General features: G+C 52.0%; 35 protein-coding genes and 1 tRNA gene. 20 read left to right on the plus strand and 16 right to left on the minus strand.

All coding sequences use genetic code 11. The annotated features are described in order from the left end of the window. Nucleotides 1-589: HNH endonuclease (locus ACW73I_RS19405; RefSeq protein WP_458031099.1), on the plus strand; the 589-nt coding region annotated here is incomplete at its 5' end. Nucleotides 590-827: 238 nt separating this feature from the next. Here the strand turns inward: ACW73I_RS19405 and ACW73I_RS19410 are convergent. From ACW73I_RS19410 to ACW73I_RS19430, 5 genes are all read right to left on the minus strand, one after another. After that, nucleotides 828-904 (minus strand) — tRNA-Met (locus ACW73I_RS19410). 47 nt (nt 905-951) lie between these two features. Continuing rightward, a complete protein-coding gene (gene ychF / locus ACW73I_RS19415; RefSeq protein WP_458031100.1) occupies nt 952-2,043 on the minus strand; it encodes a redox-regulated ATPase YchF in 1,092 nt (363 codons plus the stop codon). A gap of 276 nt (nt 2,044-2,319) precedes the next feature. After that, on the minus strand, nt 2,320-3,765 hold the full coding sequence (locus ACW73I_RS19420; RefSeq protein ID WP_458031143.1) for an efflux transporter outer membrane subunit: 1,446 nt from the start codon (nt 3,763-3,765) through the stop codon (nt 2,320-2,322). After that, entirely contained in the window at nt 3,765-6,965 is a 3,201-nt protein-coding gene (locus ACW73I_RS19425) for an efflux RND transporter permease subunit (protein WP_458031101.1), read from the minus strand. Before ACW73I_RS19425 ends, ACW73I_RS19420 begins: the two co-directional genes overlap by 1 nt. 3 nt (nt 6,966-6,968) lie before the next feature. Then, nucleotides 6,969-8,177, minus strand: a complete 1,209-nt coding sequence (locus ACW73I_RS19430; protein WP_458031102.1) for an efflux RND transporter periplasmic adaptor subunit — start codon at nt 8,175-8,177, stop codon at nt 6,969-6,971. Nucleotides 8,178-8,282: 105 nt separating this feature from the next. Between ACW73I_RS19430 and ACW73I_RS19435 the strand changes: the two genes are divergently transcribed. The 3 genes from ACW73I_RS19435 (at nt 8,283) to ACW73I_RS19445 (ending at nt 11,974) form a co-directional block, all read left to right on the plus strand. Beyond that, the gene (locus ACW73I_RS19435; RefSeq protein WP_458031103.1) at nt 8,283-8,897 is read left to right on the plus strand and encodes a TetR/AcrR family transcriptional regulator; all 615 of its coding nucleotides are present in this window, start codon (nt 8,283-8,285) and stop codon (nt 8,895-8,897) included. 132 nt (nt 8,898-9,029) lie between these two features. Beyond that, on the plus strand, nt 9,030-9,833 hold the full coding sequence (locus ACW73I_RS19440; RefSeq protein ID WP_458031105.1) for a spermine/spermidine synthase domain-containing protein: 804 nt from the start codon (nt 9,030-9,032) through the stop codon (nt 9,831-9,833). Further along, nucleotides 9,830-11,974 carry a YgiQ family radical SAM protein gene (locus ACW73I_RS19445; RefSeq protein ID WP_458031107.1) on the plus strand — a complete coding sequence of 715 codons (2,145 nt, stop codon included), beginning with the start codon at nt 9,830-9,832 and terminating at the stop codon, nt 11,972-11,974. The genes ACW73I_RS19440 and ACW73I_RS19445 overlap by 4 nt, the downstream gene beginning before the upstream one ends. 140 nt (nt 11,975-12,114) lie before the next feature. Here ACW73I_RS19445 and ACW73I_RS19450 read toward each other — a convergent pair whose 3' ends face one another. Next, nucleotides 12,115-13,287, minus strand: a complete 1,173-nt coding sequence (locus ACW73I_RS19450) for a flagella assembly protein FlgT middle domain-containing protein (protein ID WP_458031109.1) — start codon at nt 13,285-13,287, stop codon at nt 12,115-12,117. Continuing rightward, nucleotides 13,277-13,966, minus strand: coding sequence for a hypothetical protein (locus ACW73I_RS19455; RefSeq protein ID WP_458031110.1), 690 nt, complete (start codon nt 13,964-13,966; stop codon nt 13,277-13,279). The genes ACW73I_RS19450 and ACW73I_RS19455 overlap by 11 nt, the downstream gene beginning before the upstream one ends. Nucleotides 13,967-14,158: 192 nt before the next feature. Here ACW73I_RS19455 and ACW73I_RS19460 point away from each other — a divergent pair, with 192 nt between their 5' ends. The 5 genes from ACW73I_RS19460 to ACW73I_RS19480 all read left to right on the plus strand — a co-directional run bounded on the left by ACW73I_RS19460 (nt 14,159) and on the right by ACW73I_RS19480 (nt 21,676). After that, entirely contained in the window at nt 14,159-14,788 is a 630-nt protein-coding gene (locus tag ACW73I_RS19460; protein WP_458031111.1) for a DUF6781 family protein, read from the plus strand. A 12-nt stretch (nt 14,789-14,800) separates the two neighbouring features. Beyond that, complete coding sequence (locus tag ACW73I_RS19465) at nt 14,801-16,486, plus strand: ABC1 kinase family protein (RefSeq protein ID WP_458031113.1); 1,686 nt, start codon at nt 14,801-14,803, stop codon at nt 16,484-16,486. 312 nt (nt 16,487-16,798) lie between these two features. After that, entirely contained in the window at nt 16,799-18,808 is a 2,010-nt protein-coding gene (locus ACW73I_RS19470) for a TonB-dependent receptor plug domain-containing protein (RefSeq protein WP_458031115.1), read from the plus strand. 29 nt (nt 18,809-18,837) lie between these two features. After that, a complete protein-coding gene (locus ACW73I_RS19475) occupies nt 18,838-19,365 on the plus strand; it encodes a YfiR family protein (RefSeq protein ID WP_458031116.1) in 528 nt (175 codons plus the stop codon). A gap of 55 nt (nt 19,366-19,420) precedes the next feature. Then, entirely contained in the window at nt 19,421-21,676 is a 2,256-nt protein-coding gene (locus ACW73I_RS19480; RefSeq protein WP_458031117.1) for an ATP-binding protein, read from the plus strand. Nucleotides 21,677-21,780: 104 nt separating this feature from the next. On the opposite strand, the gene ACW73I_RS19485 is transcribed toward ACW73I_RS19480, so the two are convergent. Both ACW73I_RS19485 and hslO read right to left on the minus strand, forming a co-directional pair. Next, the gene (locus ACW73I_RS19485) at nt 21,781-22,563 is read right to left on the minus strand and encodes a hypothetical protein (protein WP_458031118.1); all 783 of its coding nucleotides are present in this window, start codon (nt 22,561-22,563) and stop codon (nt 21,781-21,783) included. A 7-nt stretch (nt 22,564-22,570) separates the two neighbouring features. Beyond that, entirely contained in the window at nt 22,571-23,449 is an 879-nt protein-coding gene (gene hslO / locus ACW73I_RS19490; RefSeq protein ID WP_458031119.1) for an Hsp33 family molecular chaperone HslO, read from the minus strand. A gap of 76 nt (nt 23,450-23,525) precedes the next feature. On the opposite strand from hslO, the gene msrA reads away from it, so the two are divergent. Next, nucleotides 23,526-24,158, plus strand: coding sequence for a peptide-methionine (S)-S-oxide reductase MsrA (gene msrA, locus ACW73I_RS19495; protein ID WP_458031120.1), 633 nt, complete (start codon nt 23,526-23,528; stop codon nt 24,156-24,158). Nucleotides 24,159-24,182: 24 nt separating this feature from the next. On the opposite strand, the gene ACW73I_RS19500 is transcribed toward msrA, so the two are convergent. The 5 genes from ACW73I_RS19500 to ACW73I_RS19520 are packed head-to-tail and all read right to left on the minus strand — an operon-like array spanning nt 24,183 to nt 30,605. Further along, nucleotides 24,183-26,489: an ATP-binding protein gene (locus ACW73I_RS19500; RefSeq protein ID WP_458031121.1), complete on the minus strand. Its 2,307-nt coding sequence runs from the start codon at nt 26,487-26,489 to the stop codon at nt 24,183-24,185. 11 nt (nt 26,490-26,500) lie between these two features. Continuing rightward, the gene (locus tag ACW73I_RS19505) at nt 26,501-27,286 is read right to left on the minus strand and encodes a substrate-binding periplasmic protein (RefSeq protein WP_458031122.1); all 786 of its coding nucleotides are present in this window, start codon (nt 27,284-27,286) and stop codon (nt 26,501-26,503) included. Nucleotide 27,287: 1 nt separating this feature from the next. Then, complete coding sequence (locus ACW73I_RS19510; RefSeq protein ID WP_458031124.1) at nt 27,288-28,118, minus strand: substrate-binding periplasmic protein; 831 nt, start codon at nt 28,116-28,118, stop codon at nt 27,288-27,290. A gap of 59 nt (nt 28,119-28,177) precedes the next feature. After that, nucleotides 28,178-29,503, minus strand: coding sequence for a serine hydrolase domain-containing protein (locus ACW73I_RS19515; RefSeq protein ID WP_458031125.1), 1,326 nt, complete (start codon nt 29,501-29,503; stop codon nt 28,178-28,180). Between the two features lie 49 nt (nt 29,504-29,552). Next, nucleotides 29,553-30,605 (minus strand): response regulator, encoded by a 1,053-nt coding sequence (locus ACW73I_RS19520; protein WP_458031127.1) that lies wholly within the window; start codon nt 30,603-30,605, stop codon nt 29,553-29,555. A 203-nt stretch (nt 30,606-30,808) separates the two neighbouring features. On the opposite strand from ACW73I_RS19520, the gene atpD reads away from it, so the two are divergent. Genes atpD through ACW73I_RS19565 form a run of 9 tightly spaced genes read left to right on the plus strand, consistent with a single transcriptional unit; the run spans nt 30,809 to nt 37,385 of the window. Then, the gene (atpD, locus tag ACW73I_RS19525; RefSeq protein WP_458031128.1) at nt 30,809-32,266 is read left to right on the plus strand and encodes a F0F1 ATP synthase subunit beta; all 1,458 of its coding nucleotides are present in this window, start codon (nt 30,809-30,811) and stop codon (nt 32,264-32,266) included. Between the two features lie 6 nt (nt 32,267-32,272). Continuing rightward, entirely contained in the window at nt 32,273-32,662 is a 390-nt protein-coding gene (locus tag ACW73I_RS19530; protein WP_458031129.1) for a F0F1 ATP synthase subunit epsilon, read from the plus strand. 1 nt (nt 32,663) lies between these two features. Further along, a complete protein-coding gene (locus ACW73I_RS19535; protein WP_458031130.1) occupies nt 32,664-32,972 on the plus strand; it encodes an AtpZ/AtpI family protein in 309 nt (102 codons plus the stop codon). Next, nucleotides 32,962-33,255 (plus strand): N-ATPase subunit AtpR, encoded by a 294-nt coding sequence (locus ACW73I_RS19540; protein WP_458031131.1) that lies wholly within the window; start codon nt 32,962-32,964, stop codon nt 33,253-33,255. The genes ACW73I_RS19535 and ACW73I_RS19540 overlap by 11 nt, the downstream gene beginning before the upstream one ends. Further along, complete coding sequence (locus tag ACW73I_RS19545) at nt 33,252-33,950, plus strand: F0F1 ATP synthase subunit A (protein ID WP_458031133.1); 699 nt, start codon at nt 33,252-33,254, stop codon at nt 33,948-33,950. Before ACW73I_RS19540 ends, ACW73I_RS19545 begins: the two co-directional genes overlap by 4 nt. Nucleotide 33,951: 1 nt before the next feature. Further along, nucleotides 33,952-34,239, plus strand: a complete 288-nt coding sequence (locus ACW73I_RS19550; protein WP_458031135.1) for a F0F1 ATP synthase subunit C — start codon at nt 33,952-33,954, stop codon at nt 34,237-34,239. Nucleotides 34,240-34,242: 3 nt separating this feature from the next. Further along, nucleotides 34,243-35,022: a F0F1 ATP synthase subunit B gene (gene atpF / locus ACW73I_RS19555; protein WP_458031137.1), complete on the plus strand. Its 780-nt coding sequence runs from the start codon at nt 34,243-34,245 to the stop codon at nt 35,020-35,022. After that, nucleotides 35,012-36,535 (plus strand): alternate F1F0 ATPase, F1 subunit alpha, encoded by a 1,524-nt coding sequence (locus ACW73I_RS19560; RefSeq protein WP_458031138.1) that lies wholly within the window; start codon nt 35,012-35,014, stop codon nt 36,533-36,535. Before atpF ends, ACW73I_RS19560 begins: the two co-directional genes overlap by 11 nt. After that, complete coding sequence (locus ACW73I_RS19565; RefSeq protein ID WP_458031139.1) at nt 36,513-37,385, plus strand: F0F1 ATP synthase subunit gamma; 873 nt, start codon at nt 36,513-36,515, stop codon at nt 37,383-37,385. Before ACW73I_RS19560 ends, ACW73I_RS19565 begins: the two co-directional genes overlap by 23 nt. Before the next feature lie 98 nt (nt 37,386-37,483). On the opposite strand, the gene ACW73I_RS19570 is transcribed toward ACW73I_RS19565, so the two are convergent. Continuing rightward, nucleotides 37,484-37,648, minus strand: coding sequence for a hypothetical protein (locus tag ACW73I_RS19570; RefSeq protein ID WP_458031140.1), 165 nt, complete (start codon nt 37,646-37,648; stop codon nt 37,484-37,486). 613 nt (nt 37,649-38,261) lie between these two features. Here ACW73I_RS19570 and ACW73I_RS19575 point away from each other — a divergent pair. Then, on the plus strand, nt 38,262-39,869 hold the full coding sequence (locus ACW73I_RS19575) for an inorganic phosphate transporter (RefSeq protein ID WP_458031141.1): 1,608 nt from the start codon (nt 38,262-38,264) through the stop codon (nt 39,867-39,869). 315 nt (nt 39,870-40,184) lie between these two features. Here the strand turns inward: ACW73I_RS19575 and ACW73I_RS19580 are convergent. Next, the coding region (locus tag ACW73I_RS19580) for a glycogen/starch/alpha-glucan phosphorylase (RefSeq protein WP_458031142.1) at nt 40,185-41,691 on the minus strand (1,507 nt) is incomplete at its 5' end.

A 41,691-nucleotide genomic window follows, 5' to 3' on the forward strand; every position in this document is an offset into this window, starting at 1 on the left:
GTTGACTCGGTGTTTTCCAAATGCAACTCGTCCGGATCGTAAGTTTGTTCTGGTACAAATCAATGATCTAGCTATTTTCCTGCGACGAGCCTCCAAACTAGCTCAATCCCTGCCAAATCAATTAGCCGTCGATTATGACAAGCAGGTAACCGAAGAGTTAACCCATTTCGCAGATGCCGAAACCAAAGCAACTGAAATCGAACGGATAGTACGCCAGCGTATCGGGCAGCAAAAATTTAGAGACGGAATGCTGCAGTACTGGGGCGGCGCTTGCGCAGTGACGGGTGTCGATGTGACGGAGGTGCTACGGGCTAGCCACGCCAAACCATGGGCCGAATGTAAGTCCGATACAGAACGCCTGGACGTTTTTAACGGTTTCCTACTCTGTGCCCATTTGGATGCGCTATTCGACCGATTTCTAATTAGTTTTGACGATATGGGACAAATGCTGATTTCACCGAAATTAAGTCAAAATCAGCGGAATATTCTGGGGCTTAACGGCAATTTGTGTTTGCGCTGGATTGCCGAGCGCCATCAGCTTTACCTTGATTATCACCGCGCAAAATTCTTTGATTTACAAGTTGGCTGAATAGCCTTCTTTAGCGGAGTGTTCTGATTTAATCGACCACTGTAGACAGTTGATAGCCTTTTTTTGATAATAAATGAGAGGTTTAGTTTTTTCGACTATGCGGAAAATTTTAGGTAACCGCTGGTTGATTTGAAAGGCAATGATTGCCAGTGAGTCGCGTCCTTTTTTTGTCAATGGGACAAAAAAGGGACAAAAAATAAAAAAGGACTTGGTAAATTACCTAAATCCTTGTTTTATATGGTGGCGACACCGGGAATTGAACCTGGAACCTCGGGGTTATGAATCCCGCGCTCTAACCGGTTGAGCTATGTCGCCAAGAAACGATTAAAGAACCGGCATTTTAAAAATGAATAGAGAAATTGTCAAACGTTAAATCTAAAATGCATGACATCCCCGTTTTGTACTTTATAGTCTTTACCTTCGAGCCGCCATTTGCCGGCGTCCTTAGCGCCTTGTTCGCCTTTACAGCTTACAAAATCTTCATAGGAAATTACTTCCGCCCTAATAAAACCTTTTTCAAAATCCGTGTGAATGACGCCCGCGGCTTGCGGCGCCGTGGCGTTGACGGGTATAGTCCAGGCCCTGACTTCTTTGACGCCGGCGGTGAAATAGGTCGACAGATTCAGCAACTCATAAGCGGCGCGAATCACGCGGTTTAGCCCCGGTTCTTCCAGCCCTAAATCGTCCAAAAACTCTTGTTTTTCGGCGTCGTCCAATTGCACGATTTCAGCTTCTATTGCGGCGCAAACCGAAACAACCTTGGAAGCTTCTTTTTCGGCAAACGCTGTGACTTTGTCCAACATCGGATTATCGGTAAAGCCGTCATCTTGAACATTAGCCACATACAAAGTCGGCTTAATCGTCAACAGGCACAGTTCTTTGATTAATTTAACCTCATCGTCCGACAAACCTAACGTTCTAACCGGCTGACCTAGATTCAAATGCTCCAAAACACGCTCTAAGACCTGTTTTCTCGCCAGTTCGTCTTTATTACCCGATTTTGACGCCTTAGCAGTTTTTTGCAGCGCCTTCTCGACAGACGCCATGTCGGCCAAAGCCAACTCGGTATTGATGACTTCGATGTCGCCTATTGGGTCAACCTTGCCATGCACATGCACGACGTTATCGTCTTCGAAGCAGCGCACCACATGAACGATTGCATCGGTTTCGCGGATATTGCCCAAAAACTGGTTTCCCAAGCCTTCGCCTTTGGATGCCCCTGCCACCAAGCCGGCAATATCGACAAATTCTATCGTGGTCGGCAGCACGCGTTCCGGCTTAACGATTTCGGCCAATTTGTCCATCCTGGGGTCCGGCACAGGCACCACGCCCACATTCGGGTCGATAGTACAAAAAGGGTAGTTCTCAGCGGCTATAGTCGCTTTGGTTAATGCATTGAACAAAGTTGATTTGCCGACGTTGGGCAAGCCAACGATGCCGCAGTGTAATGCCATGGTAGAGTTCTTTATCCGGTTTGAGTGAATTGAAACCCGAACAAAGCCGGGCGAAAAATGAGGCCTGATTATACTAGGACGGCATAAAATATGCACCAAGCGGCCAGGAATGAACGAAACGCATGTAATCTTTCGGCTGGCGCTTATACAAACATTACAACCTTTCCCGCAAACGCACCCGCGCCGGATCGATTTTGCCGAAGCTCTAGGTAATCTTCATGCGCCAAGAATACAGACACGCCGCCGCCAAGTAAGTTGCCTGTTTGTTTTGATCCATCAATCCAGCACGGTTTTTTCCGGCGAAACCGTTTCCCAACCGCCGCCCAACGCTTTGTAAACAGCCGTCAATGCCGTCGCGGCAGCCGTTTCGCTTTGAGCCAATAAGGCTTGATCCTGGCGCAAACGCGCTTCGCTATCCAGCACGGTCAAAAAATCCGATACCCCCTCTTGATAACGCAGTAGCGCCAATCGATGCGCCTCTTTACTGGCCTCGGCGGCCCTTGTCAGCAATTCGCGCCGTTTTCGCTGCTCTCCGTAGCTAACCAAGGCATTTTCAGTTTCCTCCAATGCATTGAGCACGGTTTGTTCGTAATAGGCAAGACTGGCTTCCGCATGCGCGTCGGACGCTTTAAGCCGTGCCAAAACCCGCCCCAAATCCAAGGCCGGCCAACTGATTTTCGGGCCGACGGAATAGGACTCGGCACCGGGAGCCGCCAAACCCGACAACGTCATGGCTTCCAGCGAAATACTGCCAACGAAAGTGACCCGCGGAAATAAATCGGCGGTGGCAACGCCGATACGCGCCGTAGCCGCCGCAAGCTGTCGTTCGGCGATGCGGATATCAGGGCGGCGGCGCAACAGCGCGTCCGGATGACCGATTGCGATTATGCCGGGATCTTTCGGCAACGGCGCCGAAGGCGACAACTGTTCGGCTAGCGCTTTCGGCATCTGGCCGCTTAACACGCTGAGCCTATGAATCGCCTGTTCAATCGCTACGGTAATGGTCGGAATGCTGGCCCGCGTACCGTCCAGTTGGGATTGTGCCCGCGACACGTCCAGTTGCGTACCGCGACCGTATTCGGCTCTAACACGGGTCAGCTCCAAAGTTTCCGATTGGGTTTGCACGTTTTCTTGCGCCACCTGCATTTGAAGCTGCAAACCGCGCAACTGGAAGTAGTTTCTGGCGACTTCAGCGATCAAGCTAATGCTGACGTCGCGCAGCGATGCCTCCTGTGCGTCGACCTCGTCGCTGCTGGCCTCGATATTACGGCGCACTCGCCCAAATAAATCGACTTCCCAAAACGCATCGAACCCGACGTTATATAGATTGAGTTGTCGCGGCACGAAATTTCGATTATTCAAGGAACCGATACTTCGTTTTTGCTCGGTGTAGTTGGCGTGCGAGGTAATGGTCGGCAACAGATCCAAACCAACCTCCAAGTATAATGCCCTGGCCTCGCGCAGATTGGCTTGCGCGGCTTTTAAGTCGTAATTGTGCGCCAGCGATTGCTCAACCAAAGCCGTCAATTGTTGATCGCCAAAGGTCTGCCACCACTTGATTTCCACGGCTTGATCGGAAAACTCCCGGCGCTTACCTTCCGCGAAAGTCGCCGGCGTATTCATTTCCGGCCGCTCGTAATCCGGCCCGACCGCGCAGCCGCTTACCGATAGTATGAACAGCACGATTATGCCGGCGTAAGCCGATAGGGATATGAAACGCATCATAACGAATTATCCTTTGGCGACGAATGAGTCGAAGCGGCTTGCACCGCACTTCGAGCCGCAACCCAACGCGCCGACAAGGCTTGAGCCACGACGTAGAACACCGGCGTCAGCAACAGGCCGAAAAACGTTACGCCTATCATTCCGCTAAACACGGCCATGCCCAGCAATTGCCTGGCTTCGGCACCCGCGCCTTGGGCGACCACTAAGGGCAGCACCCCCATGATGAACGAAAACGACGTCATCAAAATCGGCCGCAGGCGGATGCGGGCTGCTTCGACCACCGCTTGTTTCGCGTTCAAACCGGATTGCTGCCTATGCTTGGCAAACTCCACAATCAGAATCGCATTCTTGCTGGCCAATCCGACCAAAACGATGAACCCGATCTGAGTGAAAATATTGTTGTCCATACCGCTGAGCCAAACGCCGGTCATTGACGACAATATGCAAGTCGGCACGATCAAAATCACCGCGAACGGCAAAGACCAGCTCTCGTATTGGGCGGCCAAGGCCAGGAACACAAAAATCACACTCAACGGAAACATCAATAAGCCGACGTTACCGGCCAGCACCTGCTGCAAACTGAGCTCGGTCCATTCGAAATCGAAACCCGGCGGCAGTTCCGCACGCAAGAGCGCTTGCATCGAGTCTATGGCTTGGCCGGAGCTGACGCCGGGTAAAGTGGAGCCGTTAATTTCGGCCGACGTATACATGTTGTAACGCGTGATCTTGTCCGGACCGACGATGTCCTTGACCTTGGCGATCGCACCGAGCGGCACCATGCCGCCCTCTTTGTTTTTGGTCTTCAGTTCCGTGATATCTTTCGGCTGCATCCTAAAACCGGCATCGGCCTGGGCAACCACCTGGAACGTCCGGCCGAAGGCGTTCAAGTCGTTGACGTATAAAGAACCCAAATAAATCTGCAGAGTTTCGAACACGTCTTGCAAGGGAATATCCATGGACTTGGCCCGGGCCCGGTCCACGTCCACGAACAATTGCGGCACATTGGCTCTGAAAGTAGTAAACAAACGGGCCATACCGGGCAACTGGCTGCCGTGGTTGATCATCTCTCCGGTGACTTTTTCCAGTGCCTCGGTGCCGGCGCTGGCCCTGTCCTGTATCTGCACCTTGAAACCGCCGACGGAACTCATGCCTCGCACGGGCGGCGGCGCGAACACCGCGATATTGGCGTCTTCGATACCCGACAAGCGTTCGCTGAGTTTCTTGACGATCTGGTCGGCATACAATGCCGGATGCCCGGCCCGGTCATCGAAGCTATCCAGCCGGGCGAACATGGTCGCCACGTTGGACTGGCTCGCTCCGGTCAATACCGACCAGCCGACATAGGCATTGACGTGGGCCACCCCTTCGGTCCCCAGAATGATAGGTACGGCCTTTTTCATGACGGCCTCCGAGCGCGTGAAAGACGCGGCGTCCGGCAATTGAGCGTACAAAATCAAATAACCTTGGTCCTGCTGCGGAATAAAGCCGGTCGGCACCTTTTCGAAAGCGAAAAAATTTAGACCATTCAAGCCGACGTACAGCACCAGTACCAGCGCTGTCATCCGAATCAGGCGGCCCACCAGGCGGCCGTAGCCCTCGCTGAAACGCTCGAATAAACGGTTGAACGGCGCGAAAAACCAGCCCAGCATTCGGTCGATCAAGCGCGAGAACGCATCCTTGTTACCGTGGGCCCTGTCCAGCAACAATGCACACATGGCAGGACTCAAGGTTAGCGAGTTGAAGGTCGATATGATGGTCGATACCGCGATGGTCAAAGCGAACTGCTTATAAAAAGCGCCGGATACGCCGGTGATAAACGCGGTCGGCACGAATACGGCGATCAGCACCAGCGTCGTGGCGATAATCGGCCCCACGACTTCGCTCATCGCGATACGCGTCGCCTCGCGCGCGTTCAGACCGTCGGCTATATGGCGCTCCACGTTCTCGACCACCACGATCGCGTCGTCGACCACGATACCGATCGCCAGCACTAAGCCGAACAGCGACAAGGTGTTCAAAGACAATCCCAGGCCCGCCATCACCGCGAAAGTACCGATCAGCGACACCGGCACCGCCAGCAGCGGAATGATCGCCGCCCGCCAATTTTGCAAAAAGATCACGACGACCATCACGACCAACAAAATGGCTTCAAACAGGGTTTTGACGACCGCGTCTATCGATTGCTGCACGAACACCACGGTGTCGTATACCAATAAATAATCCAACCCTTCCGGAAAGCGCGGTTTTAATGTCTCCATCGCCTCGACCACAGCCTTTTTGGTCTCCAGCGCGTTAGAGCCCGGTAACTGAAATATCGCCAGACCCACCGTTTGTTCGCCGTCCAAATAGAGGCCCGAGTTGTAATCTTTCGCGCCGAGTTCGATGCGGGCGACGTCTTTCAAGCGGACGATCTCACCGTCGGCGCCTTGCTTAATCACGATATCGCCGAATTGCTCCGGCGTTTGCAAACGCCCCAGCGTGCTGACGGTATATTGATATTCAACGTTTTCCGGCGATGGTTGTTGGCCGACCACGCCGGCCGCAACTTGCACATTTTGTTCGCGTACCGCTGCGACCACCTCGCTCGCAGTCAAATCGCGCGATGCGACTTGTTCCGGATTCAGCCACAAGCGCATACTGTAATCGCGGGCGCCGAACACTAATATCTCGCCGACGCCGGGCAGCCGCGCCAAGGTATCCTTCAACTGCAACAAAGCGTAATTGCTCATGTAAACGCTGTCGTAGCGCTTATCCGGCGAGATCAGATTGACCACCAGACTCAAATCCGGACTGCGTTTCTTCACGCTCAGACCCTGCCGGCGCACCTCCTCCGGCAGCTTCGGCTCAGCCAAGGCCACCCGGTTCTGCACCTGAACTTGGGCTTCATCCAGATCGGTACCGGGTTTGAATGTGACAGTCAACGCCATTACCCCGCTGTTGGTCGACTGCGACGACATGTACAGCATGTTCTCGACCCCGTTGACTTCCTGTTCGATCGGTGTCGCGACCGTATTGGCGACGACTTTGGCATTGGCGCCGGGGTAAACCGTACTGACGACGACGGTCGGCGGCGCAATCTGCGGATATTGCGCTATCGGCAGATTTATCAAGGCCAGCCCGCCGACCAAGACGATGACGATGGACAATACCGACGCGAAAATCGGCCTGTCTATGAAAAAATGGCTTAGTTTATCCATGATCTATTGCGCTCCTTCCGCTGCCAGCGCAATGCGTTCCGGCTTGACGCTCATGCCCGGCCTGAGCTTTTGCGCGCCTTCCACCACGACCCAATCGTCGGCCCGGACCCCCTCGCGCACGACGCGCATCGTGCCCAGTAACGGGCCTAAGGCCACTTTCCGGTATTCCAGCTGATTATCCGGTTTAACCACCCAGACGAATTGTTGCGCCTGATCGTTGCCTATCGCTCTATCCGGCAACAATGCCGCCTGATAAGAATCGCTGGCTTGCACGCGCATGCGGGCGAAAAACCCGGGGCTCAGCAAGCCGCCGGTATTGGCGAATACGCCGCGCAGCGTTACGGTACCGGTAGCGGCATTGGCTGCGGGCGCAACATAATCCAAAAGCCCGCTATGCGGAAATTGATCTTCGTCAGACACCGCCAGTTGCAGCGGGGTGCCTTTCAAATCCGTCGAACCTTGTCCCAATGTTTGAGCGCGACGCCGATATCTCAACACCGACAATTCGTCCGCATCGACATAAACATAGACCGGATCGATGGAAACGATGGTCGTCAGCACGGTGCCTTCGCCGCCGTCTTTTACCAAATTACCGGCCGTGACCAGCTCGCGGCCGACTCGGCCGCTAATGGGCGCCCGGATTTCGGTGTATTCCAGATTCAGTTTGGCCGTATAGACGTTAGCTTCGGCCGAAACAACGGCCGCAGCGGCTTCGCGCAGTCCTTTTTGACGGCCGTCGTATTCCTCGATGGAAATCGCTTTGGCTTTGAACAAATTTTCCGCCCGCGCCAGATCGTTCTTCGCCAGGTCGTATTTAGTCTTCGCCCGTTCCCATTCGGCAGTAGCGTACTTCAACTGCGCTTTAAACGGCTCTGCATCCAACACGAACAGCAAATCGCCTTTGTTGACTTTCGCACCGGCCTTGAAGTTGACTTTTTCCAGATAACCGCTAACCCGAGCCCTAAGCTCCACTGAATCGACCGCTTCGATTCGGCCTGTATATTCGTCCCAATCGATAATTTCCTTAACCAAAGGTCGAGCCGTTTTTACGCTAACTTCCTGCATTGGCGGCTGGCGGGATGCCGTGTCGTTGCATGCGGCCGCCCACCAGACGCATACGGCAAGCAGCGCCAGGCGCGAGATCCGCTTGACCGTACCGTTTAACTGCCGCCCAAATTCCTGCCCTATCGTTACTTGTGGTCGACGCTGCATGCTACGCTACTCCATAACCTATAAATAAAATGGTAAATTACCTTACCGTTTTTAGTTTAGTGTATACTGTTAAAAAGAGTCAATTTATTTTCTATATGTGAAATCATGGTGAAATGCGGACGCCCACCGAAAGGCAACGAACAACTTAGCCGGGACAGGCTGCTCGACGCTGCCCAGCAGCTTTTTTTGGAGCACGGCTACGGCAATCTCAGCCTGGAATCCTTAGCACGCGAAGCGCGCGTATCGCTACGCACGATCTACAATCAATTCGACGGCAAGGCCGGCGTGTTCGGCGCACTGATCCGGCGCTGCAGCGACCAATTCATTAGCGGCTTGAAGGAAAACAGCGACATTCAGGAAGCGTTGACTGAATTCGGCACCCAATTTTTGTTCCGCATCACTCGCCCGGATGTGATACGCATGCGGGCGATCTTAATTGGAGAATCGCCGCGCTTTCCCGACCTGGCCGAGCAGTTTTACGAACAAGGGCCCCGCCGCACGCTCGGCCACTTGGCGGATTTCTTCGAACGGCATCAGCAGGCCGGCCACATCGCCGTCACCGACCCGGACTTTTTGGCCGACCAATACGTCAGCGCCCTACGCGGCGAGCGTTTTCAGCGACTACAGTTGGGCTTGGAACCGATTCCGGACGAGGCCGAAATCCGAACCTGGGTCCGCCGAGTCACCGTCTTATTTTTGAAAGGCTGCGCGTCCGCCTAAGCCGATTCAACGCCGTAATCAAAAACCGCAGCCGTCGACCAGACAACGAGTCATCCGCACTTGCCAACGAAGCGCGAGACAAATATGCGCTTTTAAACGAAAATAGTGCGATGTTTTTTTCGTTCTTTATTCATGTATAAATACGACGGCCTAGTTGTTCACCAAAGCCACGACGACGAAGGCGTTATTGAAATCGTCGACAAAAATGGTGAACGCGCACTTCACTTCGGTTCGACCGCGCGGCAGAGCAGCATGCTTCTGAGCGAGCCTAACCGGCTACACTCGCTTTATGCCAGGGCGATGATGAGCTTGCTGTTATTTTACGACCATCCCAAGGAGGCACTAATAATAGGCCTGGGCGGCGGCTCGCTGGCGAAATTTTTATTGCATCACTTTGCCGACTGTCATTTGAATATCGTCGAATATCGCAGTAGCGTATTGAAAGTGGCACGCAGCCATTTCGGTTTACCGTTTGACACGCGCATGAAAATTAAGATCGGCTGCGGCGCCCAACACGTTTTAAACCAAGCCCGCGCGCAAAAAGAATTGCACGATTTAATCTTGATCGATGCCTACGACCACGCCGGCATGTCCGCCGAGGTCAGCAGCATCAATTTCTTCGACCACTGCCGAACCTTGCTGACCAAAGACGGTCTATTGGCCATCAATTTATGGGGCACCGACAAAGAGTTGTTTCAACAAGTGAGTTGGAATCTTGGGCAAGTCTTTCAGTGGCGTCTGTTGTTTCTTCCGGTGCGAAAACGCGGCAACATCATCGGTTTTGCATTCGGCGAACGACACGCCAAACCCAACATGAAAGAGTTAACGGAAAAAGCCAAATTACTGGAACAACGGTACCAACTGGAATTTCCTCTTTATTTGCAAGATTTGAAACGCAGCAATCCTCGCGGCATTAACCGGATAATCAATAAGTGAACCACAACGCACCCGACATCTTCGCTTACAAAAAATACTGGGCTCAGCGTTTCGGACCTGCTCCGGAATTACCGATGAGCCTGGAAGAAATGCAACGGATGGGTTGGGATGCCTGCGACATCATCTTAGTCACGGGCGACGCCTATGTCGACCACCCGAGTTTCGGCATGGCGGTCATCGGCCGAGTACTGGAAGCCCAGGGGTTCAGGGTCGGCATCATTTCCCAGCCTGATTGGCATAGCGCCGACGAATTCAGAAAATTAGGCAAGCCCAATCTGTTTTTCGGCGTGACCGGCGGCAACATGGATTCCATGGTCAACCGCTATACGTCCGACAAGAAAATCCGCTCTAACGACGCTTATACGCCCGACGGCGCCGCCGGCAAGCGTCCCGACCGCGCTGTAAACGTTTACTCACATCGTTGCCGCGAAGCCTTTAAAAATGTACCTATCATCATCGGCGGTATCGAAGCCAGCCTGCGGCGTATCGCTCACTACGATTATTGGTCGGACAAAGTGCGAAAGTCCATTTTATTGGATTCCAAAGCCGATTTGCTGGTCTACGGCAACGCCGAGCGCCAGGTCGTCGAAATCGCCCATCGCCTGGCCAGGGGCGAAAACATTCACGATCTCAAGGGCATACGCGGCACCGTGCATTTCGTCAAACAAGTGCCTTTAGGCTGGATAGAAAAAGACTCCACCGACATCGACAAACCCGGCGCGGCGATCGTGCATCAAAATCCTTATCAGGAAATGCCCGTTTGCGAGAATGGAGCTCCCACTACAGCCATTCGCGAGCAAGTCATCCAATTCAAACCGATCGCCAACAAGAATCGCATGCAAACCGTGATCCGTCTGCCGGATTACGATGCGGTCAAGGACGACAGCATCCTATACGCCCATGCTTCGCGCGTCATGCACGGCGAAACCAATCCCGGCAATGCCCGGGCCTTGATCCAACGCCACGGCAACCGCGAAGTCTGGGTCAATCCACCGCCGCTGCCGCTGACCACACCGGAAATGGACGGCGTTTTCGACCTGCCCTTTTCGCGCTTGCCTCACTCAAGTTACGGTAAGGCCAATATTCCGGCCTTCGAGATGATTCAGCATTCGGTATTGATCATGCGCGGCTGTTTCGGCGGCTGCAGCTTCTGTTCGATTACCGAACACGAGGGCCGCATCATTCAGAACCGCTCGGAAGATTCCATCATCCGCGAAATCGAAACCATACGCGACAGTTCGCCTAATTTTACCGGCCATATTTCCGACCTGGGCGGCCCCACGGCGAATATGTGGCGTCTGGCCTGTAAAGATCCGAAGATAGAAGAGTCCTGCCGGAAACCCTCCTGTGTCTATCCCGGCATTTGCCAGAACTTGAATACCGATCAGACACCGCTGATCAAGTTATACCGACGCGCTCGCGCCGTGCCCGGCATCAAGAAAATTTTTATCGCTTCCGGCCTTAGATACGATATTGCCGTCGAAACCCCGGCTTATGTCAAGGAACTGGTCACACACCACGTCGGCGGCTATCTGAAAATTGCACCGGAACATACCGAACAAGGCCCGCTATCGAAAATGATGAAACCGGGCATGGGCACTTACGACCGCTTTAAAGCTCTGTTCGAAAAATACTCAAAGGAAGCCGGCAAGGAACAATATCTTATTCCTTATTTTATCGCTGCGCATCCGGGTACTACCGACGAGGACATGTTGAATTTGGCGCTGTGGCTGAAACGTAACGGATTCAGGGCGGACCAAGTGCAGGCTTTCTTGCCGTCGCCCATGTCGATTGCGACGGCGATGTACCACTCCGGTAAAGACACCCTACACAAAATCAGCCGCGAGGCCCCGGATATCGCGATACCGCGCAGCATGAAACAACGCCGCCTGCATAAGGCATTCTTGCGTTACCACGACCCCAAAAACTGGCCGCTATTGCGTGAAGCCCTGAAACAAATGGGCCGCGCCGAGTTGATAGGCAATGGCAAGCATCATCTGGTTCCGGCGTTTCAACCCAGATTCAGTGATGAAGCAAGCGGCAAGCCTACAGCTAAAATCCGGCCGTTCGCGACTAAGCACACGAGCGGCAGAACCAAACCCTTACCTAAAAAAGGCGTTTACAAACGGAAAATCAAGTAGTGCTCGCGCCGGACGCAATCGAGCGCATCATGATTGGACGAATACGCAGGGCGAATAAGTTCGATCCCGTTCAGGCATCAGATGAGACGGCTAGATCATGGAATCCGGCAACCTCTCGCGAACATGTGGTGTACCGATCATCACTGATTACCGACGCTACGCACCCAATCGCCCGGCCGTACAATGGTTTGCGCCAAACCGTCCTCAAGCTGGCCGGAGGCCATTGTCGGCCCGACGTCCGTGGTTACCATCACCCCGATGGGGTTAGTAAATCCCAATCCGCTCCTATCGGTATCGCCGGCTGAATATAACATCAGCCTGTCGCCGACCTTGACCCCATCCTGCGCACCGGCCTTTATTACAATCCTGCCGTTATCTAAATAGTCGACCCGGGCGGCAAATGGATAGCAAGCAAATAATTGCTGAATGTCATGGCCGGCCTGTTGCACGATTCCGTTAACTGAATGCCCGACCGGACTCGATTCGAAACGCTCACTACCCACGGTATAGCCAGGAGGTACGCTCACATCGCCTGTGACTGAGTCCGTATAACGCTGTTGAAACAACAACGCCCCGGTGAAACCGTCGTAAACATAGACATCAATGCCGATACTGCGTCTAGCCACGTAGTCTCGCATGGTGGATTTGACCATCGCCAAGATGCCCGATCCCCGCACATATTCGGTTGATTCTATTTTAAAATCACGTATCACGCCCGCCAACACCAATTGCGCGTTATACCGGTCGGCAATCGTCAGTACCACGGAGTCGGAACGACGTCCGAACCATGGTACGTTCGGCGCAAGATCCGGCTGGTAATACAGCGAGGTATTCGTGAGATTACTGACGATAAAATCGCCGGTTTCCATCAATTGATTACTGATTTCCCGCGGAATGCCATTGTATAAATCCTGGGAATCCGAACCGCTGATTTGTTCGGTATTCATGGCCGGGAATGCTGTCGCGACAATCCGCTTGCGATAAGAAGATTGGCACGAGTGTTGCGGCGCCAGCAATACCAGAACCTGAACGTGGTAAGCGCCGCTTTCTTGCCATTCGTCGACGATTTTGATATCGCTGGATAATAAAGACTGCGCTCTGCTTTGCCTCAATTGCAATGCCGCTTTTGCGACCGCATCATCGACAGCCGCTTGCCGAGCCCGCTCAACGCCGGCTCCCGTAATCGGCGCGCTGCCATGTACCGTAGCTTGCCGACTATTAACCGGAACGGCCGCAGTCTGTTTGTCATCGACTTCACTACAGGACATCGTTAACAGCATTAATAAGATTAGAGGCCAATTTTTACAGCGCATTAACAAATCCATTCACTATCAGGTAATTGAGCAGTATCCGAACGCCGGTATTGACCATCCACTGCACATCATAAAAACCGGTATCCAGTAACGCGCCATCGACAGCGCCGGGCTGTTTGGAGAAACCTTTAACGTAAAATTGATCACTACAATCCGCCATGCCGCAGGCCAGATTGACCGTTTTAATTTCGGCTGCGTTATATCCTAGACGAGTAATCGGAAGTTTACCATCTTCCCGAATACACCGATTGGCTTCAGCCACATCGCCACTCATGCATTGGTAAAAACGCGGCGTCAGTTTTAGCTCCAGCGTCGTTTTAAGGCTATCGCTGACGGTCCGGTAATCCGTTGCGCGCGCTTCGCGCAGATAGGTGTCCAAATAGATGCGATAAACCTCGTTGCTCATAACCTGAGTCCCTACGGTTTTATTTGATCCTAAGGGCTCGTAGTAGAGCTGCTGAGCCAATCCCCGATAGGCATTCAATTTGGCTGATTGTTGAGCGGACAACCAGCGGTAATTGACGTTGGCACCCGCGCCGCCGTCGAATCGACCATAACCGTTAGCTTGCAATACTTTTGCGTCGGCCGGCATAGCCGATTGCACGCGACTGTTGCTAACGCAACCCGCTAATACTAGGGCGAATCCGAATACGGATAATAGCGTGATACTGCGTTTCATGAGCTTCTCCAGGCTGTTTGCCGATTTAATCGGCTGTTTGGGCATTTTCTTGAGTCCTACCCGGCCACACCATTTTGTAAGTTCGCTTGTTACGCCATTTTATTTTTCTTTGTTTTTTCCACGAAGCTTTAATTAAATTGTTATTCTAATACTTATGTTCAGGTTCCTCTCAATTTGTCAGGAGAAAGCGTCATGACCCATACCACAAAGCAAATCGAAGACGATGTCCGGGAAGCTGTTGAGTCGGGCGTCGACATTTATCAGCGCGTTAAAGGCATCACACTTAAAGCGCTGACCCAACGGCAGCTGGACACCGAAAACATCAAGAGCGTGGTCGAAGCGGCTTTTAAAGGCATCACCTCGGGCATGAGTAGCCAAGCCGAACCGGCAAAGGCCGACTTTAACCAAGCCGCATCGGCCATAGACGACGTGTTGGAGCAAACCGCTCAAGCGTCGAAACTGGCTATTGAGGAAGCGGCATCCCGCGTTCGCGACTTTTCCCAGCAAGACCTTAGCCAAGCCACCGAAGACATCAAAAATTTGGAGCAAATTTTCCTGGAAACTCTGGAGAAAATCGCGCGCAACAGCAATGAGATGATTTTCGACACCGCGCAGCATTTCATCGAGCACGCGCGCCAAAACGGAACCGCCGTCGGCAGACAAACCGGGACGATAGTAGAGGCGCTGAACAATCTTCGGCAAAAGGGTCAAAATGCGGTCTTCAACAGCGCAAGCAAAACGGCTTCGATTATTGCGGAAATCGGCGGCGGCATTCTGACCGGCATTGCCGAAAGTTTCGAATCCAATAAAACCAAACGATAACCAGCGATTAACATGCTGTGGGAATTTCTAAGCGCTGCCAAGGATATAGGCAGAATGCAGGACATCGCCACAGTCCTAATTCGTTACGGCTTCGGTAGTTTTGTCCAGCTATTGGGCTTGGAACGAATATTGGCACAACTCGGCCGGCGTCTACACTGGCACCATGCCGAAGAATATGCCAATCTCGATACCCCGCACCGGCTTCGGCATATGTTGGAGGAATTGGGACCGACGTTTATCAAAATGGGGCAAATTCTGGCAACGCGGGTCGATTTGTTTCCGCCCGCCTATATTGCCGAATTCGAAAAACTGCTGGATCAAGTACCGCCGCTGCCGTTTGACGAATTATTGCCTCAATTGGAAGAAGATCTGGGCGGCAGTGTCGACGACATCTTTTTGGAAATCGATACCCAAGCCGTCGCGGCCGCATCTTTGGCTCAGGTTCATAAAGCCGTATTAAAAAACGGCGATCCGGTCGTGCTGAAAATCAGACGCCCGGGCATACGACGCATCATTGAAGCGGATTTGCATTTACTGAATCGCTTGGTTGAGGTTGTCGAAAGCGAAGCGCCGCAATTGCGCCGCTACCATCCGCGCCAAATCGTCCGGCAATTTTCCCAGTCGTTGCGAAGGGAGCTGGACTTTGCCGCGGAAAGCCGTAATGCCGAACGGGTCGCGGCCAATCTGGCCAACGACCCCAATATCATGATTCCGAAAGTCTATTGGGAATATACCGGCGAACGGCTGAATGTGCAGGAATACGTTGATGGCATACAAGGCAGAGATCTGACGGCGCTCGAAAATGCCGGCCTAAATAGGAGATCGTTGGCCGAACGCGGCGTCAGAGCCGTTTTGCAAATGATCATGGAGGACGGTTTCTTCCATGCCGATCCGCATCCGGGCAATGTGTTCTATCTGCCGGATAACAGGCTCGCCTTCATCGATTTCGGCATGACGGGGCGTTTGACCGAAGAGCGCCGCGAACAATTGGTCAGCTTCTTATACGGGATGGTCAATCATCACGCCGCCACAGTCGTGGAAATTCTGGAAGACTGGTCGGATATGGTCACTATCGACGGCCAGAACACGTTATTGGTGGAGATCGATGGATTCGTCGAACATTACAGCTCTTTAGCTCTCAAAGAGCTAAGCTTACCGATGATGATCCAAGATTTAATGGTCATTCTAAGGGATCACAACTTAAGCTTGCCGCCCGATCTAGCATTGCTGATCAAAACCTATATCACTTTGGACGGCTTGGGTCGGTATCTCGTCCCCGAGTTCAATACGCTGAATTTTTCGTCTCCCATCATTAAAAAACTGATGGCCGACCGCTATCGGCCGGAAGCCATCGCCAAACGCAGTTGGCGCAATCTAACTATCCTGGCCGACTTATTGACCGGCTTCCCGAAACAGCTGCATCAGCTCTTGCGGGCATCTCGTAAAGGAACCATACAGGTCAATATCAGCGTCACCGGGTTTGATCGCCAAATTAATAAAATCGACAACGCCATTACCCGGCTTACCATGGGCATTGTAACCGCAGCCCTGATTATCGGTACATCGATTATAATCACGGTAAAAACCAATCGAGAAATCATGGGCATGCCTTTTTTCGGATTCATTGGCTTCGTTTCAGCCAGTATATTAGGCATATGGCTGTTGATATCCATTTGGAAAGGACATAAGAATGATTGAAACACCTTCCGGTCGTTAGCCCCAATGCGCCCGAAAGCGGGTAAATTGACGGACGACCTCACATCTCAGAATAAACGGGTCGCTTGCGTCTAGGCGAACAGACAAAGGAAAAACCCCCGAGGTCTGCTATTCCTTAATAAGCTGAACTTGCCGGAATCCGGTAGTCATGGATGAATAGTGAATGTGAATCGACTTATGGCGAAGCACTTATAACAAATTAAAGCCCTGCTTCTCGGATAATCGAATCATAACTACAACCCGTTTTCCGCATCGTATTTGCCGCTTAATCATATTCACGAATCAGCACCTTTAATGCCCCGTTTTCTCTTATTCTTTGCAACTTTTTTATATTTGCAACTGCATCTACCGCCAATTCATGCGGATGAAGCCTTGTCGGTTTCCAAAATCAAAGCGATGTCTTTGGAGGAAATTTTACAAGTAGAAGTTGTTTCCAAAAAGAAAGAGGATAAAAACACGGCTGCCGGCATCGTTAGCGTCGTTACCGCCGACGATATCAAGCGTTACGGCGGCAACACTTTGGCGGACATACTCAACAGAATGACCAGCATCTATATGCTTAGTACATATATCTGGTCCGACAGCACAGCCGCGGTCCGCGGCGATGCCTTGACTCATGTCAACAACCATACCTTGGTGTTGATCAACAGCAGACCTATCCGCGACAGCGCATACGGCGGCTTAAATGAAACCATGTTGCGCGACTTTCCGATTCATCAGATCGAACAAATCGAAGTCATCAGGGGGCCGGGATCGGTTATGTACGGCAGCAATGCATTCACCGGGGTCGTGAATATCGTCACCAAAAAACACAAGGACACTTCATTAACTTTGCGAGGACGTTATGGCAGCTATGACACCGGACAGGTCGAAAGCGAGTTTGCCTGGAAAAATGAAGAGGCAGCCATGACCGGAGCCGTACGTTTTCGCAAAAGCGACGGTTGGTTATCTTCGCAAATTGACGAAAACAGGGAATCCACCAGTTTTCGCAACAATGGCGAAGACATAAGTGCCAGCTTATGGGGTGAATGGCGGGATTTTACCTTCAATCTTTATGTGGTAAACAATCAACACAACCATTGGGGTTCGGTTCCGATAGGCTCCGGCCAGCCGATCGAAAACGAAAAATTCTTTTTCGATACGGGTTATAAACATCAATTCTCCAGCAACTGGCTTGCCAAGTTAAACCTGACTTACACTCAATTTTCCCAAAGCTACGATTTACCGGTAAACCGCATCCCTTACCTGACTTACTTATATGAAGACAATATCCTGCTCGAACAAACCAATTACTTAAATTTCTTCGAAGACAAGTTGAACATCACCTTAGGCGGTTTGGTAATTTGGCAAGACGGAGGCGTCAAACAAGCGGAAAATCACAATACGTTGGAGCCTTATTCCCAGTTAAGATCCAGCGTTTACGCTGAAGCCAGCTATCCCCTGTTAGACAATTTAAAACTGACGCTCGGCGGCCAGTATCACCGGTTTGACAACTTAAAACCGCCCTCTCCAGGCGTGTTAGACGACGGTAAACCAACCACGGGTTTAGTCGGCAGGGCGGGCTTGGTATATGAGATCACCACGGCTTGGGGCGCCAAGCTCCTATACAATCAAGCCTATCGCTCGCCTAGCGCGGGCGAATTGGGCGCGAACTCGTCTTTGGTCTTAGGCAACAGAAACATCCAACCGGAACAGGTCGAAACCGCCGACGCTCAGATTTTTTATCATACCAGAGATTATCAAGCATCCTTGACGGCATTCAGAAGCGAGGTGCGTAACTTAATTGTTAGAATGCCGGTTCCGGATACCGACCCCCCTCGTTTGAAATACGACAACTCCGGCGGCGCAACCTTCGAAGGCTTGGAATTTGAGACCGACCTTAAACTCGCCGACTGCCTGTCTTTTAAAGGTTCTTACACTTTTCAAACGAACAGCAAAGCGAACGGACAGAACAACGCCACCCTGATGCCCAACCATATGGCGAAATTCGGCTTAAGCTTCGACGCGACACCCGATTTGCAAATTAGCGCATTTGATACGTATTTTAGTGCGGCAAAGGTAGTCCCAACCTCCCTCGTCGTCAATCCGCCCGCCCTTAGCTATCACAACATCACCGTCAATACGAATTATAAACTGGACCATTTATTAGGTTTTTCCGGTACCGAACACCTTACTTTCACATTTTATATCGACAACCTGTTGAACGATAAATTTTATTATCCGGAATTTAACCGCAAGGTTATTAACACCATGCCCGCCTCAGCCGGCACCTCCTTATACGGTGAAATTGCCATCAATTTTTAATTTATTATCCAAATTACAAAATATAATAAATGGCAATTCTCCGGGCAACCATTCCATTAATTCTAGCGGCCATATTTGCGCGCCTTGCAATAAAAAATGCCGAGGCAGTCGAAAACAGCGAACTTATTCGCGCCTCAATCATAGAAAAAGTCGCGAGTTTCATTGAATGGCCCAGCCTAAATCAAGCGCATTTTACTATCTGTTCTTTCGACGACACGCCGTTACTATCCGCATTACAAATCTATTATGAGAATAGTTTTTTCAATAATAAACCAATAAAACTAGTCACATTCCACAATTATGCAGCCCTTTCGGATTGCCAAATCATTTACCTGAGTGCGGATGAAAGCTCTAAATTGGACGATATTATTAAACAGACAGAAAAGCGGCCGATCTTAATCATTACGGAAAAAAAAGACGCCGTCAGTCATGGCGCGCATATCGGTTTTTTTGCCGAGGAAAATCGCCTGCATTTGGAAATCAACCGAACGGCCTTATCTGCAAGCCACTTGAGCGCAAGTTATCATTTATTGGGAGTAGCTCGCATTGTTGAATAAAATAACACAGTGGCTATTATTTCAGCCATTAAAACGAAAAATAATATGGGTAATCATGACAGTCGTCAGCATGACGGTCATTTCCGTATCCGGTTTTTTATATTGGCACAATGAGCAACTCTATCGCGAAAACCTGATTCGGAATAATTTGGTTTTGGTTAAACTAGTCGGCGAATATACTACGCTGCCGCTCGTATTCAATGATAAAAAAGGCGCCGAAGAACAACTCAGCAAACTATTACAAGATCCCCGCGTTGCCTATGTTCGGCTAGAAAATGCTAATGGCGAGATTATGACGGATTACGACCCGCATAACCTGGCCATTAACGAACCATTAATCGATCCGGTACGGGAAGAGTACCGCTGGATCGACAACCGCCTTTACTTTGTTATTCAAATTCATCGCAATAATCAACAGCTAGGCATATTAAAAGGGGCATTTCGTCTTGATGAGTATTATCGTATTCAGCGTTCCGAATTTGCATTTATTATCGGCGCGGTATTAATTGCAATATCATTTAGTTTATTATTGTCATTGTTATTAAGGCAATTTGTAATGTCATCGATCCGGCAACTGGAAATCCACGCTCGGCGAATTGCGCAACAGCCGGGGATAGATGAATTGTTTACCTATCCCAAACGGCGGAACGATGAAATCAGCCAGTTATATGAGGCCTTCAACTTACTCATGCAGCAGGTTCGAAGCAGGGAAGCGGAAATTCTTCAACTAAATTCCAACCTTGAAACCAAAGTCAAACAACGTACCGACGACTTGAGCGCCGCACTGAAAATAAAAAGCGCGTTTCTGGCCAATATGAGCCATGAAATCCGCACGCCCATGAATGCAATCCTGGGTATGTTGCATCTGGTATTACAAACCGAACTCTTGCCTAAACAGCAAAACTATATCGCCAAGGCCAACGAAGCGGCCAAGTGGCTGCTAGGGATCATAAACGATATTCTGGACTACTCTAAGCTGGAATCCGGAAAGATTAGCTTGGAACTCGCCAATTTCCGGCTCGAATCCGTGAAACAGTATCTGGAAGACGTCGCGACGCCGTTGCTAAAGGACAAGCCTGTAATTCTGCGATTCCGGGTCGATCCGGACATTCCAGTTTTAGTAGGCGATCCGCTCCGTTTAGGTCAAATATTGCTCAACCTGATCAGCAATGCCATCAAGTTCACTGAATCAGGCAGCATAATCGTGCGTGTTAAATTAGAGAGCATCACTACGGAACACGCGAAATTGGAATTCAGCGTAAGCGATACCGGTATAGGCATCAGCGAAGAACAGCAGCAACACTTGTTCGAACCTTTTACACAGGCCGATAATTCAACTACACGTCAATATGGCGGCACGGGCTTAGGCTTGACTATCTGTAGGGAATTGGTGGAAACGATGGGCGGCCGCATCAGCTTGGAAAGCCGCGTGGGCCTTGGTAGCCGTTTTTCGTTTATCATCGAATTCGGCCTCGCCGACACAAGCATACCGACCCGGGAATTGTTAATTCAATCGTCTCCGAATCGCTGGGCGGCGCTTGCAGGTGTTTCGCTTTTGGTGGTTGAAGACAATATCGTCAACCAGGAACTGGTTCTGGAAACCTTAGGCAAATATGGCCTAAAAGTCGACCTTGCCTGCAACGGCGCCGAAGCCGTTGAAATGGTCGAAAAAAATAACTACGCTGCGATACTGATGGATTGTCTGATGCCAGTGATGGATGGGTTCATCGCCACGCAAACGATTAGAGCCAAACCTTGCTTTGCGAATTTGCCTATCATCGCCATGACCGCCAATGTGATGACCGAACAACGTGACCGATGCATCGCCAGCGGCATGAACGATCATATCGGCAAACCGATTCACTGGGAGGAACTATTAGATAAATTAGATCGATGGATCAACCCAAACTCGACGGCAACGCCACCGCTATTAGACTCAGAAGCACAAACTCACGTGACTCAATTTCCTATGCTGCCCGGAGTTGATGCCGAAATGGCGCAGCAGTGCGTCGCGGGGAATATCGACTTGTACTGGAAATTATTGCGCACAATCCGAAATAAACATACGGACGACATGGCAACGATAAAGTCGCTCTATCAGTCGGGTAACAAGCTATCCGCCGCTGAGCAAATACATGCACTGAGCGGTGCCCTGAGCACCATCGGCGCGATGAAGCTATCGTCGATATTGAAAGAGCTACAGTATCGATTGACTAACGATCCGGACCACAAACAAATAAGCGATTTGATGCGGGAAGCGGAAAATAGCTTTAACGAGCTCATGACCGAAATCGACCGGATATGTCGCTAGGTCGATATAATTAGCATTATTTATCCGACGGCTTATGTTAGATACCAACGAGTCTCCCCAGATCGCCCAAGCTGTTTTGCGAGCGAACCGGCGGACGAATACCGTTAGATTTGATCGACCAATGCGACTTTGCTGTCGTCCTCTTCCTGATAGTTTCGATAATTAATCGAAAGCTTCAGTCCGGCGAACCGTCCCGCCATCTTTATTAACTCATTGGTTGTTTTATCGAATGTTAACTTGACCTCGCTCAGAGTTCTGTCTTCGTATCCTTCTTCAACATCCTTGGCATCCAGGCGAAACTGATACTTATAAATCTCCTCTTTGTCCTGATCCTCGATTTCGAGCGGCTCGCCCAAATTTGCCAGGACCGCCGATTTTTTCGGGAGATCGGCGGCGACTTTGTCCCTAAATTCCGCTTTGGCCCGCAATTGCTTTTTTCCTTCGTTGATCTCGGCACCGCCCAAAGAGCGAAAAGAAGCCTCCAAAAACTCGGGCGGCGCAATTTGTAAGAACAACTTGGAGAACGACCATTGAATGACTTTATCTTCTTGATTGAAAATGAGCTCGCAGTAAAAACTGATTTCAGGATTAACCACCTTATTATCTTTGTCTAATTTGTGAAACCAGTAGAGCCAGCGTTTACCGACAGCCGTGTTTTCTTCGCTACTGGCATGCAACTTGGCTAATGCCACGAAATCTTCGCTAAATAACTTTGGATCTTTGAAATGAACCGTAAACTTATCGTCGGATGTTACGGCAAAATAACGGTCAAACTCTTCCATTTGCAGGTAAGTCTGATAGGCATGAAACCATTCCAAGCAGCCGGTTTGAGTGCTCAGTAAGATAGCGATAACAATCAGATGAGATAAACGTTTGAATCTTTTCATGACAGCCTCAGTGCCGCGTTGGCGGATCATCATCATTAATTCCGGAATTGACCAGTAGATTTTCCACATCAATTTTGTCGAAGTGATAATGCGCCCCGCAGAATTGACAGTCGACATCGATTTGACCGTGTTCCTGCAGTATGCCCTCCAGCTCGGGCCGCCCTAAGGACAATAAGGTATCACCGATTTTTTGACGTGAGCAGCTACATTTGAATTCAACCTGTTCCGGCTCAAACAGCCGGACTTTTTCCTCATGAAATAAGCGATGCAGCAATTCTTCACAATCCAGCGCGAACATTTCTTCGGCGGTGACTGTGTTTGCCAACATTTCTATCCGCCGCCAATCTTCTTTATCGTGTTTTTCTCCCGGCAATTCTTGAATAAACAGGCCGGCGGCATACGTTTCGTCGGCAAATAGCCATAAGCGGGTATTCAACTGTTCGGATTGGTCGAAATAGGTCTTCAATACGGCCGCCACATTATCTTCGGCAATTCCGACTATGCCTTGGTAAGGCTCGCCTTTATCCGATTCCAAGGTCAAAACCAGGCGGCCGCCCTCGCCCATCATTTGACGCAGAGTCGTTGCAGTGACCTTCGGCTCGCTTCTGGTCAACACGCGAATCTTGCGTTCACTGGTCGCTTGCGCGACCAACGCTTTTACCTCGCCATTGCCTTGAAGCTGCATAATCAGCGCGCCTTTGTATTTGAGCGTCGCCGACAGCAATACCGTAGCCGCCAGCGCTTGACCCAAGTGCGATTCGACCGCATCAGTGACCAAGGTCTGATACTGCTTGGCCTGCCGCCAACTGTGCCGTAACCGCACCCATTCGCCGCGCACGCCATGATCCTCGAATAAAAAGCGTCTAAAACAGTCTTGTTGTGTCATATTCTTATGGAAAATTTAAAGCAAGGGAGCGATTATAATCCGCTACCCTTTTTCATTCGACTTCGGGCCAATTGTTATGCATTTTTTAACGAAAAAAACCATTATGCCGACTGCCGAGCAGGCCCTGCCGGGTCGCCGACAAGCCATGCAAACCGCATCTCGACATGTGGTTACCGGCAATCCCATCGTGCCGCCATTTCCCGAACACCTTCGGCGAGCGCAGTTCGGTCTGGGCTGTTTCTGGGGCGCGGAGCGCAAATTTTGGCAACAGTCCGGCGTATTCAGCACCGCAGTCGGTTATGCGGGCGGCTTTACCCCGAATCCCAGCTACCAAGAGCTTTGCACCGGCATGACCGGCCATAACGAGGTGGTGTTGGTCTTATACGATCCCGCCGCTATATCCTATCAAGCTTTGTTACAGTTATTCTGGGAATCGCACGACCCCACTCAAGGCATGCGCCAAGGAAACGATATCGGCACACAATACCGTTCCAGCATAGACGTATTCGACGAAGCTCAGTTGGCAGCCGCCGAACAGAGTTTGCAGCATTATCAAGCCAAATTGACCAAAGCCGGATTAGGCAAAATTACCACCGAAATCCGGCAAGGACCGATATTCTATTATGCCGAAGACGAGCACCAGCAATATCTGGCGAAAAACCCGGCGGGATATTGCGGCTTAGGCGGTCTGGGTATTGAATTTGTTTAAGACCGGCGACGAAGTAACGCCGAATCAATTCGTTTTCGGTTGACCGCTAGGGATCAGATCGATAATTTTTGCAAAATTGAATTGATTCACCAGCTCTTTCAGACTCGCTGCCAGCAGTGCATCTTCCGGCTGAATCTGTTTCGCGATATCCAGACAGCGTTCGACATCGAGTTCTATCGCGGCATCGCGTAAATTATCCAGCCACTCACGCGACGCGCCCTTGAGCCTTTCCGCTAATTCGCTCCGGTTCATTCCGTTACCGTTAGCATGCGGAGCCGATCCCTCCTCGTAGACATAACGCACCCCCAAATGTCGGGCCATGCACTCGAAAATTTCCTCGTCGCGATAGGGTTTGTAGACGATCGCGCAGACGCCGGCATCCAACAAGGCCTTGCGCTGATCCTGGTTGGTCGATGCCGTCACGGCGGCAATCTTCAGTCCCTCCGCTTCCGGCATGGCCAAAATCGTTTTTGTGGCGGTAATGCCGTCTATTATCGGCATGCGGCTGTCCATCCAGATGAAATCCGGCCGGTTTCGTTTAAACCCTTCTATCGCTTCGAAACCGTTGCTCGCCTCGAATACGCTAAATCCGACTGCGCCCAATAAGCGTTTGAGCAATAACCGGCTATCGGGCTGATCTTCCGCAATCAATATGCGATAGCTCGGCTGACCCGGCTCTAAACCGATCACATTCAAAACATTCGGTTCGGGACCGATTTCAAGTTCTGACTCGTCGACTCGCGCAGCCGGCAAGAAAACCCGAAATAAGGAGCCCTTGCCCGGCTCGCTGTCGACCGTGATATGCCCCCCCATTAATTCGACATATTGCTTGGTGATCACCAAGCCTAAGCCGGTACCGTGCTGCTCGGCTATCTTGCCGACTTGAACAAATGCGTCGAAAATACGCGACAAATCCTCGTTGGCGATGCCGACCCCCGTGTCTTCGACTTCGCAGATCAACACCAAAGGATCGTCCGCCGACTTGGATTGCGTGTGTAAACGCAGGATCACCTGGCCTTTCAGCGTATATTTGATCGCGTTACCCAATAGATTGATCAAAATGTGTTTAAACTTAACGGCGTCCGCATTAATCACCCGCGGAAAAGACGAACCCTGGTCGATATAAAGATCCAAACCTTTAGAAGCCGCTCGCTCGCGCATCATGTCGATAACATCGCGTATCGTAGCGCCCAAGTCGAACGGTGCATTTTCGACCACCATGCGCCCCGATTCGATTTTCGCCATATCCAATACTTGATTAATCAATGACAGCAAGTGATTGCCGCTACGGTTGATGATATCGAGCACTTCTCGCTGCTCTTCGGTCAAAGTTTTATCGCTTTGCATCAACCTGGAAAAACCCAGCACGGCGTTCATCGGCGTGCGCAGTTCATGGGTCATGTTGGCCAGAAAAATGCTCTTGGCGCTATTGGCCGCTTCCGCACTATTCTTGGCTTTCTCCAGAACGATCCCCATTTCCTGCAAGCGGCAATTGCTGCGTTCCAAGTCGGCGGTACGTGTTTTGATGCGCTGTTCCAGGGTTTCGTTTAATTCCCTAAGCGCTGCTTGCGCTTTGCTGCGTTCCACCAATTCCAATTCCAATCTTCTATTCGCGGCCTGTAAAGCTTCGTTCGCGCGATCCCGTTCGGTTTCCCGCAGCCGCAAATTCTGCAGCATCTTGGCTATGCCGCGCGATAATATGCCAAGTTCATCGCCTCTGCCTTCGTCGAATTCGACATCGTAATGCCCGCGCGCGATGGCCTTAACCACATCCAATAGCTCGAACAACGGCTTGATGACCAGTCGATTCAAACTTACTTCCAAAATCAGGACAATCAATACAATGAGCGTCAATGTGCGGATGCCGGCGGCAATCGCTTCCCTGTGCAGCTCACGACTCAAGTTCCGTTTGCTCAAATAGAGCGTGACATCGCCGATTTTGACCTGTTCGTGCGTAACCTCTCGGCCGCGCTTGACGAATTCGCCGTCGATAAGCAGCCCCTTGCCGTCGATCACTTGCCCATGCACATTTCTGATTTCGGATAGGGATAATTGCTCTTCACCGAAAACCTGTATCGCGTAAGCATTTTCATCCAGCATTTCAATCCGAATCATATTGCGTATCCAACTCTGATCCATTTCCCAAAGAGGAATCTCCAGATTGTCGCTCAAGCGCAGAATTTTCCTATCGGCCTGAACCTCCAATTCGGCGGTCAAGCGCCGTTTAGTTTGCCAATAATTCCAGTATTCATAGGGAGCGAATGCCAAAACGACAATGGCGAGCAGCGACGCAGTCAATTTTGTCTTGATGCTTGCCGAACGTAATTTCATTGCTAAGCCGGCTAATAGGCGTACAAGCGCTGAAAGCGCTGCAACTGCGCAAACCAATCGGGCGGCAGCCGGGCGTCGGGATAATATTGCTGAACGATACGCTGATAAGTACCGTCCTCGATAATCGCGCTCAAACCGTGACGAAATTGCTCGGCGATGGTATTCGCATCGGGATACTCCGCATCCAGCATGATTGCAATCGGAGAAGTGGAATTCGGCAAAGGAATGCGCCCGAAATTCGCGGCTTTATCGGGAAACTCTCGGGCTATCATCTGTTGTCCGACCAAGTCAATTTCGAACACTAAATCCAGACGACCCATCTTAAGCTTTTTGAATAGCGATGCCTGGTTGTAACTGAATTCGAAATTCAAACCCATATTTTCGAATAGCTGCCAATTAATCAGAGTGCCTTTTAATACGCCGAGTCTGTATCGCTTCAGGTCATCGAAACTGGAAACGCTGGGCGTCTCGGCGAGATTGGGCCGATAATAAAATATCGACACCTCGGAAATCGCTATCGGAATAACGGCGGCAAACTCCTGCTCGGCCATGTAAAAATCCGGGTTACCAAGATCGTTGTTATTTTTGTCCTCTATCATGCGCGACAGCGGAACGAAATTGATCCGCGTTTTCAAGCCTGCCGCCGCCGAAACGGCTTGCACCAACTCGCTACCCAATCCGCCGCCCGGCATAACAGGGCACCAGTAAGGCGGACTTTCGTTGGCATCCAGCACGACGACATCTGCGGCGCAAACCGACAGCGAAATGCACAGCAACAAGCAGCTTAGGCAACGCATGCTAGCGAATAGGCAAGGTATAGCGCCCCATACCGTCGTCCCTGAACTGTTTTTCCAATACGTCTTGATATTGGCCGCTGGCAACGATGGCGGCCAAGCCGTTCTTGAATCGATTGGCAATCGCCTCGCCTTGCGGATGTTTTTTGTTAAAAATCACGAATATCGTCAGCTCCCCCGCCGCGGGCTCCATGCGAACGAATTGGGATTGATCCTTGCTGAAGTTTCGCGTTAAAAACCAATCGACCGCCGGCGCGGCCTCGCTAATGAAATCGATCGCTCCGTTTTTTAACTGCTCTAATAAGGTTAACAGCTTACCACTTTGGATTCGAATACCGGCTTGCCTATAAGCATCGACGTCTTCTTCGGGATATGCGCCGTAAACCATGTTAGCGAACGCCTGCAAATTGCCGCTCCAAGACAAGCCTTGCGGGTGCTTGCCCCGATTAAAAAAATAATGGGTTTTCAAGCGCAGCAAGGGCAGGAAAATCAACTGCTCCTTTTCTTGAGCGCTGAAATTCAAGTGACCGCCGATCACCGCCAAGGCTTGCTCCTGAAACAAATAATATTTCAGCATCCGAGCTAAAGGTTGCGAAATAATCGGCGCGTCGATTTTTTCCGTTTCTAAGGCCGCGTTAGCCAATTCCAGCGCCACGCCGCCGTTTGCTAAGTCATTGGTGACGAACGGCGGAAAATCCAGCGCGTAGATGGTATTGGCATTGGAGCTAAACAGGTCCGGTTTGATACGCGGCCCCGTTGCCAAAGCCTCTAAGGAACACCACAGGAGTATCAGTATCGATGCCGATAGTCTAATTAACAATCTTTGTATCGTCATAGGCACAGCCCGTCGGAAAGTAGGGTTAAAAAAAGCCGATATCCGTGGATTCGGAGGTATTAATCGTCAATGGCGGAAGCGGACAAAACCAGCAACTTGTCCCATAAATTGAAATGCAGGCTGAACGGCGAAGTCTGCGGCATAAAAATAGTAATTTTCTGTTCTTGGGGATCCACACTAAAGCGGGTCGAATATATTCCCGCCCACTCAAACACGCCGACATCGCCGGCATCGACATCGTGAGAGCGATCTTGTTGAATCGCAAAGCCTAAACCGAATTTCCAGCCGTGATCATGCAAAAACGTCGCGTCGAATCGGCCGATATGATTGGTGGCGGTCATCAATTCGACGGTCTTACGGCTCAAAAGCCGCACGCCGTCCAGCTCGCCGTTGTTCAACAACATTTGCGCAAACCGGAAATAATCGTACACCGTGGACAGCACATTGGCTCCGCCCGCCAAATATTGGCCGGACAAGGCATAGGCGTCGGACGGACACAGGGCCAAATCGCGGTCTATCATGGGCTCGGTCACCTTCGTCAACGAGCCATTCCAATCGCTTTTCCATACCGCCGCCAATCGGCCCAGTTTCTGCTCCGGGATGTAAAAATAACTGTCGCGCATTTTCAACGGCTCGAAGATATTCCGCTGCACGAATCGATCGAAACGCGTACCGGACACGACTTCCACCAAATAACCCAATACATCGCTGGCCAGGCTGTAATCCCAAACTTCGCCGGGATGTCTATATAGCGGAAGGCGCGCCAAACGCTTGACCATATCGCCTATGGTCTCATTGGGGCGGCAGAAACCGTCGGTGACGCCGGCTTCCTTATAAAAATCCAGCACCAGTTGCCGCTCGCGGTCATGGAAATAATTATTCGGGAACAGATACAACAAACCCGAGGTATGCGCGAGTAGATCGCGAATGGTGATCTCGCGCTTGGCCGGCACCAAGCGATATTCGTTGGCGGAACCGGCAGGCGTCAATTCCAGCACCTTGGGATTTTTGAATTCGGGTATATATTTCGAGACCGGATCGGACAGCAACAGCTTGCCTTGCTCGTACAACTGCATCACGGCAACGCTGGTCAACGGCTTGGTCATCGACACGATACGGAATATCGTATCCTTGCGCATCGGCTTATCGACGTCGGCAAGGCCCGCCTCCCGGAAATAAGCTATCTTGCCCTTGCGCGCGACGAGTACGACCGCACCGGCAATTTTTTTCTCCCGAACATGCTGATCGATCAATTGATCGATGCGTTTTAGACGTTGCGAGGACATTCCGACCGACTCGGGCTTGACGATAGCCGGCGATTGATCGGCAAATATCCCGTTTTGCATCAGGCACAGCGGCACCGCGAGCCAAAGCCGTTTAATCATGCTGATCCCTTCATGTCGCCGCGGGGAAATCCGGCCTGAGGTTAGCAGACTAGCCCCGACCAATGGCATCATAACGTTGATGTTGTTCGACCAATCTGTCCAGGTTTTCGAAAAATAAATCGATTAAGTACGGATCAAAGTGCCGGCCGCGCTCTTCTTTAAACAGCCGCAATACGCGATCCAATTCCCATGCCGGCTTATAGCAGCGCTCATAACTCAACGCATCGAAAACATCGGCTATTGCGGTAACCCGACCGGCAATATGGATTTCTTCGCCCTTCAGTCCCTGCGGATAACCGCTGCCGTCCCATTTCTCATGATGCTGATGGGCGATAATCGCCGCCATGTTCAACAATGGCCGCTGTGAAACCGATAACATCTTATAGCCTAGCTCGCTATGAGTTTTCATGATTTCCCATTCTTCGTCGGTGAGCTTGCCCGGCTTGTTCAGAATGTGATCCGGAATCGCGACTTTGCCGAGATCGTGCATCGGCGACGCATGTTTAATCAACTCCGCGTCATCGCAACCCGCCAATTCCGCCAATAGAAATGAAAACTCGGCCACTCGGACCACGTGTCTGCCGGTTTCATGCGAGCGCGTCTCGCAGACTTCGCCCAATGTCAAAATCAATTCTCTCTGGGTATCGATGATTTCCTGGTTGAGCGCTTGAATCTCCGCAATCCCCTGTCGGATTTTTAATTCCATGTGGTCTTGCAGCGCCTTCAATTGCAGATGCGTGGACACGCGAGCCTTGACTTCTTCGATCTGAAAGGGTTTATTGATGTAATCGAGACCGCCGACTTCGAAAGCGTGCAACTTGTCGCCGACATCGGACAGGGCGCTAATGAACAGCACCGGAATCGGCTGAGTCGCGGGATTGGCTTTCAAGCGGGCGCAAACCTTGTATCCGTCCATTTCAGGCATCTTGATATCCAGCAGGATCAGGTCGGGCGCTTTCTTGGCGATGGCATCCAATGCAATCCGTCCGCTAGCAGCGGGCCGTACTTTGTAGCCCGCTTCCTTTAACATGCCCGCGAGAAGTTGCAGATTGGCGATCGTGTCGTCGACGATCAGAATGTCGATATCGTGATTGGCTGGCATGGACCTTGTTAAATCGGTTTCTTGCAAGGATTGTGGGCTACGTTAGTCGAATCCTTGCGCTGATCAGGACCAACTGAACATGCCATGTTTTTTGCGGATTAAAATGTGTTAGTCGATGCTAGAGTATAGTTTCAAATGAAAAATACTTGGTTTATTTCGGTGCATTCGGCGATATTTTAGTCGCAAGGTTAAAGGAGGTAGGCATGCCCCGCATTATCGATAACGATGCTTCGCTTCCGAGGAGCGCTGAACGGAATGCGCCGCCGGAGACATGGTCGACCGATGCCGGAGCCAAGGGTCGCATTATTTCGATACGCGGCAGCGTCGTCGATATACGCTTTCCGGATACTTTACCGGCAATCAACCATGCGCTGAAGGCCGGCGAGCAAGGCCGGGTGATCATCGAAGTCGTCGCCCATCAAACCGTGGATACCGTGCGAGGTATCGCCTTGACGCCCACTCAGGGTTTATCGCGAGGCAATCCGGTCGTAAACACCGGCCGTCCGCTACAAGTACCGGTAGGGCGGCGGCTGCTGGGACGGATGCTGAATGTGTTCGGCACTCCGATCGATAAGAAAGAATCACTGGCCGGGGGCGAATGGCGTTCCATCCATCAACCCCCTCTACCTCTGGCCCGGCGTTCGGCCAAACAAGAAATGTTCGAGACCGGCATCAAGGCCATCGACTTGTTGGCACCGCTGGAACGCGGCGGCAAGGCGGGCATGTTCGGCGGCGCCGGTGTCGGCAAAACCGTTGTGATCGACGAACTGATACATAACATGGCCAGCCGCTACCAAGGCGTCAGTTTGTTTTGCGGCATCGGCGAACGCTGCCGCGAAGCGGAGGAAATCTACCGGGAAATGCGGGAAGCCGGCGTATTGGAACGCGCCGTTTTGATCTTCGGACAAATGAACGAGGCGCCGGGCGCCCGCTTCCGGGTTGGTCACGCCGCGCTAACCATCGCCGAATACTTCCGCGACGTCGAAAAACAGGATGTTTTGCTGCTGATCGATAACATCTTCCGTTTCATACAGGCCGGCACCGAAGTATCCGGCCTGATGGGAAGAATTCCGTCGCGAGTCGGCTACCAGCCGACCCTGGCCACCGAACTGGCCGAATTACAGGAGCGCATCAGCAGCTCGGCTACCGGCGCGATCACGTCGGTGCAAGCCGTCTACGTACCGGCCGACGACTTCACCGATCCGTCGGCGAGCCATACCTTCTCCCATCTATCGGCATCGGTCCTACTGTCGCGCAAGCGTGCCGCCCAAGGTTTTTATCCGGCCATTGATCCATTGACCTCCAACTCCAAGATGTTGAATCCGGCCATCGTCGGCGACCGCCATTACCATATCGCTCAGGCCGTGCGCCGCACCCTGGCGGAATACGAAGAACTGAAGGACATCATCGCGATGCTGGGCCTGGAAGAGCTTTCGGAAAACGACAGGCGCACGGTCAACCGCGCTCGCCGCCTTGAACGGTTTCTGACCCAGCCTTTCTTCGCCACCGAACAATTCACCGGCCAAACCGGGCGCTGGGTTAGCTTGGAACAGACTCTAACTGGTTGCGACAGCATACTGGCCGATGATTTTGCCGATGCGCCGGAAAACAGCTTGTATATGATAGGCTGCATAGACGAAGCCAAATTGGAACCTAGCTGAACCCGCATGCGCCTGAAAGTTCTTTTGCCGACCGAAATACTGCTGGATACGGCAGTCAGCAAAGTTGTCGCCGAGGCGGAAAACGGCTCCTTCTGCCTGGAACCCCGGCATATCGATTTCGTCTCGGCCTTGGTTCCCGGTTTGTTAAGCTATGTTACATTAGAAGGCCGCGAACTCTTTGTCGGTATCGACGAAGGCATTTTGGTCAAGTGCGGCCGCGAGGTCAGAGTATCGACAAGAGAGGCCGTACTTGGCGAAAACCCCAAAGTTCTGCATTCGACCATACTACGGCGCATCAGCGAATTGGACGAACACGAACGCAACGCTCGCAGCGTGCTGGCGCGTTTGGAAGCCGGCGTCGCGAAACAATTTTCGGGTCTGCAAAAAAGGGGATGATATGGCGAAACGAAAACATCGCCCAAAACCGTTGGCCAGCCAAATAGGCATTAAAGCCGATCGCAAGCAGCGCGCCCGCAGCCATCCCAAGCGCGGTTTATGGTTCGGCCTGGGCATGTTCGGTCTGGTCGGCTGGTCGGTCACCGTCCCGACCCTGCTGGGGATTGCCGTCGGCGTTTGGATGGACAAACAGTGGCCCGGGCGCATTTCCTGGACTTTAACCTTATTATTCTTAGGCGTGGTATTGGGTTGTCGCAATGCCTGGTACTGGATTGAGCGGGAACAACAACATAACGATCATGACAAATAACGCCTACCTAATCGCCGAATTGCTAGGCGCGGCCTGCGCCGGGTTTGCTCTAGGCTGGATTTATTACGGCGGCCTATGGTTAACCGTACGCAGGGTCGCGCATTGGCGGCAGCCGGCCTTAGGCATGTTGGCCAGCATCGCGATACGGCTGACGCTAGTCGCGACCGGGCTTTTTATCCTAGCCGACGGCCATTGGCAGCGCTATCTGGCGGCACTGCCGGGATTGCTGTTGGCGCGCTGGTGGTGGACACGCCGCATACAAGTTAACGGACTACGGCGATGAATCTAAGTCCCGATAATACCGTTTTGATAAGACTGAACGATTTCCAGGTCAATGCCACGCTGGCTTTTACTTGGCTAATCATGCTGATTTTGGTTGCCGGCTCCTATTTGATCACGCGGCGCCTAAAAGACGATGTGGAAATGAGCCGCTGGCAGAACCTATTGGAAATTCTAGTCAGCGGTTTGAACGAGCAAATCCGGCAAGCCAGCCACCAGGAACCCGGCCCCTATCTGCCCTTCGTCGGCACCTTGTTTTTATTCATCGTCGTATCCAATCTACTGGCCATCGTGCCCGGTTACACCCCGCCCACCGCCTCGTTGTCCACCACCACCGCGCTGGCATTGGCGGTTATGGTGGCAGTACCGGTTTTCGGCATAAGCCACCGCGGCATATTGAACTATTTATCGGACTATATAAAACCCAGTATTTTCATGCTGCCGTTCAATATCCTCGGCGAATTTTCCCGTACCTTGGCGATGGCCGTACGTTTGTACGGCAACATCATGAGCGGAACGGTCATCGGCACGATATTGCTCGGCATCACCCCGCTATTCTTTCCAATCGTGTTGCAGTTTTTGGGCTTGATCACCGGCGTCGTACAGGCATATATATTCGCTGTCTTGGCTATGGTCTATATCGCCTCCTCCCAAGCCGCACACGATAAAAAAGAACCCACCGATTCACTAGGAGACTAACATGAACGAAATCACCGCCGACGTCATCATCGGCGCCATATCCATTTTCACGGCCGGAATGACCATGGCGATAGGCAGCGTTGCGCCGGCACTCGGTGAAGCCCGAGCCCTTTCCGAAGCATTGAGCGCCATCGCCCAGCAACCGGACGAATCTCCTACCCTGACCCGCACGCTATTCGTCGGCTTGGCGATGGTCGAATCGACGGCGATTTATTGCTTGGTCCTAAGTATGATCCTAATCTTCGCGAACCCGTTCTGGGAATACTTCATCGGTAAAGCCGGAGGCTAAGCCGTGCAGATCGATTGGATAACGGTTGGCGCGCAATGGATCAACTTTCTGATTCTGATGTGGCTTTTGCGCCGTTTTTTATATCAACCCATCATTCGGGCCATGGACAAGCGCCAGCAGGCTATCAGCAATAGAACCCTGGAAGCACGGCAAAAAGCCGAACAAGCCGACCAGCTCGCGCTGGAATATAAGCGCAAGCTGAGCGAGCTGGAAACCCGGCAAGCCGAGTTAATCGGCTCGGCCCGTGACCAAGCGGCACTCGAAAAAGAAAACCTAATTCGACAAGCGCGTGCCGAAGTTCAAGCGCTGGCATCAAGTTGGCGCGCGGAAGTCGAACGGGAAAAAATCGAGTTTCAAAACCGATTAAGCCGCGATTTAGGCCACCTGATCGTCGCCACCGCCCGCAAAGCAGTGCAAGACTTCAGCGGTCTGGAATGGGAACGAGCCGTATTTAACCGATTTTTAGCGCAATTACGCCAACTCCCGGAAGCCGATAAACAACGGCTGCGGTCGTCCGTGGATGAGCGCTTGGTGCTGGCCAGCAGCTTTGACCTCGATCTAAGTATGCAAAACCAACTATGCGAAGCATTGGGCTACGCGCCGGAACAGAACCAGGCGATCGAATTCGAAACGCTGCCGGGCAATCAAGCCGGCCTGCGCCTGAGTAGTTCCGCCTACAGCACCGAATGGACTATAGACCATTATTTCAGCAATCTGGATACGGAATTGGAAACCGTACTGACTAAAACGCCCGAGCCCGAGGCCGCCCGCGATGTTGAATGAGGCCCTGACAACCACCGCCGGCGCGTTGGAATACCTGCTGGCCCGTCATAAGCCCGAGTTAGCCCTGATTGAAACAGGCACGGTCAGTCATGTGGGTCACGGCGTTGCCTTAATCGAAGGTTTACCCGGCGTGCAATCCTTGGAATTGGTGGAGTTCTCTGACGGACTGTTCGGAATGGCGTTCAACCTGGACCCGGACCATGTCGGCGTGGTCTTGCTGGGCAGCGGCGTAAACATCGCCGGCGGTCATAAAGTACGCAGAACCGGCCGGGTCGCCGACGTGCCGGTCGGCCCGGAAATGTTGGGGCGGGTCGTTAACGCATTAGGCCGGCCGCTGGACGAATTAGGTCCTTTGAAGACCGGCGAACGGCGCCCGATCGAACGGGAAGCGCCGGCGATTTTGGAGCGGGCACCGGTCGATCAACCCATGCAAACCGGTATAAAAGTCATCGATGCCGCAATTCCGGTTGGCCGGGGCCAACGGCAATTGATCGTTGGCGACCGTCAAACCGGTAAGACCGCAATTACCTTGGCCGCCATAGTCAACCAGCGCGGCAAGGATGTGGTATGCATTTATTGCGCGATAGGCCAACGCGGCGACACGGTGGCGCGGGTGATCGAAACCTTGAATAGGCAACAGGCCATGGCCCAGACCGTCGTCGTCGTAGCAGCGGCCGAAGATCCTCCCGGTCTGCAATACATTACACCCTACGCAGCGACCAGCATTGCCGAATACTTCATGGAACAAGGCCGCGACGTGCTGATCGTTTACGACGATTTAACCCGCCACGCCCTGGCTTACCGCGAATTATCGCTGCTTTTGCGCAGACCGCCCGGGCGCGAGGCCTATCCGGGCGACATTTTTTACATTCATTCCCGCCTGCTGGAACGCTCCACTCGCCTGGCCCGAGGCGGATCGTTGACGGCGCTGCCGGTCATCGAAATCGAAGCCGAAAACCTGGCCGCCTATATCGCCACCAATCTGATTTCGATTACCGACGGTCAAATCTATCTGTCGCCTGAATTGTTTCATAAAGGCATGCTGCCGGCGGTCGATGTCGGAAAATCCGTATCGCGGGTAGGCGGTAAAGCGCAATTACCGGCCTATCGCTTGGTCGCGGGCGCCTTAAAACTGTATTACGCTCAATTCGAAGAATTGGAAATGTTCGCCCGCTTCGGCACCCGATTGGACGACAGAACTCGGGCAACATTGGAGCGAGGCAAACGCGTGCGTGAAATCTTGAAACAACGCGAACAAGACGCCTTGACGCCCAGCGAACAAATCGCCGTCTTGCTGGCCGTAACCGAAGGACTGCTGGATCAGCTGGCGCTGGACAAAATGGTTTGGGCCGAAACGGTCATACGGGAGCTGGTCACTACCAAATTAGCCGAACTCAGCCGGCAAATCCAGCAAGGCCGGACTTTGACCGACGAAGATAAATCAACGATACTAAACGGCGTACGGGAAGCGCTCGATTGCGGAGCAAGCCATGGAAACCGAACAAGCGCTTAGGCGGCACATCAAAACCGTCGCCGACCTGCACGCCATCGTCCGCACGATGAAAGCCTTGTCCGCGGTCAGCGCGCGCCAATACGAAACCGTCGTAAAATCCTTGGAAGAATATGCGCAAACCATCGATCTGGGCTTGCAAGTCGCATTGCGCCATCAGCCTTTCAGGCCGCGGCTGCGCAATGATGCCTTACAAAAAACGGCGGTCATTATCTTCGGCTCCGATATCGGTTTATGCGGGCGCTTCAATGAAGATCTGCTGGAATCCGCCATGAGCCGGATGGATGGATTGGGAATGGCTCCGGCAAACCGGAGCATACTTGCCGTCGGTTCGCGCATCGACTCCCGACTGAAGGAACTCGGCCAGCCGGTAGAAGCAACCTTTATCGCGCCCGGTTCCGCCGCCGGCATCAACGTCACCGTCAGGCAAATCCTCAGTAAAATAGACGATTGGCAAGATCGATCGATAGAACGCATTTGGCTGTTTTACAGCCGGTCCTGCAGCCCTACCGATCTGAAGCTGCTCCCTATCGATTATCAACTGCTCGACCGCTTAACCGAAAAACCTTGGCCTACACGTATGCTTCCCACCTATACGTTAAATATCGAAAACCTATTGGCGGCTTTGATTCGGCAATATTTGTTCATCACCTTATTCCGCGCCTGCGCCGAATCATTGGCTTCCGAGCATCTGATGCGCCTGAAAACGACCCAGGCCGCCGAAAAAAACATAGACGAACGCCGCGCCGAACTCATCGCGGAATTCCAAACCCGGCGCCAGGACGCGATCGATGCGGAGTTGCTTGATATCGGTGCCGGCTTCGAAGCGGTTGGCGGCCATGATCCGTTTTAGGCAATAGACTTGCCGCGTCGATCGACTCAATTCGGTCGGAATCGGCGGCCATTCGCCGCACACGCGGGATTCAGAATCGCGGCCGATTCGAATATAAGCTACGCTTGATCCTGTTTTGCCAGCGTCGCCTCAATCACTTGTTCGCGCAAAGCTTCGTCGCGCTCGAGAACCTCGACCAATGTATCGACCACTAAACGCAGTTTCAAACCGTTAAATCTTGAGAAGTCCTTAAGTTTTTGATACGTCTCAATATCTAATGCCACTTTTTTCCTTTCAACCTTATTGTCTTCCGACCCCATACTTTTACCTTTTAGCAAATAAAATCAGGACTAGCTAATATCGGCAATCTAACATAATTTGGTTTTTTTAGTCACCGCGTCCCAAAACATTTCTATCGCGAAAATGGGCATGCCGGAATATTTTTTTCGCCATGCCGCGAAATTGTAATCCAATCGGTATAGGGCGTACGGTCCATTCTAATTTTCGAGCGTGGGACGTTTTGAGCGCATCGAGCCAACCATCGTTCTTAGGGTGGCCTGCTTGCCTAAGGATATCGTCCAAAATAACTTCCCGATATGGCGATAGTCACCGGGGACGTACCCTGAGGATGTCGGCGGCAAGGACGCTGCCGTCAAGCCCCCATGGAAGGGTTCACGGCGTTCCTGATTCGGTATGCCCCAGGGTTCGCACCGGCAAAACGGGAAGTTGTTTTTGGCCAACTCCTATGACACATCGGATCTTTCAGCCCGATAACAAAGGACGATCCGACGGTACCGGACCGTTTAGGCGCATTCTGACACGGCATACATTCATCTTATTGTCATGCGGAATTGTTAGTTTTAGGCCGATTCCGTCCTTACTTTCTGGAGCCCCGCCATGACAACCAATGCACCCGCGCATTCGCTAGTCCCCTCATATTTTCCGGCCAATATCTCAGGCCTCAGTATCGCTTTCGCGGCCATGTTAATCGGCATGACAGGCTATTTCGTTTACTGGGGGCTCGATTACACCAATCATAATCATGCCTTAGTGTTCATATTAGCCACGCTGTTCGGCGTGTTTATGGCGTTCAATATCGGCGGTAACGACGTAGCCAACTCCTTCGGCACTAGCGTCGGCGCCGGCACCTTGAATATCCGTCAAGCCTTGGCGGTCGCCGCAGTGTTTGAAGTTAGCGGTGCGGTCATCGCCGGCGGCGAGGTCACTAAAACCATACGCGAAGGTATTGTCGATCTCTCCACCCTAACCGTTCAGCCCATGCAGTTTGTTTTTATCATGATGTCCGCGCTGCTATCGGCGGCCTTGTGGCTGATGTATGCCAGCAAGCGCGGCTGGCCCGTGTCCACCACTCATTCCATCGTCGGCGGCATCGTGGGTAGCTCCATCACGCTGGGCATTATCATCAGCGGAACCGACAGCGCATTGGCATTGGTTAAGTGGGAAAAGATCGGCACCATCGCCTTCTCCTGGGTATTGTCGCCAATATTGGGGGGTGTAGTATCTTATGTATTGTTCGGCCAGATAAAACAGCACATTCTCCAATACAACGAACTGGCGGAAGCGCAATTAAAGGAAATCAAAAAGGAGAAGAAAGCCCATAAGGCGGCTCACATGCGTGCATTTGAAGCACTGACGGAAATTCAACAAATTTCTTATACCGGTGCGATGGCACGCGACGCCCAAACCGTTAACGAGCCTGACTATTCGCATGACGATCTGGAGTCCGACTACTATAAAGGCATATACGAAATCGAGAAAAAGCGCGACACCATACATGCTTACCGCGCGTTGGAAAATTGGGTGCCTGCCATTGCCGCATTCGGCGCCGCCATTATTTCCTCCATGTTACTGTTCAAAGGCCTCAAACACATGAACTTGGGCCTGACCACGCTGCATAACTATCTGATTATGGCAATGATAGCGGCGTCTGTTTGGATGGCGACTTTTATCTTTGCCAAGACTTTGAAGGGCAAATCCCTGAATAAATCCACTTTTTTGATGTTCAGTTGGATGCAGGTTTTTACCGCTTCCGGGTTCGCTTTCAGCCACGGTTCCAACGATATCGCCAACGCGATCGGCCCCTTCGCGGCGATCATGGACGTTTTGCGTACCGGCCAAGTCGGCTCCCAGGCAGCCGTGCCGACCGTCGCAATGGTCACTTTTGGCGTGGCGCTGATTGTCGGTCTCTGGTTTATCGGCAAAGAAGTCATTCAAACCGTGGGCCACAACCTGACCAGGATGCATCCGGCTTCGGGATTCTCGGCCGAATTGGCCGCAGCGACCGTGGTGATGCTGGCTTCCACTCTGGGGCTACCGGTTTCAAGCACCCATATCCTTATCGGCGCGGTGCTGGGCATCGGCCTGGTTAATCATCAAACCAATTGGAGCTTGATGAAGCCCATCGGCCTGGCCTGGATCATCACGCTGCCTGCAGCCGGTATTCTAAGTGCCCTGGCCTTCATCACACTGAAATCCGTGTTCTAAGGCATTACGGAATCATATGGAGCGTTGCATGGGAGTGTCTGCTTCCGCGATAGGGCGAAGAAGGAACGGAAGAGTCGCGCGCCATTCCCATGCCATCCCCGTGCGGCCTAGTCCGCTAAGACCTTTCCCCAATCTATTTAGGTCAAGCTGTCGGTTAAAAAAGACAACAGCTGCAAGAACGCGGCTGCGCTTGGAAGCCAGCCCAGCCCAAGCTTGGTTTTTGAAATCGGCGCTACCCAATAAGCGTTGTTGCCGAGGCTATCCCGGCACCGCCGCAGAAACACACGCATTCTCACCCGATTGTTCGGCTTCTGGTTAATCGTGCAAATGCCAGATGCGTTCGGCGTATTCCCGAATAGCGCGGTCCGAGGAGAATTTACCCATGCGCGCGACGTTTAGTATCGACATGCGGGTCCAGTGCGCCGGATCTCGATAGGCGCGGTCGACTTCTTGTTGGCAATCGACATACGCCCGGTAATCCGCCATCAGTAAATATTCGTCGTGATATAGCAGATGGTCGGTGAGTGGCCGGAACAATTCTCTGTCGCCATGCGAAAACAATCCGGAACTAATTAAATCGATAGCCGCTTTCAGCTCCGAGTCGCCGTGATAATAATCGAGCGGATTATAACCATCCGATTTCTTTTGCGATACTTGCTCGGTATTCAGGCCGAACAGGAAAAAATTTTCGGCGCCGACTTCCTCGCGTATCTCGATGTTAGCGCCATCCAACGTGCCTATGGTCAATGCGCCATTCAGGGACAGCTTCATGTTGCCGGTTCCGGACGCCTCTTTACCCGCCGTCGAAATTTGCTCCGACAAGTCGGCGGCCGGATAGATATTTTGCGCGTGCTTGACGTTGTAATCGGGCAAAAACACTACTTTGATCAGGTCGCGCACGTCGGGGTCGCGATTAACGACTTCCCCCACCGCGGTAATCAGCTTAATGATCAGCTTGGCCATGAAATAACCCGGCGCTGCCTTGCCGCCGAAGATAAAGGTTCGCGGCGTAAAGATTAAATTGGGATCGGATTTCAGGCGGTTGTATAAGGTGATGATGTTTAGCACGTTCAGATGTTGGCGCTTGTATTCGTGTATGCGCTTGACTTGGATGTCGAACATCGAATCGGGATCGACCGTAATGCCAGTCGTTTGCAAAATAATCTTGGCCAAGCGGATTTTATTTTCGACTTTTGCCTTTTTCCAATCCTGTTGAAAGCCGGCATCGCCGGCATGCGCCTCCAGGGCTTTCAAACGATGCAAGTCGGATATCCAGCCCTCGCCTATCCTTTCGTCGATCAAGCGGGTCAGCCCCGGATTGCTCAAGGCCACGAAGCGGCGAGGCGAAACGCCGTTGGTGACGTTATGGAACTTGTCGGGCGTCATGTCATGATAATCCGAGAACAACTGCTGCTTGACCAGTTCCGAATGCAGTTCAGCCACGCCATTGACCGCATGGCTGCCGACCACCGCCAGGTTCGCCATGCGAACCTGCTTGCCGTCATTCTCACCGATAATGGACATACGGGCTAATTTTGCGTCGTCGCCGGGGTACTTGAGGCGGACTTCGTCCAAAAAGCGTTGATTGATCTCGTAGATGATTTCGAGATGGCGCGGCAACACGGATGCGAATAACGGCAGAGACCATTTTTCCAGCGCTTCGGGCAACAAGGTGTGATTCGTGTACGAAAACGATTTTTGGGTAATGCTCCAGGCCTGCTCCCAAGGCATGTCATATTTATCGACCAACTGCCGCATCAGCTCGGCGATGCCGATCGCGGGATGAGTGTCGTTGAGCTGTATGCAATACATTTCGTGAAAT

It is taken from the genome of Methylomonas sp. MgM2 (assembly GCF_054172045.1).

Coding starts and splice junctions, on each gene's coding strand:
- ychF (WP_458031100.1), bottom strand. CDS start 2,043: ATGGCATTACACTGCGGCATCGTTGGCTTGCCCAACGTCGGCAAATCA.
- ACW73I_RS19420 (WP_458031143.1), bottom strand. CDS start 3,765: ATGCGTTTCATATCCCTATCGGCTTACGCCGGCATAATCGTGCTGTTC.
- ACW73I_RS19425 (WP_458031101.1), bottom strand. CDS start 6,965: ATGGATAAACTAAGCCATTTTTTCATAGACAGGCCGATTTTCGCGTCG.
- ACW73I_RS19430 (WP_458031102.1), bottom strand. CDS start 8,177: ATGCAGCGTCGACCACAAGTAACGATAGGGCAGGAATTTGGGCGGCAG.
- ACW73I_RS19435 (WP_458031103.1), top strand. CDS start 8,283: ATGGTGAAATGCGGACGCCCACCGAAAGGCAACGAACAACTTAGCCGG.
- ACW73I_RS19440 (WP_458031105.1), top strand. CDS start 9,030: ATGTATAAATACGACGGCCTAGTTGTTCACCAAAGCCACGACGACGAA.
- ACW73I_RS19450 (WP_458031109.1), bottom strand. CDS start 13,287: ATGCGCTGTAAAAATTGGCCTCTAATCTTATTAATGCTGTTAACGATG.
- ACW73I_RS19455 (WP_458031110.1), bottom strand. CDS start 13,966: ATGAAACGCAGTATCACGCTATTATCCGTATTCGGATTCGCCCTAGTA.
- ACW73I_RS19460 (WP_458031111.1), top strand. CDS start 14,159: ATGACCCATACCACAAAGCAAATCGAAGACGATGTCCGGGAAGCTGTT.
- ACW73I_RS19465 (WP_458031113.1), top strand. CDS start 14,801: ATGCTGTGGGAATTTCTAAGCGCTGCCAAGGATATAGGCAGAATGCAG.
- ACW73I_RS19470 (WP_458031115.1), top strand. CDS start 16,799: ATGCCCCGTTTTCTCTTATTCTTTGCAACTTTTTTATATTTGCAACTG.
- ACW73I_RS19475 (WP_458031116.1), top strand. CDS start 18,838: ATGGCAATTCTCCGGGCAACCATTCCATTAATTCTAGCGGCCATATTT.
- ACW73I_RS19480 (WP_458031117.1), top strand. CDS start 19,421: ATGACAGTCGTCAGCATGACGGTCATTTCCGTATCCGGTTTTTTATAT.
- ACW73I_RS19485 (WP_458031118.1), bottom strand. CDS start 22,563: ATGAAAAGATTCAAACGTTTATCTCATCTGATTGTTATCGCTATCTTA.
- hslO (WP_458031119.1), bottom strand. CDS start 23,449: ATGACACAACAAGACTGTTTTAGACGCTTTTTATTCGAGGATCATGGC.
- msrA (WP_458031120.1), top strand. CDS start 23,526: ATGCATTTTTTAACGAAAAAAACCATTATGCCGACTGCCGAGCAGGCC.
- ACW73I_RS19500 (WP_458031121.1), bottom strand. CDS start 26,489: ATGAAATTACGTTCGGCAAGCATCAAGACAAAATTGACTGCGTCGCTG.
- ACW73I_RS19505 (WP_458031122.1), bottom strand. CDS start 27,286: ATGCGTTGCCTAAGCTGCTTGTTGCTGTGCATTTCGCTGTCGGTTTGC.
- ACW73I_RS19510 (WP_458031124.1), bottom strand. CDS start 28,118: ATGACGATACAAAGATTGTTAATTAGACTATCGGCATCGATACTGATA.
- ACW73I_RS19515 (WP_458031125.1), bottom strand. CDS start 29,503: ATGATTAAACGGCTTTGGCTCGCGGTGCCGCTGTGCCTGATGCAAAAC.
- ACW73I_RS19520 (WP_458031127.1), bottom strand. CDS start 30,605: ATGCCAGCCAATCACGATATCGACATTCTGATCGTCGACGACACGATC.
- atpD (WP_458031128.1), top strand. CDS start 30,809: ATGCCCCGCATTATCGATAACGATGCTTCGCTTCCGAGGAGCGCTGAA.
- ACW73I_RS19530 (WP_458031129.1), top strand. CDS start 32,273: ATGCGCCTGAAAGTTCTTTTGCCGACCGAAATACTGCTGGATACGGCA.
- ACW73I_RS19535 (WP_458031130.1), top strand. CDS start 32,664: ATGGCGAAACGAAAACATCGCCCAAAACCGTTGGCCAGCCAAATAGGC.
- ACW73I_RS19540 (WP_458031131.1), top strand. CDS start 32,962: ATGACAAATAACGCCTACCTAATCGCCGAATTGCTAGGCGCGGCCTGC.
- ACW73I_RS19545 (WP_458031133.1), top strand. CDS start 33,252: ATGAATCTAAGTCCCGATAATACCGTTTTGATAAGACTGAACGATTTC.
- ACW73I_RS19550 (WP_458031135.1), top strand. CDS start 33,952: ATGAACGAAATCACCGCCGACGTCATCATCGGCGCCATATCCATTTTC.
- ACW73I_RS19560 (WP_458031138.1), top strand. CDS start 35,012: ATGTTGAATGAGGCCCTGACAACCACCGCCGGCGCGTTGGAATACCTG.
- ACW73I_RS19565 (WP_458031139.1), top strand. CDS start 36,513: ATGGAAACCGAACAAGCGCTTAGGCGGCACATCAAAACCGTCGCCGAC.
- ACW73I_RS19575 (WP_458031141.1), top strand. CDS start 38,262: ATGACAACCAATGCACCCGCGCATTCGCTAGTCCCCTCATATTTTCCG.